Genomic DNA, 55,748 nt, shown 5'->3' on the forward strand with positions numbered 1-55,748 from the left:
TCGAGGAGTTCCTGATGGCCTTCAACGGCGAGGGCATCCAGCACGTGGCGCTGCTCACCGACGACATCTTCGACTCGGTGGACAAGCTGCAGCTGGCCGGCATCCCGGTCATGACCGCGCCCAACGACATCTACTACGAGATGCTCGAAGAGCGGCTGCCCAACCACGGCCAGCCGGTCGAGGAGCTCAAGGCGCGCGGCATCCTGCTCGACGGCAGCACGAAGGACGGCTCGCGCCGGCTGCTGCTGCAGATCTTCTCGCAGGCGCTGTTCGGGCCGGTGTTCTTCGAGTTCATCCAGCGCAAGGGCGACGACGGCTTCGGGGAGGGCAACTTCAAGGCGCTGTTCGAGTCGATGGAGCGCGACCAGGTCCGCCGCGGCGTGCTGGGCACCCCGGCCTGAACGCGACGGCCGGCGGCGGCCATCACCGGCGCACGGTCCGCAACAACATACCCGGGTCAGCCGAGTGCCGAGACGAACAGGACCGCCGTCCTGTCCGCGAGGCGCTGTGAGGGAGTTGCAGGGACGATCAGGTGCAGGTAAGGCGTCTCCACCAGTTGTTCTGGTGGGACAGATGCATCGGGTATGTTGTATGAGGCCTTTCCGGCACCCTCGTTCCCGTCCGTCGCGGACCGTGCCGCACCGTCGTCACACCCGCTTTCGCGGGCATGGCGAACGAATGCTGCGGCATCGGTCCGCAACAGGCTCAGGCATGTGCTGCCAGCCTGGCCCGGCGCGGGGGTGCTACTTCCAGGCCACCGCGGCGCGGCCCGGGCCGGCCAGCGGGATGATTTCCGCGCGCCTGAAGCCGACCTCGCGCGCCCAGCCGGTGAAGTCGGCGCCGGTGTAGTCGAAGGCGTCGCCGAACTCGATGAGCATGTTCAGCGACATCAGCAGCGCGAAGGCGTTCTCGCGGCGGTCGTCGTCGATGAGGTTGTCCACGGCGATGAGGCAGCCGCCTTCGGGCAGCGCGTCGAAGGCCTTGCGCATGAGCTGCAGCTTCCGCTCCAGGTTCCAGTCGTGCAGGATCATGCCCATCGTGATCACGTCGGCGCGCGGGAACGGGTCGGCGAAGAAGTCCAGCGGTTGCGCCCGCACCCGCTCCGACATGCCGCGGCGCTCGATCTGGCGCTCGGCGATGGCCGTGACCTTGGGCAGGTCCAGCGAGGTGCAGCGCAGGTGCGGATGCCGCGCCGCGACGATGCACGACAGCTGCCCGGTGGCGCCGCCGATGTCGGCCAGCGTGGCGTGGCGCGAGAAGTCGAACTTCTCGGCCAGCAAGGTGAAATTGCCCGCCGAGATGCCGCTCATGGCGGCCATGAACTGCTCCAGCCGCGCCGGGTCCTCGTAGAGCTTGGCGAACATCGGCTCGCCGCTGTGCTTGATCTCGTTTTGCGGCCGGCCGCTGCGCAGCGCCTCGGTGAGGTCGGCCCAGAACGGGTACAGCCGCGCGTTGGCCATCTCCAGGATGCCGCCGACGTAGGCCGGCGAGTTGCGGTCGAGGAACAGCTGCGTCTCGGCCGTGTTGCTGTAGGCGGCCTGCTCGCCGCTGCCCTCGCGCCGCAGGAAGCCCAGCGCCAGCAGCGTGTCGAGGAAGTCGGGCACGGCACGCGGGTGCAGGCGCAACCGCTGGCGCAGCTGCTCGCCGGTGAGCGGGCCGTCGGCCAGCACCGTGAAGACGCGCAGCTCCACCGCCGACAGCAGCGCCTTGGAGCCCCAGAAGGCCATGCCGGTCTGCAGGATGCGGTCGGGCGTCAGGGATGCAGTCATCGTCTCGTTCATGGGCTCGCTCCTTGGTCGGTCAGGGGTGGGGGTCCGGGGCTGCCGCGCCGCGCGCGGCGGCGTCAGCGGGGCGGCGGCAGTGTCGGCCGCGTGCCGGCCCTCGCGCATCGTTCCAAGGGCGGCCGCGGCGGCGCCCGCAGGGTGGGACCGCGGCTTGCCGTAGCCCCCGCCTGCGCCGTGCCGCGCCTGCGCCGCGCCCGCAGCGACGGCCCTGCGCACAATGGCCCCGCACTTCCCCGCCACGCCGTGCTCAGACGACTCCTGACCCCCTTTTTCCTGACGCTGCACGCCATCGTGCTGCTCGGCTACGCCTACCTGGCATGGCGGCTGTGCTCGACGCCGGCGCAGCGCCTGCTGCTGCTGATCCCCGCGCTGCTGGTCTGGGTGGTGCCGGTGGTGTACTGGGCCGGCGAGCGCGAGAGCGCCGGTCCGGCCGACGAGGCGCTGCACGCCGCGAGCTACCTGTGCATGGGCTGGCTCAACTTCCTGCTGCTGTGCACGCTCGCGCGCGACTTGTTGCTCGGCCTGGGCTGGCTGGCCGGGGCGGCGGCGCTGCGGGACGCGGTCGCCAACGAGGGCGTGCCGGTGGTCTTCGCCGCCTCGCTGCTGGCGCTGGCGGCGGGGTTGCTGTTCGCGCTGCGCGGCCCGCGGCTCAAGCGCGTGGACATTCCCGTGGCCGGGCTGCACCCGGCGCTGGAGGGCTTTCGCATCGTGCAGATCAGCGATCTGCACGTGGGCCCGACCATCGGCCGGCGCTACGTGCGCCGCGTGGTCGAGCAGAGCAACGCGCTGCGGCCGGACCTGGTCGTGCTCACTGGCGACATCGTGGACGGCTCGCCGGCCCGGCTCGCGCCGCACGTCGCGCCGCTGGGCGGGCTCACCGCCGCGGACGGCGCCGTGTTCATCCTCGGCAACCACGACTGCTACTCCGGCGCGCGGCGCTGGATCGCGCATTTCCGCGCGCTGGGCCTGCGCGTGCTGCTCAACGAGCACCTGGTGCTGCGCCGCGGCGACGCGGTGCTGGTGGTCGGCGGCGTGGTCGATCCGGCGCTGCGCCTGTCCGAGCCGCGGCAGGTGCCGCGCCCGGACCTCGCCGCCGCCCCGGGCAGCGATGCCGCGCTGCGCATCCTGCTCGCGCACAACCCGGCGCTGGCGCCGCTGGGAGAGAAGGCCGGCTTCGACGTGCAGCTCTCCGGCCACACCCACGCCGGGCAGTTCTTCCCCTGGACGCTGGCCGTGCGCGCAGTGCACGCGCCGCACGTGGCGGGCTTGTCGCGGCTGAACCGGATGTGGGTCTACGTCAGCGCCGGCACCGGCTCCTGGGGCCCGCCGGTGCGCTTCGGCACCGTCACCGAACTGACGCTGCTGCGCCTGGTGCGCGGCTGATCGATCCGCCGCAGGGCGCCGGGGCGCCACCGGGCCGATGCGCGCGCATCGAGTGTGCGCAGGGCTGCGCGATGACGAGCGGGCGAGCCCAGGGCACCGCTGGCGCTGTGCTAACCTTTGCGCACATTCCGAGTTGGGCCGACGCCCACGCCAACCTGCCCGCCCGGGCAAGGTGGACCGCGCAAGCGAATGCGGCCTCGACACCGAGGCAACCCAAGCGGGCAGCGCGACGTCGGCCCTCCCAACCCGGAGGGCTTTTTCGTTTCGGGGCCAGGGCCGGCCGACCCATCGCGGTGAACGGCCCGGGGGGATTTGATCCGGATTGCCGCCCCCGACACCGTGTCGAATGCGGCTAAACAGGAGGAAGGCCATGTCTTCGACCACCACCACGCCGGTGCGCAGCGCGCCGGCCCTGCGCTGCCTGCTGGCCGAGTCGGGCAGCTACCGCGAGCAGCTCACCATCGCACCGCTGGACGGCCAGCCCGGCCGCTTCGACGTGCGCGTGACCAGCTGGCTGGAAAGTGCCCGCGACCCGCTGCTGGCGCACCACAGGCGCTTCCGCACCACGCTGGACCGCGCGGCGCTGCAGCGGCTGCACCAGGCCCTGGGCGCGCTGCTCGAAGGCGGCAGCGCTGACATCGACACCGGCCCGGCGGCCTGAGCACCGCGCGCCGCCGGCATGCGCAGGCTTGATGCCGCCCGCCTGAGCCGGCTGCTGGTCCACGGCGTGATCGCGCTGGTCGGCGCGGCGGTGCTGGTGCGGCTCGACATTGCCGAGCGGCGCGAGGCCTTCCAGGCCGATGCCCGCATCGCGCACCGGCTGCTGAGCCAGCGCGCCGCCGAGAACGACGCCATCCTGGCCACCCTGGCGCTGCTGGCACCCACCGCCGCGCCGCCGGCACTGCAGGCCGCGGCGCGACGTCTGCCAGGGCTGTATCCGCAGGTCGTGGCGGCGCAGGTGCGCGACGGCGCCGAGGCCTGGCCGCACCCGGCGCTGGCCGAGGCCGAGTCCCGCGCCCTGGCGCTGCCGCCGCTCCGGCGCCATGCCGTGGTCGGGTCGCTCGACACCGCGGCCGGGCGCTACGCGCTCGTGCTGCCCGGCGCGGCCGGCGCGTCCGCGGCGCCGGGTGCCTTCGCCCTGCACATCGACCTGCACCGCATGGCCACGCCGGAGGGCTGGCCGCTGCCGCGCGATGGCCCGGCGCGCGCGACGCTGGTCCTCGGCGCGGACACGGTGCTGCTCGCGCCGGGGGCGGAGGCCGCGGCCGCGGCCGCGCCGGCCGGGCTGACGGCGGGTTTCACGTTCAGCAAGGTGCTGGCCACGCCCAGCCAACCCTTCGAGCTGCGCGTGCAGCGCCGCACCGGTCCGGCCGACTGGCCCTGGGTCGCGCTGTCGGCCTGGCTGCTGGGCAACGCCCTGGTGGCGACGCTGCTGGCCGCGTGGCGCCGGGCCCGGCGCGAGCGCGAACGCGCCGCCGAGCTGACGCGGCTGTCCCAGGTGTCGCGCCTGAACCTGATGGGCGAGCTGGCCGCCGGCATGGCGCACGAGCTCAACCAGCCGCTGACCGCCGTGCTGGCCGGCACCCAGACAGCGCAGCGCGTGCTGGGCCCCGCGGGCCAGGCGCTGGACGAGGACGCGGAGCTCGACACCGCGCGCAGCGCCCTGGCGCTGGCCGCCGCGCAGGCGCGCCGCGCCGCCGACGTGCTGGCCCGGCTGCGCCGCCTGGTCGAGCGCCCGCACGGCGGGCAGCCGCGCAGCGCCGTGGACCTGCGCGAGGCCACGACGCGGCTGCTGGCGCTGATGGAGCCGCAGCTGCGCCGGCACGGCATCGCCGTGCAGCTGCTGGGCCAGGCGCCGCCGGTGCGCGCCGACGCGGTGGCGCTGGAGCAGATCCTGCACAACCTGCTCACCAACGCGCTGCAGGCGCTGGAGGCGGCCGACGCGCCGGGCAAGGCCATCACGGTGCGCATCGCCGCGGGCGCGGACCGCGCCGGGATGGCGCGGCTGGAGGTCCGGGACAATGGCCCGGGCATCCCGCCCGACGTGCTGCCGCGCGTGTTCGAGCCCTTCTTCACCCGGCGCGCCGGCGGCCTGGGCCTCGGCCTGCCGCTGTGCGAGACGCTGGCACTGGCCATGGACGGCCGCCTGGGCGCCGCCAACGATCCCGCGGGCGGCGCGCTGTTCACGCTGGAGCTGCCGCTGGCCGATGCCGACACCCCCGCGCACTCCGAACCCGAGCCCCGCCCGACGCCATGAACCCCGTTTCCCCGCTCATTCACCTCGTCGATGACGACGACGGCGTGCGCGCCGCGCTGGCGCTGCTGCTGTCCAGCGTGGGACTGCGCGTGGCGCCCTGGTCCGATCCGCAGGCCTTCCTCGACGGCTTCGACCGCGAGGCCGTCGGCGTGATCGTGCTGGACGTGCGCATGCCCGGCCTCTCCGGCATGACCGTGCTGGAGCTGCTGCGCGCGCAGGGCGCGGACCAGCCCGTGGTCATGCTCACCGGCCATGGCACGGTGGACCTGTGCCGCCGCGCCTTCAAGGGCGGCGCCGCGGAGTTCCTGGAGAAGCCCGTGGACGACGACGCGCTGCTCGAAGCCGTGCACAACGGCGTGCGCGCCCACGTGCACGGCCGCAGCCGCGACGCGGCCAGCCGCGAGGCGCGCGAGCGTTACGAGCTGCTGTCGCCGCGCGAGCGCGAGGTGCTCGCGCTGGTCGTGGAAGGGCTGACCAACAAGGAGATCGCCCGCGCGCTGGGCCTGTCGCCGCGCACGGTCGAAACGCATCGCGCCCACCTCGGCGACAAGCTGCAGGTGCAGACGCTGGCGCAGATGATCCGCCGCTACGCAGCGCTGGTGGAGGAGCGCGCTCCGTAGATCTACGGAGGTGCCGCGCGCGCCGCGCGGATGGTGCGTGCCGGGGGGCTTGCGAAGAATGGCGCCACGGCCCGAGACCGGCCGAGACACCGCACACGGAGAACCCCATGCCCACCGCCCGCACCGCCCGCATCAGCCGCCTTGCCCGCCTTTCCCTCCTGCCGCTCGCGCTGGCCGCGGCCGGGCTGTCGCAGGCGCAAGCCGTGCGCACCGAGCGCAACATGTCGCTGGAGCTGGCCACGCAGCTGGCCGCCGCCACCGTCGCCGCCTGCCAGGGCGCGGGCCATGCCGTCACGGTCACCGTGGTGGACCGCGCCGGCGGCGTGCGCGCCGTGCAGCGCGCCGACAACGCCGGCGCGCACACCGTGGAAGCCAGCCTGCAGAAGGCGTACACCGCCGCGTCGGCCCGCAACAGCACGCTGGCGATGATGGACGCCGCGCAGAAGAACCCCGGCGCCGCCAACCTGGTGCACATCCCCGGCTTCCTGCTGCTGGGCGGCGGCGTGCCGGTGAAGGTGGGCAACGAGGTCATCGGCGCCGTCGGCGTGGGCGGCGCGCCGGGCGGGCACCTCGACGAGCAGTGCGCGCTGTCCGGGCTGGAAAAGGTCAGGCAGCTGCTGGGCTGAGCGGCGGGCCGACAGGGCGCACCGCTTGCTGCGCCCGGGACTGGCGGCAGCCGGCACTGCGTGGCGGCTGCCTGGTGCTTTCACGCCCCGGCACGCGGCCGGGTTCGAAAGGAGTCCGAGATGCAAGCAGCCTCAAGCAAGGTCCGCCTGGCACTGGCGGCGCTGGCGCTGGGCGTGAGCGCCCTGGCACTGGCGCAGTCCGGCGGCGATGCCGGGAGCGGCAGCAGCGGCAACCCCAGCGGCAATGCCACGCCCACCGGCCCGGGCGGCGCCAGCGGCGGCGCGATCATCATGGCGCCCCACGGCGGCTCCGGGCTGGGCGGCACGGGTGCGCCCACGCCTCCCGGCGTCGGCACCCAGCGTGACGTCACCGGCAGCGGCACCGGCTCGGCCATCGACCGCCGCAACGTCGATGGCAGCACCGGCGGCAACGCCGCCGGCAGGGATTCCAGCGGCACCCGGACCGGCCGCGACCAGGCTCCCGCGGGTTCGGGCCCGACAGGCAGCGGCACCGGTGCATCGGGCACCGGGACGGGAACGACCGGCACGACGGGGACGACAGGCACGACGGGCGCGGGCGGCGGCGCCCCGGCGCCGTCCGGCGGCAGCCCGCGCTGAAGCAGCGCGCCCGGGCCGCGCCGGCCCGGGCGCTCCCTTCAGATCCTGTAGGCGCGCCGGCTGTCCTCGCTGACCAGGTCCAGGTGCTCCGGATGGCGCCGGATGTAGCCGGCGATGAAGCTGCACGCCGGAATGGCGCGCAGCCCGCGCTTGCGCACCTCGTCCAGCGCGTAGGCCGCCAGCCGCGAGCCCAGGCCGCGGCCCTCGTACTCGGGCTTGACTTCGGTGTGCGTGAACAGCATCGCGCCTTCGACCAGGTTGTACTCGGCGTGGGCGGCCGCGACGCCGTCGAGCCGCAGCTCGAAGCGGTGCGCCGCGGCGTTGTCGGCCAGGGAAAGCTCGTCCATGGGGGGCCCCGTGATGGTTGGAGCGCCCGAGTGTGGCGCGGGCCGCAGGCGCCACAGGGCCTGCAACATCGCCTTACATTGACGCGCCCCGGTGGATCACTGACCATGGATGCACCAGTTTCCGGCAAATGGCCAGGCGAGGGGATACATGGTGCAAGACATTCACCGGCATCGGCAGGCTGCCGCGGATCAGATCAGGAGCTTGAATGAATTGATGAAATACCGGGCGGCCCACCATGCCCGCCGCAAGGCCTTCATTTTCCTGCGCAATGGGGAAATTGAAATTGCCAGGCTGAGTTTCGGAGACCTGGATTTGAAGGCGCGTTCGATTGCCGCCCAATTGCAGCAGCATTTCGAGCCCGGCGACAAGGTATTGCTGGCCTATACCTCGCACCTCGAATTCGTCGGCGCCTTCTTCGGCTGCCTGTATGCCGGGGTGGTGGCCGTGCCGGTGGCCGCGCCCAGCGGCTCGACCGACCTGGCGCGGCTGGCGGCGCTGGCCCGCGACACCGGCGCCGCCGGGCTGTGCACCGGCCGCGAGGGCTTCAACCTGGAGCACCTGCTGATGTCCGCCCCGGGCCTGCAGCGGCGGCTGCGCTGCGTGGACACCAGCGACGACACCGGGCGGCTGGCCGACCGCTGGATTGAGCCCGCCGTCACCACGGCCAGCCCGGCGCTGCTGCAGTACACCGCCGGCACGGCCGGCGAGCCCAAGGGCGTGCTGCTGAGCCACGGCAACCTGCTGCACAACCAGCGGCTGATCCAGCAAAGCTTCGGCCACTCCAGCCAGACCGTCGGCGTGAGCTGGCTGCCGCTGCACCGGGACATGGGCCTGGTCGGCCACCTGCTGCAACCGCTGTACGTCGGCTGCACCTCGGTGCTGATGTCGCCGGCGGCCTTCCTGGCGCGGCCGCTGCGCTGGCTGCAGGCGATCTCGAAGTACCGGGGCACGACCAGCGGCGGGCCGGCCTTCGCCTACGAGCTGTGCCTCCGGCGCCTGGGCGCCGACCAGCTGATGGACCTGGACCTCGGCAGCTGGAAAACCGCCTTCGTCGGTGCCGGCCCGGTGCCGCCGCAAACGCTGGCGCGCTTCGCCGAGAAGTTCTCGATCTGCCACTTCCGCGCCGACGCCTTCAGGGCCTGCTACGGCTTGACCGAAGCGACGCTGTTCGTCAGCGGCACGGCGCACCGGCAGGCGCCGAACACGCTGCGACTCGATGCCGACGCGCTGCAACTGCACCGGGTACAGCCCGCGGGCGAGGCGACGCAGCGCGTGCGGGAGATCGTGAGCAGCGGCAAGTCGCCCGGCCTGGACCTGCTGATCGTGGACCCGGCCACCCGCCGCCCCTGTCCCGCCGATCGCGTCGGCGAGATCTGGCTGCGGGGCGGCAGCGTCGCGCAGGGCTATTGCAACGTCCCCGCGCCCTCGCAAGCCGCCTTCGGCGCCACGCTGGCCGATACCGATACTGATATCGACACCGATACCGATACCGGCGCCAATATCCCCACCGGCCCTTTCCTGCGCACCGGCGACCTGGGTTTTGTTTGCGGCGGGGAGCTCTACGTCACGGGCACGCTCGACGAGGTGGTGGAAATCGAGGGCCGCCACTATTATCTCCAGGACATCGAGGAATCCGTGCGCGCCAGCCATCCGGCACTCCACGCCGGGGCGGCCGCGGCAATTTACGTTCATTCCGCGAAACCCGGGCAGCGCCTAGTCGTGCTGCAGGAAGTCAAGCACGACGAATTGCAGCGCCTGCCGCGGGCGCAGATATTGAAGGCGGCCCGGAACACGCTGCTGGAGCGCGTCGGCGCCCGGCTGCAGGACATCGTCTTCCTCAGGCACGGCAGCCTGCCGCGCACGGCCAGCGGCCGCATCAACCGCGAGCTGGCCTGGGCCGCCTGCGTGCGCGCCGGGCACGGCGGCGGCGGCGCGGCTCCCATCCGGGCCCGGTGAGCCCCGGCCCGGGCTCAGGCCCGGTGGCCGGCCGCGCCAGCGCGGCGGCGGCGCGCGGGCCGCGGTGCCGTCCAGCGCAGGAGGACGTCCACCAGCGCCTCCAGTTCGACGGGCTTGCCCACGAAATCGTCCATGCCCGCAGCCAGCGCCTGCTCCTGCTGCAGCGGCAGCGCGCCGGCGGTCAGCGCGATCACGGGCAGGTCCGCCAGCGCCGCGTCGGCGCGCAGCCGCCGCGTGGCGCCCAGGCCGTCGAGACCGGGCATCTGCACGTCCATCAGCACCGCGTCGATGCCGCCGCCCGCGCCGCGCAGCCGCTGCAGCGCTTCCTCCCCGTCGCCGGCCGCCAGGCAGACCGCGCCCTCGCTCTCCAGCAACTGGCGCACGACCTCCACGTTGGCCGGGACGTCGTCGGCCACCAGCACGCGCAGGCCCTGCAGCCGCGCCGCGTGGCGGACCGCGGCCGCCGGGCCGGCCCCGGAGCTTTCGACGGGAGCCTGGGCCACGTCGAATGCCAGCCGCAACCAGAACTCGCTGCCCACGCCGGGCTGGCTGTTCACCCCGATCTCGCCGCCCATGAGCCCGGCGAGCTGGCGGCAGATCGCCAGCCCCAGCCCGGTGCCGCCGCCGCGGCGGCCGGCGGACGCGTCGGCCTGTGTGAAGGGCTCGAAGATGCGGTCCAGGTCCTGCGCGGCGATGCCGATGCCGCTGTCGCGCACGGCCAGCCGCAGCTCGACGCGCTCCCGCGTCTGCCGCAGCGTGGCGGCCTCGACGCTCACGCCGCCGCGGTCCGTGAACCGGATGGCATTGCCCACCAGGTTGTAGAGGATCTGCTCCAGGCGCCGCGCGTCGCCGGCCAGCGGCGGCAGGCCCTCGGGCAGCGGCGCCAGCGCCAGGCGCAGCCCCCTGGCCTCGGCCAGCGGGCCCAGCACCTCGACCACGCGCGCCAGCACGTCCTGCAGCCGGAAAGGCCGGTGCTCCAGCCGCAGCCGGCCCGACTCGATGCGCGCCAGGTCCAGTGCGTCGTTGACCAGCGCCAGCAGCGTGGCGCCGGCCGTGCGGATCGCGCCCAGGAACCGGTGCTGCTCCGCGTCCGTGGCGCGGCGCTCCAGCAGCTGCGCGTTGCCCAGGATGGCATTGAGCGGGGTGCGGATCTCGTGGCTCATGCTGGCCAGGAAGCGCGACTTCATCGCGCTGGCCTGCTCGATCTCCCGGGCGGCGCGCTCCAGCTCCCGGTGCCGCGCCTCGGCGCGGGCCAGGTAGCGCTCGTGGACCATGCCCAGGAAGCACAGCGAGCACACCACGATCAGCACCAGGCCCGGCACCAGCGTGAACAGTTGCGCCACCGACACGGCGCCCGGCATGAGGTGGCTCTCATCGACCGCCAGGCCCACGACCACGCGCAGGGCAAAGGCCACCGACAGCGCCGCGTGGCTGAACAGGCTGGCCAGCGCCGAGGGCGAGCGATGGTCGCGCGTGCCGCGCAGCAGCAGCAGCGCCGTGGCGCCCAGCACCACGGCGAAGGCCACCGACATGGCGACGAAGGCCACCTGGCGCGGCAGGCCCAGGCCGAAGCACGCCAGCACGCCGGCGAGGCCGAGCGCCGAGGCGCCCAGCGTCCAGCGCAGCCGCGGCGCCTGGCCGAGCAGCCGCGCATGCGCGACGTGGCCCCAGCAGGCCAGGCCCAGTACCACGGCGTTGGCCACCACGAAGGTGAGCAGCAGCGGCGCCTGACCGCGCAGGAAGAAGAGCAGGAAGGCCGCGCCCGCGGCGGCCATGGCCCGGCTCCAGGCCACCAGCGCGGCGCGGTACGCCGGCATCGCACGCGCGAAGTGCAGGAACACCGTGGTCATCACCAGGCCCAGCACCCCGAGCGAGAACAGCAGCGTGTGGGGGTCCAGCGCGCGGGCTTCTTGAGGGGACATCAACGCAGCTCCAGACTTCGGACACCGTCATTCAACGGCTGCATGTTGCACCCGGACCGCCTTGCGGACGCTGACGGCACGCAACGCGCGCCGCCTTCGCCTCTTGCGCGGGCGCAAGCCGGTTGCTTGCGCACGGTTCGAACATGGTTACGCTCGCGGGCGCAACGGCCCGGCGGTACGGGCTGCCTGGGCCAGCGCTGCAGCGGCTGGCGCTTCGTCCTCACTTCCTTTCAGACCGGAGAACGCCCAGGTGCCTGATGTGCACGCCGCTGTTCCAGGCCCTGGCCGCCCGCGGTGGCGGCACGGCCACCGTCAACCCGGCGCGGCGCGGCCTGCTGCGCGGCGGCGGTCTGTTCACCGGGCTGCTGGCGCTGCAGTCGCTCGTGCCCGCGGCGGCCCGCAGCGCGCCGGCACCGGCCGTGCAGGGCCGCGGCGCGGCGGAGCTGATCTACACCGGCGGCGACATCGTCACCGTCAACGACCGGGCGCCGCGGGCCGAGGCCGTGGCGGTGCGCCGCGGCGTGATCGTGGGCGTGGGCACGCGTGCGCAGGTGGAGCGCGCCTGGAAGGGGTCCGCCACCCGCACCGTGGACCTGGCCGGGCGCACGCTGGTGCCCGGCTTCATCGACGCGCACTCGCACCTGGCGCAGATGGAGACCACCTGGGGCACGCCCAACCTGAACCCGCCGCCGGTGGGCGCCATCCGCTCCATCGAGGACATCGTGGCGGCGATGCGCCGCCACGTGCAGGAGCAGGACATCGCGCCGGGCGAGACGGTGCTGGCCAGCGGCTACGACGACTCGATGCTGGCCGAGCGGCGCCATCCCACCCGCGCCGACCTGGACCGCGTCTCCACCGCGCACCCGGTGCTGGCCGTGCATGCCTCGGGCCACCTGCTGGCCGCCAACAGCCGCGCGCTGGCCGCCGTGGGCTACGGCCGCCACACCCAGGACCCGCCGGGCGGCGTGGTGCGGCGCGGCGCCGACGGCGAGCCCGACGGCGTGGTGGAGGAACTCGCCGCGCTGCCCTTCATGCAGCTGCCCAAGCCGCGCGACATGGAGGCGCGGCTGCGCAACCTGCTGCAGATCCAGGACCACTACGCGGCCCGGGGCACCACCACCGCGCAGGACGGCATCTCGCTGCTGCACGACGTGGCGCTGATGCGCGAGGCGGCCGGGCGCGGTCTGCTCAAGCTGGACCTGGTGGCCTACCCGCGCTGGGACCAGTTCAACGACATGCTCGCCGGCAAGAGCGCGCCGGCAGCGGACGTCGCCGCGCCCGACGGCGGCTACCGCGGCCGCTTCCGCATCGGCGGCATGAAGATCACCTGCGACGGCTCGCCCCAGGGCAAGACGGCGTACCTGAGCCGCCCGTACCTGCACCCGCCGCACGGCCAGGGCGCTGACTACCGCGGCTATCCCGGCGTGCCGCAGGAGGAGCTGGACCGCTGGTTCGACCTGGCCTGGCGCCACGGCCTGCAACTGCTGGTGCACTGCAACGGCGACGCCGCGGCGCAGCAGATGATCGACGCGGCGCGCAAGGCCGTGGCGCGCCACGGCCGCAAGGACCTGCGCCCGGTGATGATCCACGCCCAGTTCATCCGCCACGACCAGGTGGACCAGCTCAAGGCGCTGGGCATCGTGCCGAGCTTCTTCACCGGCCACACCTTCTTCTGGGGCGACTGGCACATCAACGAGACGGTCGGGCGCGAGCGCGCCTTCGGCATGAGCCCGATGGCCTACGCGCTGCGGCAGGGACTGCGCTGCACCAACCACACCGACGCGCCCATCATTCCGGTGGACCACCTGATGGCGATGTGGACCGCGGTCAACCGCGTCAGCCGCTCCGGGGTGGTGGTGGGCCCGGACGAGCGCGTGTCGGCGCTGGACGCGCTCAAGGCCGTGACGCTGCACGCCGCCTGGCAGTACCACGAGGAGCGGCTCAAGGGCTCGATCGAGGCGGGCAAGCTGGCCGACCTGGCCGTGCTCGACCGCAACCCGCTCAAGGTCGATCCCATGGCCATCAAGGACATCCAGGTGCTGCAGACGATCAAGGAAGGCCGCGTGATCCACGACGCGGCCTGAAGGCCCGCAGCGCCCGGGCCGGCCGGCGCGGGTTTCAGGCGCTGCGGTCCCTGCGTGGCGGCTGCGCCGCCGCGCGGGCCCGGGCCTGCCAGGCCAGCCAGGAGCGCAGCGGCCCTTCCAGCGGCAGCCAGATCCCGCGCTGCGTCGCCAGCCGCGGGCCCGGCGCGACGAGGGCTGTCGCGCACACGGTTGACCGTGCACTCAAGTCCGCCCCACAGCTGGAGCGGCGTGTCCTGGAGATGACTCATGGGCGTACGGTTGCGCACGCGACCGGCCCTGGACGGGTCCGGCAGCGGGGCAAGGGTTTCCGGTGGTGGGGATGCCTCCAGGGGCAGCAAGGCACGGCCCCGAAGTGGTCATTGCGGGTCTAGGGCGAAGGCGCGGCGCGCCCGGGCCTTGCCCCGGGCGGCCGGGGTGGAAGGCGCCGCTTCTCCCATCCTTTGCCCACCCATTCCGGGGCAGCGGCTGTGCGGTCTGTCCCACGGAACGGGGATTGCCAATTGATCACGTCAGCCGGGCGGGGTTGCCCGGCGCCCTACCCCTCAATGGAGACCCGCATGGCCCAGCAACAGCAACAGCAACAGCAACAGCAACAGCAACAGCAACAGCAACAGCAACAGCAACAGCAACAGCAACAGCAACAAGGCACGAGCATGGACGCCATCCAGCTCATCCTCCAGGACCATCAGACCGTGAACCGGCTCTTCGAGCAGTTCGAGCAGCAGGGCGACCAGGCCGCCGGTGCGCAGAAGGAACAGCTGGCGCAGCAGATCTGCAAGCTGCTGACGGTGCACACCCAGCTGGAGGAAGAGCTGTTCTACCCGGCCGCGCGCCAGGCCATCGGCGCGCATGACCTGCTCGACGAGGCGACGGTGGAGCACGCGTCGGCACGCGACCTGGTCGAGCAGATCCAGGGCATGGACCCGTCCGAGGATCTCTATGACGCCAAGGTCACGGTGCTGGGCGAGTACGTCCGCCACCACGTCAAGGAAGAGGAGACGGAGCTGATCCCGCTGCTGCAGCAGCAGGGCGGCGGCCTGGACTTCAACCAGCTGGGCCAGCAGATGATGGCCCGGCGCCAGGAGCTCATGGCCGAGCAGGGCGTGCAGGAGCCCACGGCCTGACAAGGGCGACCAACTTGCGGCTCCGCTGCGCTGCGCTGCCGCACGGTGTGTAGAGGGAGGCGGGCCAGGACGCGGTCGCGGCGGCGAGGTGCACGCCCCCGACCGTGTCCTGCGTCCCGCCTCCCCGCCACGGCCTGCCGCTTGCCTTGCAGCGGCTCTGTCCCACACCGCGGAGGTTTCCCATGGACCACTCGTCGCGACCCCGTCCTTCCCGGGCGCACCGCATCGGCCGCCTCGCGCTGCTGCCGGCCGTGGCGCTGGCCGCCGCGCTGCTGAGCGGCTGCGGCCGCCGCGAGACCGCCCCGCCCGGCTCCGAGACGCCGGCCACGCCGGCGTCGGTGCCGGCAGCATCGGCGGCCAGCGCCACGCGTTGACACGGCGCGCCGGGCCCGGGTTTCGATCGGCGAGCCTGGGCGGTCCGGCACGAACCGGAAAGGCAGCGGCGGCAGCGACGCTGCGCTGATGCGGGCAGCGGCGCTGGCCGCGCCCCAGACCCGCGCCCACTTGGCACGCCGGCGCTTTCCCGATGGCGCGCGGCATCCCCCGCAACCATCCGCGGCCAGCTGCGCCGTCCACGATCACGCCTTGCAGGCCCCTGCGCCTGCCCAGTCCGCACCCCACGAGGTACGGCAGCGGGCCCCCACTTACCAATATTAATAAATCATCTTGATTGATTAATGGAAAACCCGCTGGTCGCTTCTCCGGCATGGCGGCAGCATGACGGACGGGCAAAGCGCTTTGGATGCGTCGTTCGACCAGGTTCTCGGGACCGGAGCGCAGGCGCAGCCGGCGAAGCGCGTCGGCGGGTTGCCCTGCGAGCAGGCGCCGACCTGTCCGCCCTGGTCATTGCCTTACGGAGATTCCATGTCCTTCGACCTCGTCCTCATCGGCGGTACCGGCGACCTGGCCTGGCGCAAGCTCATGCCGGCCCTGTTCCAGGCCTGGCGCCATGGCACCTTGCCGGCCGGTGGCCGCATCCTGGCCGTGTCGCGCGAGCCGATGGACGGTGCTGCGTACCGCGTGTGGCTGCAGCAGCGGTTCCAGGACCTGGCGGGGCCGACGCGGCCATCGACCGGGGATTTCGAGCGCTTCGCCGCGCAGGTTCACTACCTGCAGGTGGACCTGGCGCAGGCCGGGCACTACCCGCGGCTGCAGCGCTGGCTCAAGCAGCCCGAGGCGGACGAGGGCCGCGCCGCCGCCGCCGACACCGTGGTCTTCTACCTGGCCACCAGCCCGCACCTGTTCCCGCAGATCTGCGCGCACCTGGGCGCGGCGGGCCTCAACGGCCCCGAGGTGCGCGTGGTGCTGGAAAAGCCCCTCGGGCACGACCTGGAGAGCGCGCGCGCCATCAATGCTGCCGTGGGCGCCGTCTTCAGCGAACGCCAGGCGCTGCGCATTGACCACTACCTGGGCAAGTCGGCGGTGCAGAACCTCACCGCGCTGCGATTTGGCAACGCCCTGTTCGAGCCGCTGTGGCGGCGCGAGAGCATCGCCAGCATCGAGATCACGCTGGCCGAATCGCTGGGCGTGGGCACGCGCGGGGACTTCTACGACCGCACCGGCGCCCTGCGCGACATGATCCAGAACCACGCGCTGCAGCTGCTGACCATGATCGCCATGGAGCCGCCCTCGACCGCGCATGCCGACGCCATCCGCGACGAGAAGCTCAAGGTGCTGCAGGCGCTGAAGCCCTTCGACGCCCAGAGCGCGCGGCGCGACGTGGTGCGCGGCCAGTACCGCGCCGGCGTGTGCGAGGGCCGCGCGGTGCCGGGCTACCTCCAGGAGCCCAGCGTGCCGGCGCACAGCGCGTGCGAAACCTTCGTCGCCTTGCGCACCGAGGTGCGCAACTGGCGCTGGGCCGGCGTGCCCTTCTACCTGCGCACGGGCAAGCGGCTGGCGGCCGGCGCGGCCTACATCGTGGTGAACTTCCGCGCCGTGCCGCACCCGATCTTCACGGGGCCGCATCCGGCCAACCGGCTGGTGATCAAGCTGCAGCCCGAGGACGGTTTGGAACTGCACCTGCTGGCGGCGCAGGGGCATTCGGGCACCGAGGCGCTGGCGCCGGTGAGCCTGGACCTGGACTTCGACAAAGCCTTCTTCGAGAGCCGCGTCGGCGCCTACGAGCGGCTGCTGCTCGAAGCCCTCCATGGCCGGTTGAACCTGTTCGTGCGCAGCGACGAGCAGGAGCAGGCGTGGCGCTGGGTCGAGCCGGTGCTGCAGGCCTGGCGCGAGGACGATGCGGCCGGCCTGGGGCCGCGGCCCTATGCCGCGGGCAGCTGGGGGCCGGCCGCGGCCAGCGCCCTGGTGGCGCGCGACGGCTGCAACTGGGCCGAGGAGCTGTGATGCAGGTCCGCATCACCGGCGCGCCGCGCGCCGAGCTGGGCGAATCGCCCTTCTGGCACCCGCAGCAGCAGTGCCTGTACTACTGCGACATCGCCGGCCGGCGGCTGCTGCGCCACGACCCGCGCAGCGGCGCGTCGGCGCAATGGCAGTTCGACAGCGAGCCCGCCAGCTGCGCCCCGCTGCCCGACGGGCGCCTGCTGCTGGCGATGCGCGACGGCCTCTGGTGCTTCGACCCGGCCGGCGGCGCGCGCCGGCGCCTGGTGGCCGCGCCCTACGACACCGCCACCGAGCGCTTCAACGACGGCAAGTGCGACCCGCAGGGCCGGTTCTGGGTCGGCACGGTCTACGAGCCGCGCGAGCCCGCCCTGGCCGGCCTGTACTGCTGGAGCCAGGGGCAACTGCGGCTGCACGGCAGCGCGGTCGCCACGAGCAACGGATTGGCCTGGAGCCCGGATGGCCGCACCCTGTACTGGAGCGACACCCGGGCGCATCTCATCCGCGCCTTCGACTTCGACCCGGTCCCGGGTGCCATCAGCCGGCCGCGCGTCTTCGCCTCCTTCGAGCCACGCCGGCCCGGCCAGCCCTTGAGCCGGTACGGCGGCAGGCCCGATGGCGCCGCCGTCGATGCCGAGGGCGCGTACTGGGTGGCGATGTACGAGGGCCAGCGCCTGCTGCGGCTGTCACCCGGCGGCCAGGTGCTGCAGGAGGTCGAGCTGCCGGTGCGCTGTCCGACCATGCCCTGCTTCGGCGGGGCTGACCTGCGCACCCTCTACGTCACCACCGCGCGCCATGGCCGGCCCGCCGAGGAACTGCTCGGCCAGCCCGCCGCGGGCCTTGTGCTGGCCCTGGAGACGGCAGTGCCCGGCCTGCCCGTGAGCTTCGCCGGCGTCGCATGACGCCGCGCCCACGGCCGCAGGCCCGGGCCCCCGCGATTCACTGACCCCTGACGCCCTTTCACGCCCTCGACGCAGGACGGCCAGATCCGCGGCCCCCGTCCCGCATCGCCCCGCTGCGGCCGCAACCACCGACCCGCCATGGACAAGACCCCTCTCCAGCAGCTGTTCCCTTCCGTCCGGGAGGTGCCCGAGGCGCACCGCCTGCACGAGCCCATCCACCAGCGCGTCAGCGTCCTCGACGGCGAGCTCGTGCCCTGGAGCGGCGAATGCCGACCCGTGCTCTCGCCCGTGTGCCTGCGCCAGCCCGACGGCAGCGTGCGGCAGGCGGAAATCGGCAGCGTGCCGGTGATGGGCGTGGCACAGAGCGACCAGGCCCTGGCCGCCGCCGTGCGCGCCTGGGACCATGGCCGCGGCGAGTGGCCCACCCTGCGCACCGCGCAGCGCATCACCTGCATGCAGGAGTTCATCGGCCGGATGGCCGCGCAGCGCGAGCTCGTGGTGCGGCTGATCATGTGGGAGATCGGCAAGAGCCTGGCCGATGCGCGCAAGGAATTCGACCGCACCGTCGAGTACGTCGAGGCCACCATCGCCGCGCTCAAGGACCTGGACAACGACGGCTCGCGCTTCGTGCAGGCCGAAGGCTTCGCCGGCCAGATCCGCCGCACCCCGCTGGGCGTGGTGCTGTGCATGGGACCGTACAACTACCCGCTGAACGAAACCTTCGCCACGCTGATCCCGGCGCTGCTCATGGGCAACACGGTGGTGTTCAAGCCGCCGCAGTACGGCACGCTGCTGTTCGCGCCGCTGCTCGAAGCCTTTGCCAGGTCCTTCCCGCCGGGCGTGGTCAACACCATCTACGCGCCGGGTTCGCTGGTGGTGCCGCGGCTGCTGGCCTCGGGCCAGGTCAACGTGCTGGCGCTGATCGGCTCCAGCAGGACTGCCGACCATTTGAAGAAGCAGCACCCCAAGTCCCACCGCCTGCGCGCGGTGCTGGGCCTGGATGCCAAGAACGCGGCCATCGTGCTGCCCGACGCCGACCTGGACCTGGCCGTGCGCGAGTGCGTGGCCGGCGCCCTGTCCTTCAACGGCCAGCGCTGCACGGCGCTGAAGATGCTGCTGGTGCACCGCTCGATCGTGCAGCCCTTCCTGCAGCGGCTCGGCGCGGCCATCGACGCGCTGAAGATCGGCATGCCCTGGGACGAGGGCGTGCAGATCACGCCGCTGCCCGGCCCGCACCGCAGCGCCTACATGGACGAGGCGCTGCGCGACGCGCAGGAGAAGGGTGCGCAAGTGCTCAACGCCGGCGGCGGCGAGGCCTGCGTCACGCTGGTGCGCCCGGCGCTGGTGTACCCGGTGCGCGAAGGCATGAAGCTCTACCGCGAGGAGCAGTTCGGCCCGCTGGTGCCGGTGGCCGACTTCGAGGACGTGGAGGAGGCGCTGCAGTACGTGGTGACGTCCGAGCACGGGCAGCAGGTCAGCCTCTTCGGCAGCGACCCGGCGCAGCTGGGCGCGCTGATCGACCCGCTGGTCAACCAGGTCTGCCGCGTCAACCTCAACGCGCAGTGCCAGCGCGGGCCGGACGTGTTCCCCTTCGCCGGGCGCAAGGACTCGGCCGAGGGGACGCTGTCGGTCACCGACGCGCTGCGCGCCTTCTCGATCCGCTCCATGGTCGCGGCCCGGCAGACCGGGGCCAACACGCGGCTGCTCGACGCCATCGTCGAGCAGCACCACTCGCGCTTCGTGCACACCAGCTTCCTGTTCTGAAATGACCCGCCTCCCGGAGAACCGCCCGATGAACACGCCCCGTTGCGACCGCACCACCGCCTGGGCCGCGCTGCACGACCACTTCGCGACGCGCCTGCGCCGTTTCGACCTGCGCGAGGCCTTCGCCGCCGATCCCGGCCGCTTCGAGCGCCTGGGCGTGCAGGCGCCGGAGGTCTTTGCCGACCTGTCCAAGAACCTCCTCGACGCCGAGAGCCTGCGGTTGCTGCTGCAACTGGCGCGCGAATGCGGCCTGGAGGCGCGACGCGACGCCATGCTGGCCGGCGAGCCGGTCAACGCGACCGAGGGCCGCGCCGTGCTGCACACCGCGCTGCGTGCGCCGCGCGGCCAGGGCCCGTTCAGCGACGAGGTGCACGGCACGCTGGAGGCGATGCTGGCGTATGCGGAAAAGGTCCGGGCCGACGGCCGCATCCGCCACGTGGTGAACATCGGCATTGGCGGCAGCGACCTGGGGCCGCAGATGGTGTTGCCGGCACTGGACGCCTTCGCCCACCCCGACCTGCGCTTGCACTTCGTCAGCAACGTCGACGGCCACGACATCGCCCCGGTGCTGCGGCAGCTCAAGGCCGAGGAGACGCTGTTCATCGTGGCGAGCAAGACCTTCACGACGCAGGAGACGATGGCCAATGCCCAGGCGGCCCGGGACTGGTTCGTGGCGCAGGGCGGCGGCGACGTGGCGCGCCACTTCGCCGCCACCACCACCAACGTGGCGGCCGCGGCGGCGTTCGGCATCACGACCACCTTCGGCTTTCGCGACTGGGTGGGCGGGCGCTACTCGCTGTGGAGCGCCATCGGGCTGCCCATCGCCATCGCGCTGGGCGCGGACCACTTCCGCGCGCTGCTGGCCGGCGCCCACGCCATGGACCGGCATTTCGCCCATGAGCCGCTGGAGCGCAACCTGCCCGTGCTGCTGGGCCTGATCGACGTCTGGTACCGCAATTTCCACGGCTTCGGCAGCCGCAGCGTCGCGCCCTACCACCAGGGGCTCAAGCGCTTGCCCGCGTACCTGCAGCAGCTGGAGATGGAGTCCAACGGCAAGCGCGTGGATGCCACGGGCGAGCCCCTGCCCTTTCACACCAGCCCGGTGGTCTGGGGCGAGCCCGGCACCAACGGCCAGCACGCCTATTTCCAGATGCTGCACCAGGGCACCGAGGTGATCCCGGTCGAATTCATCCTCGTGAAGCGCCCCACGCACGGCCTGCCCGGGCTGCATGCCCAGCTGCTGGCCAACGGGCTGGCGCAGAGCCGTGCACTGATGATCGGCAAGAGCGCGGCGCAGGCGGCCAGCGAGCAGGCGCCCACGGCCTCGCGCACGCTGGATGCGCAGGTGCTGGCCCGTCACCGCGCCTTCCCCGGCAACCGGCCCAGCACCACGCTGCTGCTGGAGCGGCTCACGCCCGCGGCGCTGGGCGCGCTGGTCGCGCTCTACGAGCACCGCGTCTTCACCAGCGGCGCGCTCTGGGGCATCAACAGCTTCGACCAGTGGGGCGTGGAGCTGGGCAAGGCCCTGGCCGGCGACCTGCTGCCGCGCCTGGACAGCGGCGACGCGCAGGGGCTCGACGCCTCGACCGCCGGGCTGCTGGCGAAGCTGCGCGACTGACGCCTCCGGGCGACCGGCGCTGGGAAAGCTTCGGCGCCGTTGCGGCGGCCGCCCACCCGGCGGCCGCCCCTGACTTCGTCAGGCGCTTTCGCCGCGCAGGATGTCCTCGATGAGCCGGAGCTCGCCGGTGCTCGGCGCCGGGTGGGACAGCGCCGCCACGGCCTCGTCGACATGGGCCACGCGGCTGGCGCCGATCAGCACCGAGCTCATGCCCGCGTGGCGCAGCACCCAGGACAGGGCCAGTTGCGCCAGCGACTGCCCGCGCTCGCGGGCCACCGCCGCCAGCCGCCGCACGGTCTCCAGCCGCTCGGCCGTCAGGTGCTCGGCCTTCAGGAACTGGCCGCGGGCGGCGCGCGAGTCGCCGGGAATGTCGCCACCGAGGTAGCGCTCGCTCAGCAGGCCTTGCGCCAGCGGCGAGTAGGCGATGCAGCCGACGCCTTCCTGCGCCAGCACGTCCAGCAAGCCGTCGTGCTCGATGCGGCGATCGAACATGCTGTAGCGCGGCTGGTGGAGCACGCAGGGCGTGCCCAGCCGGCGCAGCAGCGCCGCCGCCTCGCGCAGCAGGCCGGCCGGGTAGTTGGACAGCCCCACGTACAGCGCACGCCCGCTGCGCACCGCGTGGTCCAGCGCGGCCATCGTCTCGGCCAGCGGCGTCTCGGGATCGGGACGGTGGTGGTAGAAGACGTCCACGTGGTCGAGTCCCAGCCGGCGCAGGCTCTGGTCCAGGCTGCCCAGCAGGTGCTTGCGCGAGCCGCCGTCGCCGTAGGGCCCCGGCCCCATCAGGTAACCGGCCTTGGTCGAGATGACCAGCTCGTCGCGGTGCGCGGCCAGATCGCGGCGCAGGATCTCGCCCAGCGTGCGCTCGGCCGAGCCGGGTGGCGGCCCGTAGTTGTTGGCCAGGTCGAAGTGCGCGATGCCGCGGTCGAAGGCGTGCAGCACCAGCTCGCGTGCCGTGCCGAAACGATCCACCTCGCCGAAGTTGTGCCACAGGCCCAGCGAAACCGCGGGCAGCTTCAGGCCGCTGGCGCCGCAGCGGCGGTAGGTCATGGCGTCGTAGCGCGTGGGAGCGGGTGCGTGGTGCATGGGTCGTCTGCTCTCGGGAAATGCCGGCAAAGGCGCCGGGCGGGGACATCCGTGGCGTGCTGCCCACGGTCGGCAGGGAGATGACGCCGGCGGCACGACGCACGCCCCAAGCTGTGCCACGCTTGGCACCCCGACAAAAGGGCGGCTGCTCGCCGACGGAAGTCAATCGTCATCTACCCTGATTTAGGAGCCGGCATGAAGAACTCTTTGAAGACGCTCGCCTCCCTGCTGGCGTTGGGCGCGGCGCTCGGCTGCGGCGCGGCCCGGGCCGCCGCCACCGACGATGGCCAACTCGCGCAACAGGTGCAGCAGGCACTGGATACCGCCCGGCTGCGCCACGCCGACGTGCAGGCCATGGTGGTGGACGGCAAGGTCCGCCTGCGCGGCTGGGTCGACGCGCCCAACGACGTGCTGCAGGCGATGCGCCTCACGGCCGCCGTGCCGGGCGTCGAGCGCGTCACCAGCGAGCTGCGCACCTGGCGCTCCAGCGAGCGCTACTACTGAAGCAGCGGGAGCGGGCGCCACCGGGGCGGCGTTCTTCAGAACGCCGCGAAGACGTAGTTGAAGCGCACGCGCACCGCCCGCTCGATCCTCTGGCCCGTGCCGCCCAGCCCGGGCTGGAAGGCGTCCGCCGAGGAGGAAGACCAGGACAGCGCCGGCGTGACGTAGGCGTCCCTGATGCCGAAGAGCGAGAGCTGCCAGCCCACGCCCACCGTGCGCACCGTCTCGCCGCGGCGGCCTGGTGTCTCCGGGTCGATGCGGCCGAGCTCCAGGTGCACCCAGGGACCGAGCGGCACCGTGTAGTTGGCGGCCACCACGGCGCTCTTCCACAGCCCGTCCGCCTTGCCGGCGGCGACGTTGACGTTGAGGTTGCCCGGCCCGACGGCCCGGCTGGCGCTCAGGCCCACGCCGCGCAGGTCCACGAAGCGCGCGCCGTCCCCGGCACCGGTGTCGCTCATGCGCCCGATCTCGGCACCGGCCTTGAGCAGCCAGCCGTCGGCGGCGTAGCTCAGCACCGGGCGCAATCCCTCGGCCTGGCCGGCGGCCAGGTTCGAGGCCTTGCCGGTGTCGGCCAGGCCGACTTCCAGGTGCAGGCCGTCCGCCAGCTGTGCGTGGCCGGCCAGGTGCATCACGTTGCCCGACGCGCCGCCGAAGCGTCCGCGGATGAAGTTGGCGCGGTACACGCCGCTGCCGGCGCGGTTGAGCACCGTGTCGCGGCCCTGCGGATACAGGTCCATCGCCTCGAAGCGGCCGAGCTTGACGTCAGCCTTGGCATGGCCGGCCTGCACCCACATGTCGTCGGTCGCCGTGCCCCCGTCCTTCCTGGCCAGGAAGGAAGCCTTGCCGGCCAGGAAGGCGTCGCCCAGCGTGGTCTTGCCCATCAGGTTGAGCTCGATGCGCCCGCCCTGCGTGGAACCTACGCCGTTGTTCTGGTGCGTGGTGTCGATCTCGACGTTGGCATCCCCCCTGAAAGCCACCGGCGACGAAGCACCGGCGGCGGGCCAGGCCGGCGCCTGGGCGCATGCCCCGCCGGCAGCGAGCAGGCTCGTCACGGCAAGGAAGGCACGGGGAACGGGGCGGTACGGCATGGTGGTTGTCTCCGGACTGGGCTGCAGGGCAGCGCTTGCACAGGTTTCCGGCGCCCGCCTGTACTGGGTCGATCCGGAAGTTACGAAAATCTGAAGCGCTTTGGATATGGCGTGAACGCGCTCGGAAACGGCGCTCGACAGGTCTTGAACGGGCTGGGACCGCGCCGTGTCAGGCGGGGTCCAGCACCCGAGCGGCGCCGCGCAACGCGGGCGACTGCGCCGCGCGGATCACGAACACCGGGATGCCGGCCAGGTAGCGGGCAAAGCGTCCCTTGGCCTCGAAGCGCTCCCGGAACGGCGACGCGTCGATGAAGCCGCCCAGCCGCGGCACGATGCCGCCGCCGATGTAGACGCCGCCGCGTGCGCCCAGCGTCAGTGCCAGGTTGCCGGCGACGGTGCCGAGGAAGGCACAGAACAGGTTCAGCGCCTCGACGCAGCGCGTGTCGCCGCGCTCCAGCGCCGCGGCCGTGACGTCGGCCGCGCCCAGCGCGGGCGGCGCCGCGGCGGGATCGTCGATCGCCGCCAGCGCCGCGTGCACGTCCGCCATTCCCTGGCCGCAGACGGCACGCTCGGCCGACACGTGGCCGTGGCGCCGCGCCAGTTGCGCCAGCACCTGCTGCTCGCGCGGCGTGCAGCCGGCCAGGGTGACGTGCCCGCCTTCGCCCGCCAGCGCGGCGAAGCCACCACGGCCGTCGGGCACCAGACCGGAGACGCCCAAGCCCGTGCCCGGGCCGATCAGGCCGATGGCCGCGCCCGGCTGCGCCCGGCCGCCGCCAAGCTGGCGCACCTCGTGCGGCGCCAGGTCCGGCAAGGCCAGGGCCAGGGCCGTGAAGTCGTTGAGCACTTCCAGCCTTTCGAAACCGAAGCGCGAGCGCAGCGCCGACACCGAAAAGGACCAATGGTGGTTGGTCATGCGCACCGCGTCGCCCAGCACCGGGTTGGCGATGGCAATGGCGCAGCGGCGCGGCGCGGACCGGTCCAGACGTTGCAGGACGGTCTGCAGCGCGTCGTCCAGGCTGGCGTGGCCCGCGCAGGGCAGCGTGGCAATGTCCTCGATGGGGGCACCGGCATGGGCTTGCCAGGCGAAGCGGGCATGGGTGCCGCCGATGTCAGCCAGCAGGCGGGCTTGCGTCATGCCGGCAGCTCCACCGTGCGCCGGCAGGCCATTTCCCGCGCATCGAACAGGTGCAGCTGCTCCGGCAGCAGCCGCAGCGTCAGAGGCGTGCCCGGTGCGTGCGTGGCGGCGCCCTCGCGGCGCACGGTGAGCGTGGGCAGCCCGGCGCCGGCGTCCACGTACAGCAGCGAGGCATCGCCCAGCCGCTCCACGTGGCGCAGCGTCACCGGCAGTCCGGCACCCTCGCCCTCGTCGGCCACCACCAGGTGCTCGGGCCGCACGCCCAGCAGCACCTTCTCGCCGAAAGGCAGGTGCCGCGCATCGGCCGCCACCCGCACCTCCTGTCCCAGCATCTCCACCTGCGCATGCCGGGCCTCCGCCCCGACCAGCCGCGCCGGCAGCACGTTCATCCTGGGCGAGCCGATGAACTCGGCCACGAAGCGGCTGGCCGGGCGGTGGTAGAGCGTCATGGGCGAGCCCACCTGCGCCACGCTGCCGCGCTCCTCGATCAGCTTGCCGGCATGCAGCAGCACGATCTTGTCGGCCAGCGTCATGGCCTCCACCTGGTCGTGCGTCACGTAGATCATGCTGGCCGAGCCCAGGTCCTTGTGCAGCCTTGCAATCTCCAGCCGCGTCTGCACGCGCAGCGCCGCGTCCAGGTTGGACAGCGGCTCGTCGAACAGGAACACCCTGGGCTCCTTGACGATGGCGCGCCCGATGGCCACGCGCTGGCGCTGCCCGCCCGAAAGCGCCTTGGGCAGCCGCTCCAGCAGCGGCGTGAGCTGCAGGATCTCGGCCGCGGCCCGGACCTTGCGCTCGATGGCCGCCTTGTCCGCGCCCAGCGTGCGCAGGCCGAAAGCCATGTTCTCCGCCACCGTCATGTGCGGATACAGCGCGTAGCTCTGGAACACCATGGCCACGCCGCGCTTTGCGGGCGGCAGGTCGTTGACGCGCTGGCCGCCGATGAGCAGCTCGCCCTCGCTGATGTCCTCCAGCCCGGCGACCATGCGCAGCAGCGTGGACTTGCCGCAGCCCGAGGGGCCGACGAAGACGCAGAACTCGCCGCTGTCGATCTCGATGTCGGCGTCCTTGATGGTCAGGGGCAGCCCCGGCGCATAGCGCTTGCGGACCTGGCGGAAGTCGATGCGGGTCATGGTGTCGTCTCCTCGTGGGTGGTGCGGGACAGCCTCAGGCCAGGCGCAGGAAGGCCACGCCCCAGGGCTCGAAGCGCAACGCGTCGCCGTCCAGCGCCGCGCCGCCGGCGCCGCCGTCGCGCAGCGCCTCGATCGGCTGCAAGCCGGGCGGCAGCACGAGCGTCGCGGCCGTGTCGCCGAGGTTGAAGGCGCACAGCACGCGCTGTCCCTCGTGCTCGCGCACGTGGGCCAGCACCTGCGCGTGGCGCGGCAGCAGGTGCATGTCGCCCTTGACCAGGGCCGGCACGCCGCGGCGCCAGTGCAGCAGGCGCCGGTAGTGCTGCAGCAGCGAGTCCGGGCGCTGCCATTGCAGGTCCGCGGCCAGGCCGCGGTGCGATTCGGACAGCGGCAGCCACGGCTTCGCCGTGCCGCTGCCGAAGCCCATGTCGGGCGCGTCCGCCGTCCAGGGCATGGGCGTGCGGCAGCCGTCCCGGCCCTTGAATTCCGGCCACATGGTGATGCCGTAGGGGTCCTGCAGGTCCTCGAAGGCCAGCTCGGCTTCGGGCAGGCCGAGCTCCTCGCCCTGGTAGATGCACACGCTGCCGCGCAGGCTCAGCAGCAGCGCCGCGGCGGCGCGCAGCCTGGCCGGCGAGGGCTCCCGGCCGCCCCAGCGCGTGGCCACGCGCACGCAGTCGTGGTTGGAGATGGCCCAGCAGGGCCAGCCGTCGCCGGCCACCTCCTGGAAGCGCTCGATCAGGTCGTGCAGGTACGGTGCGTCGTGCGACGAGCCCAGCAGGTCGAAGCAGTAGGCCATGTGCAGCTTGTCGCTGCCGCGGGTGTAGTCGGCCACCATCGACAGCCCGCCCTCGTCGCCGATCTCGCCCACCATGGTCGTGTCGTGATAGCGGTCCACCAGGTCGCGCAGCCGGCGCAGGAAGCCCAGCGCCTCGGGCTGGCTCTTGTCGTGGCGGTGGACCTGCCACGAGTACGGGTTGGCCGCAGGCGCGGTCGGGTCCTCCACCGTGGGCATGCCGCGGCCCGGGTTGTCGCGCAGCTGCGCGTCGTGGTAACAGAAGTTGATGGCGTCGAGCCGGTAGCCGTCCACGCCCAGCTCCAGCCAGAATTTCACGACGTCCAGGAGCGCGTCCTGCACCGCAGGGTTGTGGAAGTTCAAGTCCGGCTGGCTGGTGAGGAAGTTGTGCAGGTAGTACTGGCGCCGGCGCGTGTCCCACTGCCAGGCGCTGCCGCCGAACACGCTGAGCCAGTTGTTGGGCGGCGTGCCGTCGTGCCGGGCGTCGGCCCACACGAACCAGTCGGCCTTGGGGTTGTCGCGGCTGGCGCGGCTCTCCACGAACCACGGGTGCTGGTCCGAGCAGTGCGACAGCACCTGGTCGATCACCACCTTCAGCCCCAGCTGGTGGGCCCGTTGCACGAGCAACCTGAAGTCCTCCAGCGTGCCGTACATCGGATCGACGTCGCGGTAGTCGCTGATGTCGTAGCCGAAGTCCTTCTGCGGGCTCTTGAAGAAGGGCGACAGCCAGATCGCGTCGGCGCCGAGGCGCGCGACGTGCTCCAGCCGCGCCGTGATGCCGGCCAGGTCGCCGATGCCGTCGCCGTTGCTGTCGGCAAAGCTGCGCGGATAGATCTGGTAGATCACGCCGCCGCGCCACCAGCCGTTGTTGGATGCCTTGGATTCCCTGGACTTGTGCATTGCATTACCCCTTGACGGCGCCGGCGGTCAGGCCGGAGACGATCTTGCGTTGGAAGACGAGGACGAGGCCGATCAGGGGCAGGGTGACGAGCACCGAGGCGGCCATGATCTTTCCCCACGGGATGTCGTACGGGCTGGCCCCGCTGATGAGCGAGATCGACACCGGCACGGTGCGCTCGTTGTTGTCGAGCACGAAGGTGAGCGCGAACAGGAACTCGTTCCACGCCGCGATGAAGGCCAGCAGCCCGGTGGACACCAGCGCGGGCCACAGCAGCGGCATGAACACCTGCCAGATGATGCGCATCGGGCCGCAGCCGTCCATGATGGCCGCCTCCTCCAGCTCCCTGGGCAGCTGCTTCATGAAGGTGGTCAGCACCCACACCGTGAAGGGCAGCGTGAAGATCAGGTAGGGCAGGACCAGTCCGAAGGCCCGGTTGTAGAGGCCCAGCGCGCGGATCAGCTCGAACATGCCGGCCAGCACCGCCACCTGCGGGAACATCGACACCGCCAGGATCGTCACCAGCAGCAGCCCGCGGCCCTTGAAGCGGATGCGCCCGAGCGCATAGGACGCCGTCACGCCCAGGAACAGCGACAGCGCCACCACCGCCACCGACACGCCGATGGAATTCAGCACGTGGCGCAGGAAGGGCTGCTCCGCATCGACGACGAGCGAGCGGTAGTTGTCGAGGCTGGCGCCGGCGGCGAACAGGGCCGGGTCGAACAGCGCGCTGCCGGTCTTGAGCGAGGTGGATACGGCATAGACGAAGGGATAGACGCTCACCAGCGTCACCAGCGCGGCCAGTGCGTAGATGGCGGCACTGCCCAGGGGATTGCGTCGGGTTGCCATGGGTCAGTCCTCCGCGTGGCGCGAACGGGCCAGGCGCATGCAGGCGATGGTTGCCAGGCCGATGAGCAGGAACAGCACCGTGGAAGCGGCCGAGCCGTAGCCCATGTAGCCGTTGTCCACCATCTCGCGGCGCACGAAGCCGGACATGCTGATGGTGCTGGCGTTGTTGGAGGTGAGCACGAAGATCAGGTCGAACACGCGCAGCGCGTCGAGCAGCCGGAAGATCACCGCCACCGTCAGCGCCGGGCGGATCAGCGGCAGCGTCACGCGCCAGAACACGCGCAGCGGGTGCACGCCGTCCACGCGCGCGGCTTCATAGCAGTCCCTGGGCAGCGTCTGCAGCGCGGCCAGGATCAGCAGTGCCATGAAGGGCGTGGTCTTCCACACGTCCACCGCCACCACCGTCCACATCGCGGTGGCCGGGTCGGCGGTCCAGGCGATGGGCTGGCCGATGATCCCGGCCGACAGCAGCAGGTGGTTGATGACGCCGAACTGGTCGTGCAGCATCCAGCCCCACATCTTGGCGCTGACGATGGTGGGAATGGCCCAGGGCACCAGCACCGCGGCGCGCACCAGGGCGCGGCCCCTGAACTCCTGGTTGAGCAGCAGCGCGACACCCAGGCCCAGCAGCGTCTCCAGCGCCACCGAGGCCAGCGCGAACTTCAGCGTGTTGAGGATGGACGTGCCCCAGTCGCCGGCCCAGAAGCCTTCGGTGTCGTTGGGGTTGAAGAACAGTCCGAACTCGCCGAAGTAGTTGCCCAGGCCCACGAACTGCGCCGCGCTGGGGTCGTTGATGTTGGCATCGGTGAAGCTGAACCAGACGGTGCGCGCCAGCGGCCACAGCGCGACCGCCGCCAGCACCGCCAGCATGGGCGCCAGCATCAGCCAGGCCGTGCCCGTGCGCTGCGCCGCCAGCGCCTTGCCGCCCTGGCGGCGCGCCGGCGCCGTGGCGCCGGGGCGTGCCCTGTGCAGCAGGGTCGGCCCGTCGTGGGAATGGGTCTGGATGCGGCTGCTCACCACTTGCCCCGCTTGATCTGGTTGAGGCGGCCTTCGAGGCGCCTGGCGGCGTCTTCCGCCGTGGCCTGGCCCGACAGCGCGTCGTGCGCGGCGTTCCAGAAGGCCTGGCTCACCTCGGGGTACTTGGTGCCGGTGATGCTGGACGGGCGCGGCACGGCGTTGAGGAACACCTCGTACAGGTTGCCCATGAAGGGGTTGGCTTCCAGCACCTCCTTGTCCTTGTAGAGCTCAGGGATGGTGGGGTTGAAGGAGGACTTGACGGCCCGCTCCTTCTGGATCTCGCGGCTGGTGAGGAACATCACCAGGTCGGCCGCGGCTTCGGGGCTCTTCGAATACCGGCTCACCGCGTACTGCCAGCCGCCCAGGGCGCCGGCGGCCTGCCCCTCGGCGCTGCCCTTGGGCAGCGGCGCCACGCCCACCTTGCCCCTGACCGCGCTGTCCGCGCCCTGCGACAGCGACCACGCGTAGGGCCAGCTGCGCATGAAGGCCGCCTTGCCGTTCTGGAACACGCCGCGCGCGTCCTCTTCCGCGTAGTTCAGCACGCCCTTGGGCGCGATGGTCCCCGGCCACGACGCGGCCAGCTTGAACGCCTGCACTGTGGCCGGGCTGTTGACCGTGACCTTGCCGGAGGCATCGACGATCTGCCCGCCGAAGCTCGTGAGCCACTCCAGCGCGTTGCAGCTCAGCCCCTCGTAGGCCTTGCCCTGGAACACGAAGCCCTGGAAGTCGGCAGCGCCGGCGGCGCGCTCGCCGTCCTGGATCTTCTTCGCCGCAGCGTTGAACTCCTGCCACGTCGCGGGCGGCTGCAACCCGTACTTCTGCAGCAGGTCCTTGCGGTAGTACAGCAGGCCCGCATCGGTGAAGTTGGGCATGGCCAGCAACTTCCCATCCACGGTGTTGTTGGCAATGATGGCCGGGAAGTGCTCCTTCTCCGCGCCCTTGCTGTAGGGCCGCAGGTCCAGCAGGTGGTCCTTGATCACGCCGGGCCACACCACGTCGATGTTGATCACGTCCAGGTCCGTGGACTTGGCCGCGAACATCTGGCGGAACAGCGCCAGGATGTCGGTGCTGGAGCTGGGCAGGGTGAAGATCTTCACCGTGTGCCCCGTCTTCGCCGCCCACTGCGCGCTGTGCCGCTTGCAGTTCTCGAAGTCGGCGCCCACCGCGCCGCAGGAGATGGTGACCGTGGCTGCCTGGGCCGCCCCCAGCGCCACCGCTCCCAGGACCACAGCGCTTGCGATGCGGTGCAACTGCTTCATGCCGATGTCTCCTACTGAATATCTAAGACGGATTGAAGTATTGTCCAAAGCGCTTTGGATGGCTTTGGGGCTAACCCTGAAGCAGGGCAGCAGCATGTTTCCGGCCGTGTTCGCGGGCCGTCGCGGCGCTGCGGTGCGCTGCCTCGTGCCGGCTCAGCAACTCGGCGCTGCAGTGGCGCAGCACGGCGGACTCGCTGGTCAGACCAAGGCGGGCGCATTCGCCCAGGTAGCCCGCATCGCGGCGCAGGCGCGTCAGGTCGATGCGCCAGCCCAGGCCGGCCATCAGCCACTTGAAATCCACCAGCGCCAGCAGGCCGTCCTCGCTGTCGTCCATGACCGGTACCGCATCCATGTGAGCTTCCTCGTCAGGCGTGCCGTCGCGCCCGGCACAGGCTTCCATCGGGTTCCGGACCAGCGGCTGCCGGGCCTTGCCGCGGCTGCAAGGCCGCTGCGGCCTGTCCTGTCCCGGCTGCCTATCCGTTCATCCAAAGCGATTTGGATGTCTCTGAACACTAGTCAAAGCGCTTTGGATAACGATGGGTGCTAACCCTTGCTTCCGTCCAGGCCGGATTGGGGTGCCGGCCTGTGGCGGGGCACCCGGAAACGGCAGAACCGTTCCCCGGCGCACCCGCGCCGCAACGGGTGACCGATGCACCGTGCTACGATCCAAACCGCTTTAGATGATGTGTAACGCCGCCCCCGAGACAAGAACCGGGCGCACGTGCAGGAGACGGTCTTGAAGGTGAATCTCAAAGTGCTGTCCGAGTCGCTGGGGCTGTCGCAGACGACGGTGTCGCGGGCGCTGGGGGGCTACTCCGACGTGAGCCCGGTGACGCGCCAGCGCGTGCTGGAGGCGGCGCGGGCCTCGGGCTACCAGCCCGACACGACGGCGCGGCGGCTGGCCACGGGCCGGGCCGAGGCGGTGGGCATCGTCTATCCCTTCGGCGACAGCGGCCTGGGCGACCCGCGCTTCGTGGAGGTGATGGGCGGCCTCTCGGACGGGCTGGCCGAGGCCGGCATGGAGCTGATGATCGCGGCGGCGCGCCCGGCCACCGAGCTCGACACCTACCGCCGCCTGACCAGCGCGCGCAGCGTCGATGCGCTGATCGTGGCCAACACGCGGCTGGCCGACGAGCGCATCGAGTTCCTGCAGCAGCGCCAGTTTCCCTTCGTGGCGTACGGCCGCACGGACAGCGCCTCGTCCTATGCCTGGTTCGACTTCGACAACGAGGCCGGCGCGCGGCTGGCGACCGAGCGGCTGCTGGGCTTCGGGCACCGGCGCATCGCGCTCGTGCATGCGCCCGTGGCGATGACCTTCGCCGCGCAGCGCCACGCCGGCTACGTGGCGGCCCTGCGCGGCGCCGGCCTGGAGCCCGATCCGGCGCTGGTGGTGGAAGTGCCGCTGGACCGCCACGGCGCCTGCGAGGCCACGCGCGGGCTGCTGGCGCTGGCCGAGCCGCCCACGGCGCTGCTGGTGGACAACAACCTCGGCGGCGTGGGGGCGCTGCGCGCGCTCATGGAAAGCGGCTGGCAGCCGGGCCGGGGCGGACCGTCGCTGATCGTCTACGACGGCGTGCCCGCCGACCTGCCGCTGCCCTACCGCGTCACCGCGGTGGAGCAGCCCACCGGCATCGAGAGCGGCCGCGCCCTCGCGCGCCTGGTGCTGGCCCTGCTGGCCGGCGAGCCGGTGGACGGGCTGCACCAGCTGGCCCAGCCCGTGATCGCGCCGGGAGACACCGACGGCCCCGCCACCGCCACCGCCGCCAAGCCCCGGACCGCGCGGGCGCGCAGCGTGCGGGCCTAAGCCGCTCCAGGGCACGGCCCGCGACCGCGAAGGGGGCGTCGGCAGCGTCATGTTCCCTTGCCGGTGAGGCTCGGTGCCCGGTCAACCGTCGATCTTGAGGAACAGGTCGCGGTCGGGGGCGAAGTTCACGTACAGCGGCAGCAGCGCCGCGCCGATGGCGCGGGCGTCGGCGCCGATGGTGCCCGCCGCCAGCTGTGGCGCCGCCGTGCCTTCCCAGCTGTAGCGCCCCAGCGCGTCCTGCACCGCGCGCAGCAGCGCCTGCAGCAGCTCGCGGTCGAAGGCGCCGTCCACGATCACGCCCTCCAGGTCCAGCAGGCAGGTGGCGGAGTTCGCCGCCATGGCGATGCCGCGCCCGGCTTCGCGCAGCCACGCCTCGGTGTGCGGCTGCCAGGGCGGCTGCAGCGCCTGTCCCTGCGCCAGCGCGTCCACCGCCAGGCCGGCCTGCTGCCAGCGCTGCTCCAGGCTCAGCAGCGAGGCGATGCTCAGCAGCTGCGCCGGCGCGGCGCCCGCCTCCGGGGCCAGGCCCAGCGGCATCGAGCCGGCCGCGCCCGCGTTGCCGTGCAGCCCGGTGCGCAGCCGGCTCTCCAGCACCAGCCCGCCGCCGATGAGCGTGTCCACGAACAGGTAGAGGAAGCTGTGCAGGCTGTGGCCGCGCCCGGCCACGAGCTCCGCCACGCAGGCCGCGGCCGTGTCCTTGAGCGGCTGCACCGGCAAGGCGCTGCGCCGGCTCACCTCCTCGTGCAGCTCGATGCCGCTCCAGCGTGCCGCCTGGGCCGGCGCCACGCCCAGCAGCGAGGCCCAGCCGCCCATGGACTGCGGCGCGGCCAGCCCGATGGCGGTGATGCGCTCGCTGCCTTCGGGGCCGAGCGCATCGCGCAGGCCCGCGATCCGGCGCTCGATCTCGCCCAGCACGGCCTGCGGGTCCGGGAAGTCGTAGTCCAGGCTCCAGCGCTCGCGCACCGCGCCCACGAAGTCCACCAGCACCGTGTCCAGCCGGCGCCGGCCCACGTGCACGCCCACGGCATAGGCGCCGTCCGGGCGCAGCCCCAGCGGCACCGAGGGCTGCCCGACCTTGCCGCGCACCGGCTCGCCCTTGACCAGCAGCCCCTCCTCCAGCAGCCGCTTGCTGATCTGGGACACGGTCTGCGCCGTCAGCCCGGTCAGCCGCGCCAGCTCGGCCGCGGGCAGCGCGCCCTGCAGCCGGATGGCGTGCAGCACCACGCGCTCGTTGTACTGGCGCAGGCCGCCCTGGCTGGAGCCGCGCGGCTTCAGGCGCGGCGCCGCCGCGGCGTTGCGGTCGATCAGTGCTTCGGTCAAGGCTTCTCCCCTGTGGTTGTTGGCAGCTGTCAGTGGGCCAGGCATTCGGCCGGGATCTGCTCCGGCCGCAGCGCGCCGGTCATCACGGCCACGGTGTCGCTCATGCTGATGTTCTTCGGGTCCAGCACCGCCGCGCGCCGGCCCAGGCGCGCGACGTGGATGCGGTCGGCAATCTCGAACACGTGCGGCATGTTGTGGCTGATCAGCACCACCGGCAGGCCGCGGTCGCGCACGCGCCGGATCAGCTCCAGCACCATGTTGCCTTCCTTCACGCCCAGCGCCGCGGTGGGCTCGTCCATGATGACCACGTGCCGCGCGAAGGCCGCGGCGCGGGCCACCGCCACGCACTGGCGCTGGCCGCCGGAGAGCGTGGACACCGGCTGCGTCATGGAGCGGATGCCAACCTTGAGGTCGTTGAGCCGCTCGATGCTCTGCTCCAGCATCGTCTTCTTGTCGAGCATGCGCAGCACCCGGCCGCGCCAGTCCGGCAGCCGCAGCTCGCGGCCCAGGAACAGGTTCTCGGCGATGGTCATGGCCGGGGCCACGGCGAGGTCCTGGTAGACGGTCTCGATGCCGGCGCGGCGCGCGTCGATCGGGCTGCCGAAGCGCACGGGGCGGCCGTCGAGCAGGATCTCGCCCTGGTCGGGCACGGTGGCGCCGGAGAGGCACTTGATCAGCGAGCTCTTGCCCGCGCCGTTGTCGCCGATCACGGCCAGGATCTCGCCGGCGCGCAGCTCGAAGTCGGCGCCGTCCAGGGCCGTGACCGGGCCGTAGCGCTTCACGAGGCCGCGCGCTTCCATCACGAGCGGGGCGGCGGCAGGGGCCCCGGCGGCCGGGGCGGGACGGGTCAGCAGGTCGGTGCTCATGTCAGCGCGCTCCCTTGTGCGACAGCTGGTCGGCCGCGACGGCCAGGATGACGAGGATGCCGGTGACGAGCACCTGGTAGATCGAGGACACGCCCATGAGCGTCAGCCCGTTGCGGAACACGCCCACGATCAGCGCGCCCACCAGCGTGCCCAGCACCGCGCCGCGGCCGCCGAAGAGGCTGGTGCCGCCCAGCACCACGGCGGTGATGGCGTCGAGGTTGTCGGTCTGTCCCGCGTTGGGGTCGCCCACGCCGGTGCGGCCCACCGCCAGCAGCGAGGCCAGGCCGTAGAACAGGCCGGCGAGCACGTACACGCCCAGCAGCACGCGCTGCGTCGGGATGCCGGTCAGGCGCGTGGCCTCCGGGTTGTTGCCCACGGCATAGACGTGGCGCCCGCGCGCCGTCTCCTTCAGCGCGAACCAGGTGATGCCGTAGAGCGCCAGCATCAGCGGCACGCCCCAGGCCACCGAGGTGCCGCCGATCGTGAAAGTCTCGCCCAGCGCGAGCAGCGCCGGCGGCAGCTCCGTGACGGTCTGCGACTGCGAGTACAGCTGCGTCACCGCGAAGGCGATGTTCATGGTGCCCAGCGTCACGATGAAGGGCGGCAGCTTCACTTTCGTGACCAGCAGGCCGTTGAGCAGGCCGAAGGCCATGGTCACCGCCAGGCCGCAGGCGATGGCGGCCGCGAGCGGCAGGCCCATCTCGGCGGCCAGCTTGCTCATGACGATGCCGCCCAGCGCCATCACCATGCCGCAGCTCAGGTCGATGCCGGCGGTGAGGATGATCAGCGTCTGCCCGATGGCGATCACGGCCACCACCATCACCTGCTGCAGGATCAGCGTCAGGTTGGCGCCGGTGAGGAAGCGGTCGCTTTGCGTGGCAAAGAAGGCGCACGCGGCCAGCAGCGCCAGCAGCGGCCCCAGCGCACCCAGCGGCGGAAGGTGGCGCGCGGACTTGAGGCCCAGGGTCGAGGTGTTCAAGGCAAGGCTCATTTCTTTCCCCAGCAGAGTTCGAGGCCCTTGGCGACGTCCAGGCTGGCGACGCCTTCCACGGGACGGGCGGTGACGAGGTTCACGCCGGTGTCGGTGAAGCCCGAGAGCTTCTGCCCGGTGCGGGCATAGGCCACGCCGGCCTCGACGCCCAGCGCCGCCATGCGCAGCGGGTACTGCTGCGAGGTCGCGGCAATGGCGCCGGCGCCCACGTCGCGCACGCCCTGGCAGCCGCCGTCCACCGAGACGATGATCACGCCCTTGTCCTTGCCCGCGGCACGCAGCGCGCGCCAGGCGCCGGCCGCCGCCGGCTCGTTGATGGCGTAGACGAGGTTGATGTCCGGGTTCTTCTGCAGGCAGTTCTCCATCACGGTCTGCCCCTTGGCCTGGTCGCCGTAGCTGTCGGCCATGCACACCACGCCTTCCGGTTGCGCCAGCAACTTGCTGCCCGCGTCCAGGCTCTTCAGGCCGAAGCCCTGCAGGAAGCCGTTGTGGCGCTGCGCCCCCACCGGGTGGCCGGGCAGCAGGTCCAGCGTGGCGATGACGGGACGGCGCCCCGCCAGCGCCGAACGCGCGTACTGGCCGATGAGCACGCCGGCCTGGTAGTTGTCGGTGGCCAGCAGCGCGTCGGTGGCGTCCACCGGGTCGGTCGGGCTGTCCAGCGCAATCACCTGCACGCCCCTGGCGCGCACGCGCCTGAGCGTCGGCACGATGGCCTTGGCATCGCTGGGCGTGATCAGGATGGTCCGGGCACCGGCGGCCACCATGTTTTCCATGGCCGCGACCTGCCCCAGGTTGTCGCCGTCGCTGCGCCCGGCCGCCGTCAGCAGCACGGCGCCCTGCGCCTTCGCCGCGGCGGCCGCGCCCTCCTTCATCTTCACGAAGAAGGGATTGGTCTCGGTCTTGGTGATCAGGCCCACCACCGGCGGATCGCCCGGTGGCGCCGCTGCGGCCGAGAGCGCCACGGCGCTCCAGGCCGCGAGGGCCGTTCGCTTGAGCATGCTTGTCTCCTGTTGGACTCTCTCTCGGCAGCACGGCTGCGTGCCGACGGGATGAAGCAAGTCTCGGTCAGCGCTTTTAATAAATCAAGCTGATTGATTAATGGAAAACCCGCTGTCACCGGCTCCCGGGTCGGCTGCACCATGGCGCCCATGCACGGCACCAGGGACGGTGCCGCGAGAACGGAGAGATGCGATGTTCATGGTGTGCGGCGAGGCCCTGATGGATGTGTTCGGCGCGGGCGAGAGCGCCGAGGGCGTGGCGCTGGATGCGCGCGTGGGCGGCTCGCCCTTCAACGTCGCGCGCGGGCTGGCCCGGCTGAGCTGCGAGGTGGGTTTCCTGGGCGCGGTGTCCACCGATTTCCTGGGCGAGCGGCTGGTGGCCGCGCTCAGGGACGAAGGCGTGGACACGGGTTGCGTCGCGAGGCTGGAGGCGCCGACCACGCTGAGCCTGGTCGGCCTGGACGAGCGCGGCGTGCCTTCATACGCCTTCCACGGCGCGGGCTGCGCGGACCGCCTGCTGCAGCCGCGGCACCTGTGCCCGCTGCCGGACGCGGTGCGGGCGCTGCACTTCGGCTCCTACGCCATGGTGGTCGAGCCCACCGCGGGCACGCTGCACGCGCTGGCCGCGGCCGAGCGGGGCCGGCGCCTGATTGCCTACGACCCCAACATCCGGCTCAACGTCGAGCCCGACCTGGAGCGCTGGCGCGGCGTGGTGCGGGCAATGTCGGCGCGCGCCGACCTGGTCAAGGTCAGCGACGAGGACTTGCGGCTGCTCCATCCGGAACTCGCCGTCGAGGACATCGCGCAGGACTGGCTGGAGGCCGGCTGCACGCTGGTGGTGGTGACGCGCGGCGCCGAAGGCGCGCTGGCCTGGCGCCGCGGCGAGCGGCTGCAGGTGCCGGCGCCGAAGACCACGGTGGTGGACAGCGTCGGCGCCGGCGACACCTTCCAGGCCGCGCTGCTGTGCGCGCTGGGCGAGGCCGGGGCGCTGGACGCCGCCGCGCTGGCGGCGCTGCCCGCCCGGTCGCTGGAACAGGCGCTGCGATTCGCGGCGCGCGCCGCGGCGCTGACCTGCTCGCGCCGCGGCGCCGACATGCCGCGTGCGGCGGAGCTGCGCTGACGGCGCGCCGTCAGTGCGCCTGGCGGCTGGCCGGGATCACGCGCCGGGCTCGGCGTCGAGCTTGGCTTCCAGCCAGCCCGGGCCCAGCGCCTGCAGCTTGTCCCAGCGCGCGTCGTTGAGCTGGATCGTGCGCAGCCGGCTGCGCTGGTCGATGGACGGCGCGGCCGCGGGCAGCGGCGGGCCGCGCCGCAGCTCCAGCCCGTTGGCATCGACGCCGACGATGCGCGCCGCCTCGCGCAGCGCGCGGCCCATCAGGGCATGGGCCTCGTCCTCGCGCCAGGGCTGCGAGGTCAGCAGCGCCAGCTGCCGGCGGGCTTCCTTCTGCAGCGCCTCGGCCTGCTGCGGCGTGATGTCGGCGTTGTAGTTGAGCAACTGCAGCGGCATGGCGGCGATGGCCGCCCGGTGGGCCTCGGCCGTCACCGGCTCCTTGCGCGCGTAATCCGTGGTCATGGGCGATTTCTCTCCGGTTGAAGCATTGAGGGTCAGGGTCATCGGGGTCATCGGGGTCGTCGGGTTTTCATGATCGCCGCAGGCGGTGCGGCGCCGGGCCGCGGGCCGCTCCAACCCGGCAGGACGGGGGGGCCGGCCGCGGCGCGCAGCCCGAGGGTTCCAGGGATTGCTGCATGACAGCAATCGACCCGCCCTGGCGCGCGGACATGGGCCCGGGAAAGGCCAGGGCCACCGCGCTCCAACCCGGTCGGCAAGCCAAGTCAACACAGTTCGTGAATCGACGCTCCACGCATTGCGGGTTGGTCGATGGGGCCGTGTTCTGTACCTTCCGGGGTGAGGACAAACCCTTGAATCCATCCGCACGCACTTTCCAGGGCATCGGCCTGCTCATCGCGGCCGTGGCCTGCTTCGCCCTGTACGACACGGCCATCAAGTACATCAGCAGCAGCGTGCCGCTGGTAATGGCGCTGTGGACGCGCTACCTGTTCCAGGCTGCCACCACCGGCGCGGTGCTGCTGCCGCGGCACGGTACCTCGCTGCTGCGCACCCGCCGCCCGGGGCTGCAGGCGTTGCGCGCGCTGTTGCTGCTGGGCTGCAGCGCCTTCGCCTTCATGAGCCTGAAGCACATGCCCGTGGGCGAGGTCACCGCCATCGTCATGCTCACGCCGCTGCTGATCACGCTGATCGCCGCCACCTCGCTGGGCGAGCGCATCTCGCCCACGCGCTGGCTGTGCGCGCTGGGCGGCTTCGCCGGGGCGCTGGTTGTGATCCGCCCGGGCAGCGACATGTTCGACTGGACCATGCTGCTGCCGCTGGGGCTGGTGGCCACCAACACCGGCTTCCAGGTCGTGACCAGCCGCCTGGCCAAGGTGGACGACCCCGGCACCACGCACCTCTACACCGGCGTGGTCGGCACGCTCGTCACCAGCGCCGCGCTGCCTTTCGCCTGGGAGCCGCTGCACGGCGGCCAGTGGGTGCTGCTGCTGCTGCTGGGCGCCGTCAGCACGGTCGGGCATTACCTGCTGATCCTGGCCTACATGCGCGCGCCCGTGGCGGTGCTCACGCCCTACCTGTACGCGCAGATCGGTTTCGCCACGCTGACGGGCTGGATCGTGTTCGCGCACGCGCCCGATGCCTGGGCCGTGGCCGGCATCGGCGCCATCGCTGCCTGCGGCGTGCTGGGCACGTGGCTGAGCGCGCGCGAGCGCGGCGCGGCGGCACTGGCCACCTCCGCGCCGCGCTGAGGCTCCCGGCCGGTCCTTTCAGGTGCCCAGCGCGTGCGGGCCCTGGGTGAGCTGCTCCTGGAGGAAGGCCAGGCACACGCGCACCTTGGCCGACTGGCTGGAGCGCACCGGCGTGACGCCCCAGACGTCGGCGGGCTGGCTCCAGGCGGGCAGCACCCGCACCAGCTCGCCGGCGGCCAGGTTGGCCGCCACGTCCCAGTCCGAGGCCATCACCAGCCCCAGGCCCTCGCGCGCCCACACGCGCACGATGTCGGCGTTGTTCGAGGCCAGCGCGCCACTGACCTTCACAGTCTCCAGCCCGTTCGGGCCGGTCAGCCGCCACACGCCGAAGGCCAGGTCGCGCTCGCGCAGCACCAGGCATTCGTGCTGCGCCAGGTCGGCCAGCGTCCGGGGATGGCCGTGGCGCTCCAGGTAGGCCGGCGCCGCATACAGCCCGCGAAAGGCCGGCGCGATGCGGTGCGCCACCAGGTGTGGCTCCTGCACCTCGCCGACGCGGATATCGATGTCGATGTCCTCGGCGATCAGGTCCACGCGGCGGTCCACCACCTCCAGCCACACGTCGAGCTCGGGGTAGCGCTTGGACAGCAGCGACAGCACCGGCGCGACGTGGCGGCGGCCCAGGCGAAAGCCCGTGCTGATGCGCAGCAGCCCGCGCGGCGCCTCCCTGCCCGCCGCCACCGTCTCGGCCATGCGGTCCACGCCTTCGAGCACCTGCTGCGCCTGCCGGTACACGGCTTCGCCCTCCTCGGTGACACTGACGCGCCGCGCGGTGCGGTGGAACAGCCGCACGCCCAGCGCCTCTTCCAAAATCGCGATGCGCTTGCTCACGTAGGCCGGCGAGGCGCCCAGCTCCTGTGCCGTGGCCGCGAAGCTGGCGCGCCGCGCCGCCACGCAGAACACGCGCAGGTCATCGAGGTGGAAACTGAGATTCACGATGAATGGGTGGCTGATGATCGGCGGCGGCCCGCCGGGCCGCCGCCAGGCCCACTGTCCGGGACGGCGTCCGACAAGGGGCACGCCGTTTGCCCAGACTTAGGGTTTGCTCATCTTCGTTCCGTGACAACCAAAGATTCCCGCATTGTTGCCTTGTCGATCGCGCTGCTGGTGGCCGCCCTGGTCGCCGATGCGCTCACCCCGCTCGGCTATGCCTTGTGGGCTCTTTACTTCCTGCCCATCGGCGTGACGCTGTTCCAGTCACGTCCCGGCGTGCCGCTGGTCATCGGCGCCGCGGCCACGCTGTTGAGCGTGATGGGCGTGTGGATCTCGCCGCCGGGCCAGGACCCGACGCTGGCGCTGATCAACCGGCTGCTGGGCGCGCTGTCGCAGGGAGTCGTCATCGGCGTGGTGTGGCGGGTGCTGGTCGTGCGCGCCGACATCCAGCGCCTGCTGTGGCTGCAGCAGGGCGAGTCCCAGGTCAGCCGTGCGCTGCTGGGCGAGCGCTCGGCGGCCGAACTGGGCCGTGCCGCGGCGCAGGCGCTGTGCGAGGTCAGCGGCGCGCAGGTCGGCGCGCTGTACTGGCTGCAGGGCAACCAGCTGATGCTGTCGGGCAGCCACGGCACGGACGAGGGCGCCCTGCCGGTGCAGCTGTCGCCGCAGCAGGGCCTGGCCGACGGGCTGCTGCAGCCGGGCGCGGCGCCGCGCGCCGTGGCCGACGTGCCGCCCGGGCACCTGGACCTGGCCACCGCGCTGGGCCACAGCACGCCGCGCCACCTGATGCTGGCGCCGCTGGTGGCCGACGGCCGGCCCTGCGGCCTGGTCGAGCTGGGCCTGGTGCGCCGCGAGCCGCCGCAGCCGCGCGAGCTGGAGTTGCTGGCCGCCTGCGCCGAGCCCGTGGGCCTGGCGCTGCGCAGCGCCGTGTACCGCCAGCGCCTGCAGGAGCTGCTGGAGGAGACGCAGCGCCAGAGCGAGGCGCTGCAGACGCAGCAGGAGGAGCTGCGCGTCACCAACGAGGAGCTGGAGGAGCACACCCGCGCGCTGGGCGAGTCGCAGGGCCGGCTGGAGACGCAGCAGGCCGAGCTGGAAGCGACCAACGTGCAGCTGGAGGAGCAGACCCAGGCGCTGGAGCGCCAGAAGCAGGTGCTGCTGCGCGCGCAGGGCGAGCTGCAGGACTACGCGCGGCGGCTGGAGGAGGCCAGCCGCTACAAGTCCGAGTTCCTGGCCAACATGTCACACGAGCTGCGCACGCCGCTCAACAGCGCGCTGATCCTGACCAAGCTGCTGGCCGACAACCGCGAGGGCAACCTCAGCGCCGAGCAGGTGAAGTACGCGCGCGCCGTGTTCGATGCCAACAACGACCTGCTGGTGCTCATCAACGACATCCTCGACCTCTCCAAGATCGAGGCCGGCCATGCCGACCTCGCCGCCGAGCCCGTCGCGCTGGCGGACGTGCTGGACCGCAAGAAGGGCACCTTCGAGCCCATGACCCGCCAGAAGGGGCTGCGCTTCAGCGTCGAGCTGGCGCCGGGCGCGCCGCAGCGCATCGTCGGCGATCGGCAGCGGCTGCAGCAGATCCTGCGCAACCTGCTGGCCAATGCCGTGAAGTTCACCGACCGCGGCGAGGTCGCGCTGCGCGTGGAGGGCGCCGCCGCCGGCACGCGCGTGCGCTTCTCGGTGCGCGACACCGGCATCGGCATCGCGCGCGAGCAGCAGGCCGTGATCTTCGAGGCCTTCCGCCAGGCCGACGGCAGCACCAGCCGCAAGTACGGCGGCACGGGTCTGGGCTTGTCCATCGCGCGCGAGCTGGCGCGGCGCATGGGCGGCGACATCACGCTGCAAAGCGAGCCCGGGCGCGGCAGCGTTTTCACCTTGGAGCTGCCGGTGGACATGAGCACGCAGGCCGCCGAGCTGGCGCAGGCTGCGGCCGCGGCGCCAGCGGCGGCGCTGGAGATGCCGCAAGTGCCCACGCTGGAGGATCTGCCCGCGGTGGCCGCTGCGCCGGCGGCGCAATGGTCGGATGCGGGTGCACCCGTTGAGGCACCGGCCGCAATGGCAGTGCCGGCGCCCGCGCCGACGGCGACGTCCGCTCCGGCATCGCCATCGGCCCCTGTCCCGGCACCAGCAGCGGCCGCGGACGCCGACGTGCCGCGCAGCCATCCCGGAAGATTGATCCTGATCGTCGAGGACGAGCCCGAGTTCGCGCACGCCATGGCGCGGATGGTGCGCGAGCAGCGCTTCGACGCCGTGGTGGCGCCCACGGCCGCCGATGCGCTGCGCATGGCGCGCGAGCTGCAGCCGCAGGGCATCCTGCTCGACATCATGCTGCCCGACGGCTCGGGCCTGACGGTGCTGGAGCAGCTCAAGCGCGACCCGGCCACGCGCCACGTGCCGGTGCACACCGCGTCGGCGCTGGAGCGCGGGCAGACGGCGATGGAGCTGGGCGCGGTGGGCCACCTGCTCAAGCCCGCCACGCAGGAGTCGCTGGCGCAGGCCATTGCCGCCATCGAGCAGCGGCTGCAGCAGCCGCTGCGCCGGCTGCTGATCGTCGAGGACGACGCCACGCTGCGCGAGAGCCTGCAGAAGCTGCTGTCCGGGGGTGGGCTGGAGATCACGGCCGTGGGCACGATGGCCGAGGCCCTGGCCGCGCTGGAAGCCACCAGCTTCGATTGCATGGTCACCGACCTGGCGCTGCCCGACGGCAGCGGCTACGACCTGCTCGACCGCATGGCCGCGCGCGAGGACCGGGCCTTCCCGCCCGTGATCGTCTACACCGGCCGCACCCTCACGCGCGACGAGGAGCAGCGGCTGCGGCGCTACTCGCGCTCGATCATCGTCAAGGGGGCGCGCTCGCCCGAGCGGCTGCTCGACGAGGTCACGCTGTTTTTGCACAGCGTCGAGTCGGCGCTGCCGGCGGAGCAGCAGCGCATGCTGCGCCGCGCGCTGCAGCGCGACAGCGTGCTCGACGGGCGGCGCATCCTGCTGGCCGAGGATGACGCGCGCAACATCTTCGCGCTGTCCAGCGTGCTGGAGCCGCTGGGCGTGCGCATGGAGATCGCGCGCAACGGGCGCGAGGCGCTGCAGCGGCTCGAAGCCCAGGACATCGACCTGGTGCTGATGGACATCATGATGCCGGAGATGGACGGCCTCGAAGCCATGCGCCGCATCCGCGCCGACGCGCGGCTGCGCGACCTGCCCATCATCGCGCTGACCGCCAAGGCCATGCCCGAGGACCGCGAGCGCTGCCTGGAGGCTGGCGCCAACGACTACATCGCCAAGCCCATCGACGTGGAGCGGCTGGTGTCGCTGTGCCGCGTGTGGTGCCCGAAATGAGCGACGCGGACCGCACCCCCGACGCCGCGCCGGACGCGGCCGATGACGCCCTCTTCGACCTGGAAGTGAAGGTGCTGCTGGAGGCGGTGTACCAGCGCTGGCAGCACGACTTCCGGGACTACGCCGTGGCCTCGATGCGCCGGCGCATGCGCCAGGCGCTGCGCCACTTCGGCTGCGAGCACCCGGCGCAGCTGCAGCACCGGCTGCTGCGCGACCCGGCCGCCTTCCAGCAGGCGCTGCGCTTCTTCACGGTGCACGTATCGGAGATGTTCCGCGACCCGCCCTACTGGCGCGCGCTGCGCGAGCAGGTGGTGCCGCTGCTGCGCACCTACGCCTCGCTCAAGCTGTGGGTGGCGGGCTGCAGCACGGGCGAGGAGCTGTGGTCGCTGTGCGTGGTGCTGGCCGAGGAAGGGCTGCTGGAGCGCAGCATCGTCTATGCCACCGACATCGACCCGGCCGCGCTGGCGCAGGCCGAGCGCGGCGTGTTCGCGCTGGAGCGCATGGCCGATTTCTCGCGCAACTATCTCGCCGCCGGCGGCAGCGGCTCGCTGTCGGACCACTACCGCGCGCTGCCGCACGGCGCGGTGTTCGAGCGCGCGCTGCGCCGCCAGGTGGTGTTCGCCGACCACAGCCTGGCCACCGACAGCGTCTTTTCGGAGGTGCACCTGGTGTCGTGCCGCAACGTGCTGATCTACTTCAACCGCGCGCTGCAGGACCGGGCCGTGGGGCTGTTCCGTGACGCGCTGGTGCGCCGCGGCTTCCTGGGGCTGGGCAGCCGCGAGACGCTGGCCTTCGGGGCTCACGCCGACGCCTTCGAGGCCTGGTGCCCGGAGCAGCGGCTGTTCCGCAAGCGCGCCTGACGCATGGCTGCCGCTGACGACTTCCATCCGCAGCGCGACGCCGACGCCGTGGTGGTGGGCGCCTCCGCCGGCGGCGTGCAGGCGCTGCAGTCGCTGCTGGGCGCGCTGCCCGCGGGCTTCGCGCCGGCGCTGCTGGTGGTGCTGCACCTGCCGCCCGGGCGCGACAGCCGCATGGCGGCGCTGCTGGAGCCGCTGTGCGCGCTGCCGGTGGCCGAGGCGCTGGACAAGCAGCCGGTGCGCGGCGGCACGGTCACGCTGGCGCCGCCCGACTACCACCTGCTGGTCGAGCCCGGCGGGACGCTGGCGCTGTCGGTGGACGAGCCGGTGCTGTGGTCGCGCCCGGCCATCGACCCGCTGTTCGAGACCGCCGCCGCCGTCTACGGAGAGCGCCTGCTGGCCGTGCTGCTCACCGGCGCCAGCAGCGACGGCAGCGCCGGGCTGGCCGCGGTGCGCCGCCGCGGCGGGCAGGCCTGGGTGCAGGACCCGGCGGATGCCAGCGTGCCGACCATGCCGGCCGCGGCGCTGGCCCATGCCGGCGCCGACGCGGTGCTGACCCTTGACCAAATCTGCCGCCGCCTGGCGGCCCCCGCGACATGAACCCTCCGGACATCACCTTCCCGCCCCGCGAGCCCACCACCGCGAGCGACCAGGCGCCGGTCAAGATCCTCGTCGTGGACGACGTGCCGCAGAACCTGCTGGCGATGCAGGCGCTGCTGCAGCAGCCCGGGCTGCAGCTGCTCACCGCGGCGTCGGGCGCGCAGGCGCTGGAGCTGCTGCTGGACCACGAGGACGTGGCGCTGGCGCTGCTGGACGTGCACATGCCCGAGATGGACGGCTTCGCGCTGGCCGAGCTCATGCGCGGCGCGGCGCGCACGCGCGACATCCCGATCATCTTCGTCACCGCCTCGCCGGGCGACCCGCTGCGCCTCTTCCGCGGCTACGAGGCCGGCGCCGTGGACTTCCTGCACAAGCCGCTGGAGCCGCACGTGCTGCTGGGCAAGGTGCGGGTGTTCGTGGACCTGCACCGCCAGCGGCGCCTCCTGCGCCAGCGCAACGAGGAGCTGGAGCGCATGCTCAAGCTCAACGAGGTGATGATGGCCGTGCTCTCGCACGACCTGCGCACGCCGCTGTCGGCCATGCTCATGAGCGCCGAGGTGCTCAAGCGCCTGGCCGTGGGCGACGCCGCGCAGCGCGCGGCACAGCGCGTCAAGGACAGCGGGCGGCGCATGTCGCACATGATCGGGCAGCTGCTGGACTTCTCCCGCATCCGCTCCGGCAGCCTGGCGCTGGACATGCAGCCGCACGACCTGCGCGCCGTGGCCGACACCGCGGTGGCGGAGCTGCAGCAGGCGCAGCCCGGGGCGCGCATCGAGTTCTCGACCGGCGGCGACCTGGCCGGCCGCTTCGACGCCGACCGGCTGGCTCAGGTCTTCTCCAACCTGCTGGGCAACGCGCTGCAGTACGGCGAGCCGGATGAGCCGGTGCGCGTGCAACTGGACGGCAGCGACGCGCGCGAGCTGTGCTTCACGGTGCGCAATGCCGGGCGGCTCTCGGACGAGGTGCTGCAGCGGCTGTTCGACCCCTTCAAGACCGCGCGCGACGGCGGGCACGACGGCCTGGGCCTGGGCCTGTACATCGTGCGCCAGTTCGTGCACGCGCACGGCGGCCGGGTGACCGGGCGCAACGGGGCCGACGGGGTGGAGTTCGAGGTGGTATTGCCGCGCACGCCGCCGGCGGCGGCGGGCTGATCGCTACGGAGCACCGGGCGCGGCGCCGCGCGTTGCGTCCGCATCAATCCCGGTCGTCGCCAGCGGCCAGGCGCCGCAGTTGCGACACTTCATGAAAGACCTCGTCGGCGCCGGCCTCGCGCAGCGACGCCAGCTCGGCATAGCCCCAGGCCACCGCGCCGAAGGCCACGCCGACCGCGTGCGCGGCGCGCAGGTCCGAGAGCTGGTCACCCACGTAGATCGCCTGTGCCGCCGGAATGCCGCTGCGTGAGAGCACCTTCCGGATGCGGCCCTGCTTGCCCAGCAGCGCGCTGCGGCCTTCCAGGTAGTCGAAGTGGCGGGCGTTGCCGGGGCCGAGCGTGCGCACGGCGTTGTCCACCGAGTTCGAGGTCAGCAGCGCCAGCGTCAGGCCCTGCGCGCGCAGCCCGGCCAGCGTCTCGGGGATGCCTGTGAACAGCGGCACCGTGCCGCCGCGCTCGCGCATCAGGCGAATGAAGCTGGCCGTCACGAAGGGCAGCTTCCACGCCGGCATGCCGACCAGGCGCATGTTGGCGCGCGCGTCCTGGCGCCGCATCAGCGGTATCTGCTCGGGCCGCACCGGGCTGAAGCCATGCAGGCGCGCCAGCTCATCCAGCACCGCCACGAAGAACGGGAAGGAATCGGCCAGCGTGCCGTCGAAGTCGAACAGCACCAGCCGCCGGGCGCGCGCGCTCAGCGCCCCGCCATCGCCCATTGCGCCACCACCCCGGCGCCGGCCTTGAAGCGCTCGCGCAGGGCGAAAATTTCCTGCTTCACCTGCGCAATGCTCAGCTCGCCGCGGCCGGCGCGCTCCTCGATGTCGGCCATGGCGGCCTCGTACTCCACGGGCGGGCCGTGGGTTCGGTTCGGCGGTGTGGAATGGATGTTCACTGGCGTCTTCGTAGTGGCGTGCCTCGTATGCGCCGCCTCCCGGCAGCGCCTCTCCGAGTCCCTCGGCACGAAAGAATGTTGCGGTGCAGCATGCTTGATCCTTAAAAGAACCTGACGCCGTCCGGGTTCATCATCCCCGCTTTCGTCCCATTTCCTGGGATTACAAGAAGGTTACAGGCGCGGCGTTTGCTCCGGGCCGGGGCGTTCGCGAAACCGGCAGCCCGGCTGTCCGCGAGGCTGGAGCGCTCAAGCCAAGCCAAGCCAGGCCGGGATCAGCGCCCCTGACCCCTGGAGGCAGGCGGCACGGTGGCGCAGCCTCCCCCTCTGGTTGCGGATTCAACTTTCCAGCGCTTTTCTCCCGCGAAACCGCCCGTGGCGCCCACGCCATTCATGAGCGCGCGCAACCAAGCGGCGTCCGACCCCACCGTTGCAACGGGTTTCAGCGGTTTGCCTTGCCGTTGCATTTTTTTGCCGCACCGAAGAAGGCGTGGGGACATTCGCAGCGCGATTGGCGTCATCGGGACCGGCCCTTATAGACTCGCGCCCTTTCACGGGGATCGTGACGCCGTTCACGGTCTGTTCCGTCCAGGGGAGGGTGCGCAGACACCCGCCTGTGCAGGCCATGTGCCTTGTCCCGCGCCGCCACGGCGGCGCGGCCAGCGCCTGCACGCAGTTCCTGGACCAACCGGCTGCGGGCCTTCAAGAAAGGCCCGTGCCGCAACACGAAACTGCCGATGACGAGCACTGTTAACCCGCGCCGACGATGTCCGGCGCTCATGGCTTCCACGGCCTTCTTCGCGCTGCTGACCTGCAGCGCCGCCGGCTCGGCCGCCCAGGCCCAACCGGTTTCGCAGGCAACTTCTTCGCCTGCAAGCGCCCAGGCTGCCGCCGCGCCGGCCCATGGCGTGCGCGCCGTCCCGGCACGCCCACATGCCGGCGACAACCGGGCCGACGGCACCGCCGGCAACGCGGCGGAAAAGAACGCCCTGACGCGCTTCATCACCGCCCAGTTCAACACCACCCGCGCCATGGCCGCGCGCATCGTCAACGCCGTCTATGACGCGGGCGAGCGCCACCAGCTGTCGCCCTCGCTGCTGCTGGCCATCATCTCGCGCGAGTCCACCTTCAATCCCCGCGCGACCAGCGGCTACGGCGCGCAGGGCCTGATGCAGGTCGTGCCGCGCTTCCACCTCGACAAGCTGCAGGAGGCGCGCGCCGCCAACGCGCAGGCCTCGCTGTTCCACCCCGAGACCAACATCGACGTGGGCAGCCGCATCCTGGTCGAGTACCTCGACGAGGAAGCCAGCCTGGACCGTGCCCTCGCCAAGTACTCGGGCCGCGCGTCGCGCTACATCGACAAGGTGCTGCGCGAGCGCGACGCCTTCGAGCGCGTGCGCCTGAATGCCGACGAGGCCGCGGGCGACGACGCCTGAGGCCCGCGCGCCGGCCCTGCCCCGGCCACCCGAGGCCCGCGCGGGGTCATGCGGGCGCAGCATCCTGACACATACTGTTTTTGCATACAGTGGCCCTTTACGCGCCACGCCAAGAGCAGTACGTCGATGGGCACCAGCACCAACCAGGATGAGCCGCAGCGGTTGACGGCCGCGCCGCCCGACGCGGCCGGGCCGGCGCAGCCGCCGCTGGGCGTCACGCTCGACCTGTTCGGCGACGCCGACGCGGCCCATGCCGGGCCGCGGGAGGGCGTGCCGGTCCAGCGCCCGCGCGGCAAGGGCCGCACGCGCCGCGGCGCGTCCTCGGCGGTGCCGGCGCTGCAGGGGGTGCGGACCGGCGCTGCGCTGCCGGACACCACGGTGGCCGCGCCGGAGCCCGCCCGCGCCGTCACGGATGCGCCCGCCCTGCCCCGGCCGGAGCCGACCGGTGCCGGCGGCGAGGCGGTGCAGCGCGCCGTGGAGCAGGCACTGCTGGCTCTGGCGCCGGGCCAGTTGCGCGGGCTGGTGGGCGACGTCGCCACGGCCATCGTGCGCAGCACCGAGTTCCAGATGGCGCTGCGCGCGCAGCTCTACACGCTGGTGGCGCCGGCCATCGGCACGGCGCTGCGTGACGCGCTGTCGCTGGAAGAGGTCCGCGAATCGCTGCGCGCCGCCTTCGGCCCGCATGCGCCGCCGCTGCCCGCCCTGCCCGGCGCGGTGCGCGAGGCGCTGCCGGTTTACGGCGGGGCCGCGGCGGCAACCGCCGGCGCCACGCCGCGCGTGGCGCAACTCGCGCCCGCGTCGAGTGACGACGCGCCGGTGCAGCCGCTGGGCCAGGCCGTGCTGCTGGCCGGCTACGAGCCGGCCGTGGCGCGCGGCTACAAGGCCGCGCTGGCGGCGGCCGGCTACGAGGCGCTGATCGTCGAGATCGGCCCCAACGACCAGGCACTGCCGCTCGAAGCTTTCCAGTGCGCCATCGCCTGCCTGCCCGACGACGCGATGGACCACGTGGAATCGGTCGTGTCGCGGCATCCGCTGCGACAGGTGCTGCACCTCAGCGCCACGGCGCGCCGGCTGGTGGAGGCGGTGGAAGTGGCGCTGCCGCTGGAGCTGCCCCACCCGGCCGCGCCGCAGGCGCCGACGCAGCACTGAGCGCTGGCGCACATTGCTGGGCGCCGCCCTTGCTTCCAGCACGCCACCATGACGACCTTCAACGACGATCTTCTGGACGACGGGGGCCAGTCCGGCGGCGCCCTCGTCCCCGAAACCGAATACCCGCCCAACGGCGAGCGCCTGCCCTGGAGCGACGCGCAGCGGGAACGCTCGCTGGCCGCGACGCTGGCGCTGCGCCCGCCGGGGCCGCTGCGCGTCTTTGCCTACGGCTCGCTGATGTGGCAGCCCTCCATCGAGTTCGAGGCCGAGGAACTGGCGACGCTCGACGGCTGGCACCGCAGCTACTGCCTGCGCGCCGACGAGGGGCGCGGCAGCCCGGACTGCCCCGGGCGTGAGCTGTCGCTGCAGCCTGGCGGCCAGGCGCAGGCCGTGACGCTGCGGCTGAAGGAGAAAGGCCTTCGCGCCGAGTTGCGCAAGCTCTGGGAGCGCGAGATGGCCAATGGCGGCTACCGGCCGCTGTGGACGCCGGTGCGGCTGGCCGGCGGCGGGACGGTGATGGCGCTGAGCTTCGTCGCCAAGCCCGGCCACCCGCTGCATGAAACCGACGTCTCCGTGGACACCGTGGCCCGGCTGGCAGCCGTGGCCCGGGGCGACGCCGGCACCAACGCCGACTACGTGCGCGACGCAGCCCGGGCGCTGGCCGAGCGCGGCCTGACGGACGAGTACGTGGCGGCCGTGGCGCGGGCGGTGGACGGCGCCGGCTGAACCGGCCCCGGCGGGCTACCGCTCGCCCAGCAGTTCCTTCACCAGCGCGTAGCGGTTCGGGACCTCGCGCTGGAACACCGCCTCGTCCGGCGTGCCCTTGACCTGGAAATACAGCGCCGCCGTCTCGGCCACGTCCTCCTGCAGCGAGCTGGCGGCATAGGCCGAGACGCTGAGGTTGTCGGCCTTCATGGCCGCTTCCCAGCGGCGCGCCAGCGCGGGCTCGGCCTTGAAGCGGTCGCCGGCCAGCAGGTGCGCGGCCTCGTGCGAGAACAGCGCCGTCAGCTCGCGCGCATTCGACGGCCCCTCCCCACCCATCACGATACGGTTCGGGCGCCCGTCCTTCGCGTTGATGGCCTGCTGCCAGTCCTTGAAACGCGGATCGACGATGACCTGCTGCACGTGGCCGCGCACGCTTGCCGGCAGCCCGGCCAGCCCCTGCGCGATCAGCTTGATCGGCGGCATGTTGTCCGGCATCGGCCGCGGGAAGATCACCTCGATGGCCCGACCCTCGATGGTCACCGTCTGCACCAGCACGTCGGACTTCTTCGGGTCGATGCCCCGGCCGTCGGCGCGGAAGAACACCGAGCGTTTCTCTTCGCGCGGCGCCGAGACGTCCGGCGCGGCGGTCGAGGCGCCCGGCAGCCGCTCGCGGTCGTTGCGCACCGTGTCGCCGGCGTGCAGCGTGCCGGCCACGGCCTGCAGCCGCGCGGCCAGCGCCGCGTCGCCGAGCTTGCGCTTGGGGTCGATCGCATCGGCCAGGCGGTCGTAGGCGCGCTGGCGCACTTCGGCGTCGGGGCTGGCCAGCGCCTGCATCCAGCGCGACTGCGAGATGGCGTCAAGGCGCCTGAACGCTGCGCCGTCAACGAAGGCAAGCAGCGCGGCCTTGCCTTGCGCCGGCGGCTTCTCGCCCGGCTGCGGCTCGATGTCGAAGACCTCGTGCTGCTGCTCGAAGGCGCGGAAGAAGGCGGCCTGCACGTCGGCCGGCAGCTTCACGAAGGCCGGATCGCTGGCGCGGCGCAGCAGTGCGCCGGTGGTGGCCGTGTCCAAGGGCGCCTTCGACGCCGCCGCGGCCAGCGCGTCCCGTATCGGCAGGGGCAGCTTCGCGATGTCGGCGCGGTGCAGCAGCTGCATGGCCGCGGCCCGGTCGGCCGGCGACAGTGAGGTGAAGTTCTGGGCGAAGCGCGCGCGCGCATGCGGGCCCATGTCCCGGAAAGCCGTGTCCGCAACCAGTTGCGCAACGTCCTTGACCAGCGGCAGGTCGGTCTTCGCCGCCGCGATGCCGGCCAGCAGGTTCTTCTGCGTGGCGGTGTCGAGCGCGACGAAGTGGTTGTCCTGGATCAGGTTGACGGTGGCCCGGTAGGCCGGCGAGAAGCTGGCCAGGTCCGCCGGCAGCATCCGGCGCAGCGCGTCCATGGCCGCGCGATGCGCGGGCAGGGACAAGTCCCGCGAGGTGTGGAAGGCCGGCTCCTGCGCGCGCAGCAGCGCCCGGGCCTCGCGCACCGCCGCCACCGGGTCGATCACGCCGGCGCCGTCGCGCTGCGTGCCCTTGACGTCGGTGGCCACCGCCGGGCTCAGCAGGATCTTCTCGATCTGCGCCGGCGTGATGTTCGGATTTGCCTTGACCATCAGCGCCGCCACCGACGCGACGTAGGGCGCGGACAGCGAGGTGCCGCTGGCATCGGCGAGCCGGCCCTGCTTGATGTCCACCGGCACGTCCACGCCCGGCGCCGACAGCGCCGCGCCGGGGCTGGACATGCCGCCCATGCGCTCGTCGCCCAGCCGCGTCGGCGCGCCGAGGGTCACGGCACCGACCGAGAGCACGCCGGGAATCGTCGCAACCAGGTTTTCGTTCGTGCGGCTGCCCTCCGGCGTGCGGCCGGCCTCGAAGAAGTTGCCGGCCGCGGCGATGGGCAGGAACCCCGCCTCGCGCGCCCGAGCCACCGCCGCCACGGCCTCGGCGCGGGCGCCGCGCAGGCGCTGCGCGCCTTCAGGCGACTGCAGCGCCTGCCCGATCACCTCGCCGACCCAGGCGCGCAAGGCCTCCTGGTCGGCGGTCCGGGACAGGTCCAGCGGCGGCTGGCCGGCCGCCGCGCGGCGCGCGTCGAGTTCCTCGATCAGCGGCGAGGCCGGGTTGCCCAGCGCCGCCTTCGTCGCCTCGGCCACCAGCGCGTCTTGCGACATGCCCCAGGACATGTTGACGATCTTGCTCTGCCCATCCTGGCGCGCATGGGCCACGAGGAAGTCCAGTTCCTGCCTGGGCTGTGTGTAGGCCGCTTCGAGCGCATCGACCGCCCACATCTTCAGCTGCTGCGACGACGCCATGCCGGTGCGGGCCGAGAAGTGCGCGATCGCGTGCTCGGCGCGCGCCTCGTCGTCGGGCAGGCGCACGCCGAGCGCGTCGGCCATGCGCGGCGAGAGCGTCACCTCGGCCCCGGGCGCGAGGCCGACCGGGCCGGCGATGGTGCGCACCACCGACGCGCCGTGGTCGGGCGAGTCGCCGACGACGTGCACGTCCACGCCGCTGGCCTCGGTCGGCAGCCCTTGCGCCTGGAGCCGCGCGCGCACGTCGGCGGCGTGCTGCATGTGCGGATGCGTCGGCGGCGGCTTGCCGCCGGCGTTGACGGCGTCGAGCGCACGCTGGCGGTCGCTGCGCGGATCCGGCTGCGGCGCGCCGGGTGCCTCCTGTGGCCCGGATCTCAATTGGATGAGTGGGCTGCCCCCATCGGCAGCGGCGGCGCCGGCCGGCGTGATGCCTTGCAAAGCCTGTTCGAGCTGCGCGGCCGTCATCAGCTCGCAGCGGCCGCCGACGTGGACTTCGTACAGGCCCTTGAGCCCGTCGGCGCCGGTGGCGGGACGGAAGGCGATGGGCGCGGCGCCGGCCGGGCACGGGGCGCCGCCGGCGGCGGCGAGGGGGCCGGTGAGGGGTGCGGACATGGAAAGCTCCCTGGGGTGTGTCGGCGGTCGGTTGCCGCCGGGAGGGGCCAGGTTCAAGTTGCCAACCCGGAAGGCCGGCTCATCACCGCCGGATGGGGCGTTCAGGCAGCGATGAACAGGGCGGCGAGCCAGCGCTCTAGCGTGGTGGCGACCAAGTGCGCGCAGAGGCCAGGGAGTCAGCGACCCGTCGCCGAGCCGGCTGCCGCGATACGGGGCCCCGCGCTGCCCAACCACCTCGCGCACGTCGCCGGCCGCACGCAGCCCGCGCCAGACGGCCTCGTCCAACGGGAGCGGCCCTGGGCCCGCCACCTCGCAAGTGCCGTTCACGGGCAGCCGAGTGACCTCTTCGGCCAGCGCTCGGGTCACGTCGAGTGCGCTGATCGGCTGCAGCCGGGCGGAAGAAACGAACACCGTCGTCGCACCCTCAGTGCCAGTGTCGGCAATGGGTTTGAGGAACTTGAAGAACTGCTTTGCCCGCACGATGGTGAAGGGCACGGACCCTGCCCGGATAAGCGATTCCGGTGTCACCTTGGCGCGCAAGTAGCCGTTATCGGGCAGCCGCTCGCTGCTCACTACTAATAGCGCGACGTGGTGCAGCAGCTTGGCCACGGCTTTGGCCTGCAGCAGGTTACGGGTGGAGGCATGGAGAAAGGCCATCACGACCTCGGGCTTGATTGACGGAGAGTCCAACTCGTCCACGACTGCCTCGGCACCTTGCAGGGCGCTTCTCAATCCCTCGGCGGTGACGGCGTTCACGCCCGCGGGACGGCGATGCGACCGCCACCTCATGGACCGCCTGCAGCAGCGGGCTGGAGAGGCGTTTACAAATGAAACCACTACCACCAGTAAATACGACTCTCATGGCCGAAACCCTCTAGGGTGCTGGGTGGGGAAGATGTTGACAAAGAGCCCTCTTTTTCGCGCTATGGCGTTTGCCTGAAAACAAGAAAACCCCAAAACACCTAATACAAGATCTGAAGCAATGCAGATACAGGCTGAGCTATTATCCTGGTGCATTTGCGACCCGCGGGTGCTTCTATACGCGACAAAATTGCATTGAACAGAAAAAATCATTCGATCGATTGAAAACAATTAATCCACTCAATTCGCTCCATATTGACAATAACAAACAACGAGAGTGTTTGACAAATCTTAACGGAAGGAACTAAAATAATTCGCCAGCAGGAGCAGACGACATAGTCTGCAGCACCTCACTTAACGACGACACGATCCCTGAAAAGACATGAACGAAGCTGAAACCCTTAACCATGAATCTGAAGAGATTCAGTTCGCAGAAACGGAAATTGGAGCCGAAATTGAAACCGGCGACGAAATCCCAAAGGAGAGTCGTACATTACGAACACAAGCATATGACAAGAGTGTTTCAGATTTGATTGCAATGATGGATGGAGACATTAGACTCGATCCTCATTATCAGCGGAGCTATATTTGGGACAACAAAAGAGCGTCTCTATTAGTTGAATCAATTCTTTTAAATGTCCCCATCCCAGTAATTTATGTCGAAGAAGACGAGGAAAGCGTTTGGAATGTCGTCGACGGACTTCAACGCCTTAATTCCCTAAAGCGCTTTTTTGCTAATGAATTCAAGCTTACAGGCTTAGAGGTTTTGCCAGAATTAAACAGACTCCAGTACTCTACTTTGCCCGCAAAAGCTCAGCGCATACTTAGAAACGGCATAATTCGCATTATTGTTATACTTCAAGAATCTCATCACGAAATTAAATATGATATATTTCTTCGACTAAACAGAGGGGCCGTTAAACTTAATGAGCAGGAATTACGCAACTGTCTGTATAGGGGCACTCTCAATGATGCACTAAAGAAGATGAGACAAGAC

49 protein-coding genes, 1 pseudogene and 1 riboswitch (1 of these 51 running past the window's edge) are annotated in these 55,748 nt (G+C 71.8%); of the genes and pseudogenes, 27 read left to right on the forward strand and 23 right to left on the reverse strand.

The annotated features are described in order from the left end of the window. Positions 1-401, forward strand: a pseudogene (locus FJ694_RS13880) (4-hydroxyphenylpyruvate dioxygenase); the annotation flags it as partial. Positions 402-743: 342 nt separating this feature from the next. Here FJ694_RS13880 and FJ694_RS13885 read toward each other — a convergent pair. Then, entirely contained in the window at positions 744-1,781 is a 1,038-nt protein-coding gene (locus FJ694_RS13885) for a methyltransferase (protein WP_198320829.1), read from the reverse strand. Positions 1,782-2,027: 246 nt separating this feature from the next. Between FJ694_RS13885 and FJ694_RS13890 the strand changes: the two genes are divergently transcribed. From FJ694_RS13890 to FJ694_RS13915, 6 genes are all read left to right on the forward strand, one after another. Then, a complete protein-coding gene (locus FJ694_RS13890; protein WP_157267842.1) occupies positions 2,028-3,167 on the forward strand; it encodes a metallophosphoesterase in 1,140 nt (379 codons plus the stop codon). A gap of 118 nt (positions 3,168-3,285) precedes the next feature. Continuing rightward, a riboswitch (SAM-I-IV-variant riboswitch) is annotated at positions 3,286-3,393 on the forward strand. A gap of 144 nt (positions 3,394-3,537) precedes the next feature. Next, positions 3,538-3,828 carry a hypothetical protein gene (locus tag FJ694_RS13895; RefSeq protein WP_157267843.1) on the forward strand — a complete coding sequence of 97 codons (291 nt, stop codon included), beginning with the start codon at positions 3,538-3,540 and terminating at the stop codon, positions 3,826-3,828. Between the two features lie 18 nt (positions 3,829-3,846). Next, positions 3,847-5,424, forward strand: a complete 1,578-nt coding sequence (locus tag FJ694_RS13900; RefSeq protein WP_157267844.1) for a sensor histidine kinase — start codon at positions 3,847-3,849, stop codon at positions 5,422-5,424. Continuing rightward, positions 5,421-6,044: a response regulator transcription factor gene (locus FJ694_RS13905; protein WP_157267845.1), complete on the forward strand. Its 624-nt coding sequence runs from the start codon at positions 5,421-5,423 to the stop codon at positions 6,042-6,044. The genes FJ694_RS13900 and FJ694_RS13905 overlap by 4 nt, the downstream gene beginning before the upstream one ends. Before the next feature lie 107 nt (positions 6,045-6,151). Next, on the forward strand, positions 6,152-6,670 hold the full coding sequence (locus FJ694_RS13910) for a GlcG/HbpS family heme-binding protein (RefSeq protein WP_157267846.1): 519 nt from the start codon (positions 6,152-6,154) through the stop codon (positions 6,668-6,670). 120 nt (positions 6,671-6,790) lie between these two features. Next, complete coding sequence (locus FJ694_RS13915; protein ID WP_157267847.1) at positions 6,791-7,288, forward strand: hypothetical protein; 498 nt, start codon at positions 6,791-6,793, stop codon at positions 7,286-7,288. Between the two features lie 38 nt (positions 7,289-7,326). Here FJ694_RS13915 and FJ694_RS13920 read toward each other — a convergent pair whose 3' ends face one another. Further along, on the reverse strand, positions 7,327-7,704 hold the full coding sequence (locus tag FJ694_RS13920; protein ID WP_375140214.1) for a GNAT family N-acetyltransferase: 378 nt from the start codon (positions 7,702-7,704) through the stop codon (positions 7,327-7,329). Positions 7,705-7,708: 4 nt separating this feature from the next. Further along, entirely contained in the window at positions 7,709-7,987 is a 279-nt protein-coding gene (locus FJ694_RS37100) for a hypothetical protein (RefSeq protein ID WP_232540032.1), read from the reverse strand. Between FJ694_RS37100 and FJ694_RS13925 the strand changes: the two genes are divergently transcribed. Next, positions 7,919-9,592, forward strand: a complete 1,674-nt coding sequence (locus FJ694_RS13925) for a fatty acyl-AMP ligase (protein WP_232540031.1) — start codon at positions 7,919-7,921, stop codon at positions 9,590-9,592. The genes FJ694_RS37100 and FJ694_RS13925 overlap by 69 nt on opposite strands. A 14-nt stretch (positions 9,593-9,606) precedes the next feature. Here the strand turns inward: FJ694_RS13925 and FJ694_RS13930 are convergent, their stop codons facing one another. Next, the gene (locus FJ694_RS13930; RefSeq protein WP_157267850.1) at positions 9,607-11,514 is read right to left on the reverse strand and encodes an ATP-binding protein; all 1,908 of its coding nucleotides are present in this window, start codon (positions 11,512-11,514) and stop codon (positions 9,607-9,609) included. Between the two features lie 257 nt (positions 11,515-11,771). Between FJ694_RS13930 and FJ694_RS13935 the strand changes: the two genes are divergently transcribed. Beyond that, entirely contained in the window at positions 11,772-13,598 is a 1,827-nt protein-coding gene (locus FJ694_RS13935; protein ID WP_157267851.1) for an amidohydrolase, read from the forward strand. A 34-nt stretch (positions 13,599-13,632) separates the two neighbouring features. Here the strand turns inward: FJ694_RS13935 and FJ694_RS13940 are convergent, their stop codons facing one another. Then, positions 13,633-13,785: a hypothetical protein gene (locus FJ694_RS13940; RefSeq protein ID WP_157267852.1), complete on the reverse strand. Its 153-nt coding sequence runs from the start codon at positions 13,783-13,785 to the stop codon at positions 13,633-13,635. Positions 13,786-14,251: 466 nt separating this feature from the next. Between FJ694_RS13940 and FJ694_RS13945 the strand changes: the two genes are divergently transcribed. The 6 genes from FJ694_RS13945 (at position 14,252) to pgi (ending at position 21,343) form a co-directional block, all read left to right on the forward strand. Beyond that, positions 14,252-14,722, forward strand: coding sequence for a hemerythrin domain-containing protein (locus FJ694_RS13945; RefSeq protein ID WP_157267853.1), 471 nt, complete (start codon positions 14,252-14,254; stop codon positions 14,720-14,722). Positions 14,723-14,904: 182 nt separating this feature from the next. After that, positions 14,905-15,096, forward strand: coding sequence for a hypothetical protein (locus FJ694_RS13950; RefSeq protein ID WP_157267854.1), 192 nt, complete (start codon positions 14,905-14,907; stop codon positions 15,094-15,096). A gap of 490 nt (positions 15,097-15,586) precedes the next feature. Further along, on the forward strand, positions 15,587-17,065 hold the full coding sequence (gene zwf, locus FJ694_RS13955) for a glucose-6-phosphate dehydrogenase (RefSeq protein WP_157267855.1): 1,479 nt from the start codon (positions 15,587-15,589) through the stop codon (positions 17,063-17,065). After that, positions 17,065-17,961 carry an SMP-30/gluconolactonase/LRE family protein gene (locus FJ694_RS13960; protein ID WP_157267856.1) on the forward strand — a complete coding sequence of 299 codons (897 nt, stop codon included), beginning with the start codon at positions 17,065-17,067 and terminating at the stop codon, positions 17,959-17,961. The genes zwf and FJ694_RS13960 overlap by 1 nt, the downstream gene beginning before the upstream one ends. 138 nt (positions 17,962-18,099) lie before the next feature. Beyond that, positions 18,100-19,725: an NADP-dependent glyceraldehyde-3-phosphate dehydrogenase gene (locus FJ694_RS13965; protein WP_157267857.1), complete on the forward strand. Its 1,626-nt coding sequence runs from the start codon at positions 18,100-18,102 to the stop codon at positions 19,723-19,725. Positions 19,726-19,753: 28 nt separating this feature from the next. Further along, positions 19,754-21,343 (forward strand): glucose-6-phosphate isomerase, encoded by a 1,590-nt coding sequence (pgi, locus tag FJ694_RS13970; RefSeq protein WP_157267858.1) that lies wholly within the window; start codon positions 19,754-19,756, stop codon positions 21,341-21,343. Between the two features lie 78 nt (positions 21,344-21,421). Here the strand turns inward: pgi and FJ694_RS13975 are convergent, their stop codons facing one another. After that, positions 21,422-22,426, reverse strand: a complete 1,005-nt coding sequence (locus tag FJ694_RS13975) for an aldo/keto reductase (protein WP_157267859.1) — start codon at positions 22,424-22,426, stop codon at positions 21,422-21,424. Between the two features lie 195 nt (positions 22,427-22,621). On the opposite strand from FJ694_RS13975, the gene FJ694_RS13980 reads away from it, so the two are divergent. Next, entirely contained in the window at positions 22,622-22,930 is a 309-nt protein-coding gene (locus FJ694_RS13980; protein ID WP_157267860.1) for a BON domain-containing protein, read from the forward strand. Between the two features lie 35 nt (positions 22,931-22,965). Here FJ694_RS13980 and FJ694_RS13985 read toward each other — a convergent pair whose 3' ends face one another. The 8 genes from FJ694_RS13985 to FJ694_RS14020 all read right to left on the reverse strand — a co-directional run bounded on the left by FJ694_RS13985 (position 22,966) and on the right by FJ694_RS14020 (position 31,448). Further along, positions 22,966-24,015 carry a carbohydrate porin gene (locus FJ694_RS13985; protein ID WP_157267861.1) on the reverse strand — a complete coding sequence of 350 codons (1,050 nt, stop codon included), beginning with the start codon at positions 24,013-24,015 and terminating at the stop codon, positions 22,966-22,968. Positions 24,016-24,184: 169 nt separating this feature from the next. Continuing rightward, positions 24,185-25,150, reverse strand: a complete 966-nt coding sequence (gene glk / locus FJ694_RS13990) for a glucokinase (RefSeq protein WP_157267862.1) — start codon at positions 25,148-25,150, stop codon at positions 24,185-24,187. Beyond that, the gene (locus FJ694_RS13995) at positions 25,147-26,283 is read right to left on the reverse strand and encodes an ABC transporter ATP-binding protein (protein ID WP_157267863.1); all 1,137 of its coding nucleotides are present in this window, start codon (positions 26,281-26,283) and stop codon (positions 25,147-25,149) included. The genes glk and FJ694_RS13995 overlap by 4 nt, the downstream gene beginning before the upstream one ends. A 34-nt stretch (positions 26,284-26,317) precedes the next feature. Continuing rightward, complete coding sequence (locus FJ694_RS14000; RefSeq protein WP_157267864.1) at positions 26,318-27,973, reverse strand: alpha-glucosidase family protein; 1,656 nt, start codon at positions 27,971-27,973, stop codon at positions 26,318-26,320. Between the two features lie 4 nt (positions 27,974-27,977). Beyond that, positions 27,978-28,820 (reverse strand): carbohydrate ABC transporter permease, encoded by an 843-nt coding sequence (locus FJ694_RS14005; protein WP_157267865.1) that lies wholly within the window; start codon positions 28,818-28,820, stop codon positions 27,978-27,980. Positions 28,821-28,823: 3 nt separating this feature from the next. Then, on the reverse strand, positions 28,824-29,837 hold the full coding sequence (locus FJ694_RS14010; RefSeq protein ID WP_232540021.1) for a carbohydrate ABC transporter permease: 1,014 nt from the start codon (positions 29,835-29,837) through the stop codon (positions 28,824-28,826). Then, positions 29,834-31,096, reverse strand: coding sequence for an ABC transporter substrate-binding protein (locus tag FJ694_RS14015; RefSeq protein WP_198320830.1), 1,263 nt, complete (start codon positions 31,094-31,096; stop codon positions 29,834-29,836). Before FJ694_RS14015 ends, FJ694_RS14010 begins: the two co-directional genes overlap by 4 nt. Before the next feature lie 70 nt (positions 31,097-31,166). Further along, positions 31,167-31,448, reverse strand: a complete 282-nt coding sequence (locus FJ694_RS14020) for a hypothetical protein (protein ID WP_157267866.1) — start codon at positions 31,446-31,448, stop codon at positions 31,167-31,169. Positions 31,449-31,832: 384 nt separating this feature from the next. On the opposite strand from FJ694_RS14020, the gene FJ694_RS14025 reads away from it, so the two are divergent. Further along, the gene (locus tag FJ694_RS14025; protein WP_232540022.1) at positions 31,833-32,900 is read left to right on the forward strand and encodes a substrate-binding domain-containing protein; all 1,068 of its coding nucleotides are present in this window, start codon (positions 31,833-31,835) and stop codon (positions 32,898-32,900) included. Positions 32,901-32,981: 81 nt separating this feature from the next. Here FJ694_RS14025 and FJ694_RS14030 read toward each other — a convergent pair whose 3' ends face one another. The 4 genes from FJ694_RS14030 to FJ694_RS14045 form a co-directional block, all read right to left on the reverse strand. Further along, the gene (locus FJ694_RS14030) at positions 32,982-34,217 is read right to left on the reverse strand and encodes an ROK family transcriptional regulator (RefSeq protein ID WP_232540023.1); all 1,236 of its coding nucleotides are present in this window, start codon (positions 34,215-34,217) and stop codon (positions 32,982-32,984) included. Between the two features lie 29 nt (positions 34,218-34,246). Continuing rightward, positions 34,247-35,017: an ATP-binding cassette domain-containing protein gene (locus FJ694_RS14035; protein ID WP_375140215.1), complete on the reverse strand. Its 771-nt coding sequence runs from the start codon at positions 35,015-35,017 to the stop codon at positions 34,247-34,249. A gap of 67 nt (positions 35,018-35,084) precedes the next feature. Then, positions 35,085-36,062: an ABC transporter permease gene (locus FJ694_RS14040; RefSeq protein ID WP_232540024.1), complete on the reverse strand. Its 978-nt coding sequence runs from the start codon at positions 36,060-36,062 to the stop codon at positions 35,085-35,087. Between the two features lie 8 nt (positions 36,063-36,070). Continuing rightward, a complete protein-coding gene (locus FJ694_RS14045; RefSeq protein ID WP_157267871.1) occupies positions 36,071-37,072 on the reverse strand; it encodes a sugar ABC transporter substrate-binding protein in 1,002 nt (333 codons plus the stop codon). 193 nt (positions 37,073-37,265) lie between these two features. On the opposite strand from FJ694_RS14045, the gene FJ694_RS14050 reads away from it, so the two are divergent. After that, complete coding sequence (locus FJ694_RS14050) at positions 37,266-38,192, forward strand: carbohydrate kinase family protein (RefSeq protein ID WP_157267872.1); 927 nt, start codon at positions 37,266-37,268, stop codon at positions 38,190-38,192. A 36-nt stretch (positions 38,193-38,228) separates the two neighbouring features. On the opposite strand, the gene FJ694_RS14055 is transcribed toward FJ694_RS14050, so the two are convergent. Further along, positions 38,229-38,642 carry a hypothetical protein gene (locus FJ694_RS14055; protein ID WP_157267873.1) on the reverse strand — a complete coding sequence of 138 codons (414 nt, stop codon included), beginning with the start codon at positions 38,640-38,642 and terminating at the stop codon, positions 38,229-38,231. A 347-nt stretch (positions 38,643-38,989) separates the two neighbouring features. Here FJ694_RS14055 and FJ694_RS14060 point away from each other — a divergent pair, with 347 nt between their 5' ends. Beyond that, positions 38,990-39,886 carry a DMT family transporter gene (locus FJ694_RS14060; RefSeq protein ID WP_232540025.1) on the forward strand — a complete coding sequence of 299 codons (897 nt, stop codon included), beginning with the start codon at positions 38,990-38,992 and terminating at the stop codon, positions 39,884-39,886. Positions 39,887-39,904: 18 nt separating this feature from the next. Here the strand turns inward: FJ694_RS14060 and FJ694_RS14065 are convergent, their stop codons facing one another. Continuing rightward, positions 39,905-40,822 carry a LysR family transcriptional regulator gene (locus FJ694_RS14065; protein WP_375140216.1) on the reverse strand — a complete coding sequence of 306 codons (918 nt, stop codon included), beginning with the start codon at positions 40,820-40,822 and terminating at the stop codon, positions 39,905-39,907. 150 nt (positions 40,823-40,972) lie between these two features. On the opposite strand from FJ694_RS14065, the gene FJ694_RS14070 reads away from it, so the two are divergent. The 4 genes from FJ694_RS14070 to FJ694_RS14085 are packed head-to-tail and all read left to right on the forward strand — an operon-like array spanning position 40,973 to position 46,760. Further along, entirely contained in the window at positions 40,973-44,152 is a 3,180-nt protein-coding gene (locus FJ694_RS14070) for a response regulator (protein ID WP_232540027.1), read from the forward strand. After that, a complete protein-coding gene (locus FJ694_RS14075) occupies positions 44,149-45,012 on the forward strand; it encodes a CheR family methyltransferase (RefSeq protein ID WP_157267874.1) in 864 nt (287 codons plus the stop codon). Before FJ694_RS14070 ends, FJ694_RS14075 begins: the two co-directional genes overlap by 4 nt. A 3-nt stretch (positions 45,013-45,015) precedes the next feature. Continuing rightward, positions 45,016-45,609, forward strand: a complete 594-nt coding sequence (locus FJ694_RS14080; protein WP_157267875.1) for a chemotaxis protein CheB — start codon at positions 45,016-45,018, stop codon at positions 45,607-45,609. After that, complete coding sequence (locus FJ694_RS14085; RefSeq protein ID WP_157267876.1) at positions 45,606-46,760, forward strand: hybrid sensor histidine kinase/response regulator; 1,155 nt, start codon at positions 45,606-45,608, stop codon at positions 46,758-46,760. Before FJ694_RS14080 ends, FJ694_RS14085 begins: the two co-directional genes overlap by 4 nt. Positions 46,761-46,803: 43 nt before the next feature. On the opposite strand, the gene FJ694_RS14090 is transcribed toward FJ694_RS14085, so the two are convergent. Together FJ694_RS14090 and FJ694_RS37600 are read right to left on the reverse strand one after the other, a co-directional pair. Further along, a complete protein-coding gene (locus FJ694_RS14090; RefSeq protein ID WP_157267877.1) occupies positions 46,804-47,472 on the reverse strand; it encodes an HAD hydrolase-like protein in 669 nt (222 codons plus the stop codon). Continuing rightward, complete coding sequence (locus FJ694_RS37600; RefSeq protein WP_259373164.1) at positions 47,451-47,585, reverse strand: hypothetical protein; 135 nt, start codon at positions 47,583-47,585, stop codon at positions 47,451-47,453. Before FJ694_RS37600 ends, FJ694_RS14090 begins: the two co-directional genes overlap by 22 nt. An 839-nt stretch (positions 47,586-48,424) precedes the next feature. On the opposite strand from FJ694_RS37600, the gene FJ694_RS14095 reads away from it, so the two are divergent. From FJ694_RS14095 to FJ694_RS14105, 3 genes are all read left to right on the forward strand, one after another. Continuing rightward, positions 48,425-49,081: a transglycosylase SLT domain-containing protein gene (locus tag FJ694_RS14095; RefSeq protein ID WP_157267878.1), complete on the forward strand. Its 657-nt coding sequence runs from the start codon at positions 48,425-48,427 to the stop codon at positions 49,079-49,081. A 126-nt stretch (positions 49,082-49,207) separates the two neighbouring features. After that, positions 49,208-50,230: a hypothetical protein gene (locus FJ694_RS14100; RefSeq protein WP_157267879.1), complete on the forward strand. Its 1,023-nt coding sequence runs from the start codon at positions 49,208-49,210 to the stop codon at positions 50,228-50,230. Between the two features lie 48 nt (positions 50,231-50,278). Continuing rightward, positions 50,279-50,956, forward strand: coding sequence for a gamma-glutamylcyclotransferase (locus FJ694_RS14105; protein WP_157267880.1), 678 nt, complete (start codon positions 50,279-50,281; stop codon positions 50,954-50,956). A gap of 15 nt (positions 50,957-50,971) precedes the next feature. Here FJ694_RS14105 and FJ694_RS14110 read toward each other — a convergent pair whose 3' ends face one another. Beyond that, positions 50,972-53,890 carry a S8 family serine peptidase gene (locus tag FJ694_RS14110; protein WP_157267881.1) on the reverse strand — a complete coding sequence of 973 codons (2,919 nt, stop codon included), beginning with the start codon at positions 53,888-53,890 and terminating at the stop codon, positions 50,972-50,974. Positions 53,891-55,133: 1,243 nt separating this feature from the next. Between FJ694_RS14110 and FJ694_RS14115 the strand changes: the two genes are divergently transcribed. Next, positions 55,134-55,748, forward strand: the 5' portion of a protein-coding gene (locus FJ694_RS14115) for a DUF262 domain-containing protein (RefSeq protein ID WP_157267882.1). 528 nt of this gene lie beyond the right edge of the window; 615 of the gene's 1,143 nt are visible here — the first part of the coding sequence; it begins with the start codon at positions 55,134-55,136; the stop codon falls past the right edge of the window.

The sequence above is a fragment of the Azohydromonas aeria genome (genome assembly GCF_009760915.1).
GTDB classification, from domain to species: domain Bacteria; phylum Pseudomonadota; class Gammaproteobacteria; order Burkholderiales; family Burkholderiaceae_C; genus Azohydromonas; species Azohydromonas aeria.

What these genes read in the sequence shown, in the direction of transcription:
- FJ694_RS13885 (WP_198320829.1), bottom strand. Translation starts at nt 1,781, where the DNA reads ATGAACGAGACGATGACTGCATCCCTGACGCCCGACCGCATCCTGCAG.
- FJ694_RS13895 (WP_157267843.1), top strand. Translation starts at nt 3,538, where the DNA reads ATGTCTTCGACCACCACCACGCCGGTGCGCAGCGCGCCGGCCCTGCGC.
- FJ694_RS13900 (WP_157267844.1), top strand. Translation starts at nt 3,847, where the DNA reads ATGCGCAGGCTTGATGCCGCCCGCCTGAGCCGGCTGCTGGTCCACGGC.
- FJ694_RS13905 (WP_157267845.1), top strand. Translation starts at nt 5,421, where the DNA reads ATGAACCCCGTTTCCCCGCTCATTCACCTCGTCGATGACGACGACGGC.
- FJ694_RS13910 (WP_157267846.1), top strand. Translation starts at nt 6,152, where the DNA reads ATGCCCACCGCCCGCACCGCCCGCATCAGCCGCCTTGCCCGCCTTTCC.
- FJ694_RS13915 (WP_157267847.1), top strand. Translation starts at nt 6,791, where the DNA reads ATGCAAGCAGCCTCAAGCAAGGTCCGCCTGGCACTGGCGGCGCTGGCG.
- FJ694_RS13920 (WP_375140214.1), bottom strand. Translation starts at nt 7,704, where the DNA reads ATGTTGCAGGCCCTGTGGCGCCTGCGGCCCGCGCCACACTCGGGCGCT.
- FJ694_RS37100 (WP_232540032.1), bottom strand. Translation starts at nt 7,987, where the DNA reads ATGCTGCTGCAATTGGGCGGCAATCGAACGCGCCTTCAAATCCAGGTC.
- FJ694_RS13930 (WP_157267850.1), bottom strand. Translation starts at nt 11,514, where the DNA reads ATGTCCCCTCAAGAAGCCCGCGCGCTGGACCCCCACACGCTGCTGTTC.
- FJ694_RS13935 (WP_157267851.1), top strand. Translation starts at nt 11,772, where the DNA reads ATGTGCACGCCGCTGTTCCAGGCCCTGGCCGCCCGCGGTGGCGGCACG.
- FJ694_RS13945 (WP_157267853.1), top strand. Translation starts at nt 14,252, where the DNA reads ATGGACGCCATCCAGCTCATCCTCCAGGACCATCAGACCGTGAACCGG.
- FJ694_RS13950 (WP_157267854.1), top strand. Translation starts at nt 14,905, where the DNA reads ATGGACCACTCGTCGCGACCCCGTCCTTCCCGGGCGCACCGCATCGGC.
- zwf (WP_157267855.1), top strand. Translation starts at nt 15,587, where the DNA reads ATGTCCTTCGACCTCGTCCTCATCGGCGGTACCGGCGACCTGGCCTGG.
- FJ694_RS13960 (WP_157267856.1), top strand. Translation starts at nt 17,065, where the DNA reads ATGCAGGTCCGCATCACCGGCGCGCCGCGCGCCGAGCTGGGCGAATCG.
- FJ694_RS13965 (WP_157267857.1), top strand. Translation starts at nt 18,100, where the DNA reads ATGGACAAGACCCCTCTCCAGCAGCTGTTCCCTTCCGTCCGGGAGGTG.
- pgi (WP_157267858.1), top strand. Translation starts at nt 19,754, where the DNA reads ATGAACACGCCCCGTTGCGACCGCACCACCGCCTGGGCCGCGCTGCAC.
- FJ694_RS13975 (WP_157267859.1), bottom strand. Translation starts at nt 22,426, where the DNA reads ATGCACCACGCACCCGCTCCCACGCGCTACGACGCCATGACCTACCGC.
- FJ694_RS13980 (WP_157267860.1), top strand. Translation starts at nt 22,622, where the DNA reads ATGAAGAACTCTTTGAAGACGCTCGCCTCCCTGCTGGCGTTGGGCGCG.
- FJ694_RS13985 (WP_157267861.1), bottom strand. Translation starts at nt 24,015, where the DNA reads ATGCCGTACCGCCCCGTTCCCCGTGCCTTCCTTGCCGTGACGAGCCTG.
- glk (WP_157267862.1), bottom strand. Translation starts at nt 25,150, where the DNA reads ATGACGCAAGCCCGCCTGCTGGCTGACATCGGCGGCACCCATGCCCGC.
- FJ694_RS13995 (WP_157267863.1), bottom strand. Translation starts at nt 26,283, where the DNA reads ATGACCCGCATCGACTTCCGCCAGGTCCGCAAGCGCTATGCGCCGGGG.
- FJ694_RS14000 (WP_157267864.1), bottom strand. Translation starts at nt 27,973, where the DNA reads ATGCACAAGTCCAGGGAATCCAAGGCATCCAACAACGGCTGGTGGCGC.
- FJ694_RS14005 (WP_157267865.1), bottom strand. Translation starts at nt 28,820, where the DNA reads ATGGCAACCCGACGCAATCCCCTGGGCAGTGCCGCCATCTACGCACTG.
- FJ694_RS14015 (WP_198320830.1), bottom strand. Translation starts at nt 31,096, where the DNA reads ATGAAGCAGTTGCACCGCATCGCAAGCGCTGTGGTCCTGGGAGCGGTG.
- FJ694_RS14020 (WP_157267866.1), bottom strand. Translation starts at nt 31,448, where the DNA reads ATGGATGCGGTACCGGTCATGGACGACAGCGAGGACGGCCTGCTGGCG.
- FJ694_RS14035 (WP_375140215.1), bottom strand. Translation starts at nt 35,017, where the DNA reads ATGGAAGCGCGCGGCCTCGTGAAGCGCTACGGCCCGGTCACGGCCCTG.
- FJ694_RS14045 (WP_157267871.1), bottom strand. Translation starts at nt 37,072, where the DNA reads ATGCTCAAGCGAACGGCCCTCGCGGCCTGGAGCGCCGTGGCGCTCTCG.
- FJ694_RS14050 (WP_157267872.1), top strand. Translation starts at nt 37,266, where the DNA reads ATGTTCATGGTGTGCGGCGAGGCCCTGATGGATGTGTTCGGCGCGGGC.
- FJ694_RS14055 (WP_157267873.1), bottom strand. Translation starts at nt 38,642, where the DNA reads ATGACCACGGATTACGCGCGCAAGGAGCCGGTGACGGCCGAGGCCCAC.
- FJ694_RS14075 (WP_157267874.1), top strand. Translation starts at nt 44,149, where the DNA reads ATGAGCGACGCGGACCGCACCCCCGACGCCGCGCCGGACGCGGCCGAT.
- FJ694_RS14080 (WP_157267875.1), top strand. Translation starts at nt 45,016, where the DNA reads ATGGCTGCCGCTGACGACTTCCATCCGCAGCGCGACGCCGACGCCGTG.
- FJ694_RS14085 (WP_157267876.1), top strand. Translation starts at nt 45,606, where the DNA reads ATGAACCCTCCGGACATCACCTTCCCGCCCCGCGAGCCCACCACCGCG.
- FJ694_RS14090 (WP_157267877.1), bottom strand. Translation starts at nt 47,472, where the DNA reads ATGGGCGATGGCGGGGCGCTGAGCGCGCGCGCCCGGCGGCTGGTGCTG.
- FJ694_RS37600 (WP_259373164.1), bottom strand. Translation starts at nt 47,585, where the DNA reads ATGGCCGACATCGAGGAGCGCGCCGGCCGCGGCGAGCTGAGCATTGCG.
- FJ694_RS14095 (WP_157267878.1), top strand. Translation starts at nt 48,425, where the DNA reads ATGGCTTCCACGGCCTTCTTCGCGCTGCTGACCTGCAGCGCCGCCGGC.
- FJ694_RS14100 (WP_157267879.1), top strand. Translation starts at nt 49,208, where the DNA reads ATGGGCACCAGCACCAACCAGGATGAGCCGCAGCGGTTGACGGCCGCG.
- FJ694_RS14105 (WP_157267880.1), top strand. Translation starts at nt 50,279, where the DNA reads ATGACGACCTTCAACGACGATCTTCTGGACGACGGGGGCCAGTCCGGC.
- FJ694_RS14110 (WP_157267881.1), bottom strand. Translation starts at nt 53,890, where the DNA reads ATGTCCGCACCCCTCACCGGCCCCCTCGCCGCCGCCGGCGGCGCCCCG.